Origin of the sequence: Mammaliicoccus sp. N-M50, assembly GCF_022386995.1 — a bacterium.
In the GTDB taxonomy this organism is placed as follows: domain Bacteria; phylum Bacillota; class Bacilli; order Staphylococcales; family Staphylococcaceae; genus Mammaliicoccus; species Mammaliicoccus sciuri_A.
The window spans coordinates 1-57,671 of sequence record NZ_JAJNJA010000002.1; the positions used below are offsets into that span (position 1 = coordinate 1).

The 57,671-nt window shown below is 32.3% G+C and carries 52 protein-coding genes and 30 tRNA genes (1 of these 82 running past the window's edge); 69 read left to right on the forward strand and 13 right to left on the reverse strand.

Going from position 1 to position 57,671, the window contains the following annotated elements; all coding sequences use genetic code 11:
• The first annotated feature begins 24 nt into the window (after window positions 1–24).
• The 21 genes from LQ622_RS03245 (at window position 25) to LQ622_RS03345 (ending at window position 1,986) form a co-directional block, all read left to right on the forward strand.
• Window positions 25–100 (forward strand) — tRNA-Lys (locus tag LQ622_RS03245).
• Between the two features lie 5 nt (window positions 101–105).
• Window positions 106–187, forward strand: a tRNA-Leu gene (locus LQ622_RS03250).
• A gap of 32 nt (window positions 188–219) precedes the next feature.
• Window positions 220–294 (forward strand) — tRNA-Gly (locus LQ622_RS03255).
• 6 nt (window positions 295–300) lie between these two features.
• Window positions 301–389, forward strand: a tRNA-Leu gene (locus LQ622_RS03260).
• 9 nt (window positions 390–398) lie between these two features.
• Window positions 399–472, forward strand: a tRNA-Arg gene (locus LQ622_RS03265).
• 18 nt (window positions 473–490) lie between these two features.
• Window positions 491–564 (forward strand) — tRNA-Pro (locus LQ622_RS03270).
• A 25-nt stretch (window positions 565–589) separates the two neighbouring features.
• Window positions 590–665: transfer RNA gene (locus tag LQ622_RS03275), tRNA-Ala, on the forward strand.
• A gap of 20 nt (window positions 666–685) precedes the next feature.
• Window positions 686–759: transfer RNA gene (locus tag LQ622_RS03280), tRNA-Met, on the forward strand.
• Between the two features lie 35 nt (window positions 760–794).
• Window positions 795–868: transfer RNA gene (locus LQ622_RS03285), tRNA-Ile, on the forward strand.
• A 12-nt stretch (window positions 869–880) separates the two neighbouring features.
• Window positions 881–973, forward strand: a tRNA-Ser gene (locus LQ622_RS03290).
• 26 nt (window positions 974–999) lie between these two features.
• Window positions 1,000–1,073, forward strand: a tRNA-Met gene (locus LQ622_RS03295).
• Window positions 1,074–1,086: 13 nt separating this feature from the next.
• Window positions 1,087–1,162, forward strand: a tRNA-Asp gene (locus LQ622_RS03300).
• A gap of 20 nt (window positions 1,163–1,182) precedes the next feature.
• Window positions 1,183–1,255 (forward strand) — tRNA-Phe (locus LQ622_RS03305).
• A 14-nt stretch (window positions 1,256–1,269) separates the two neighbouring features.
• Window positions 1,270–1,345, forward strand: a tRNA-Thr gene (locus LQ622_RS03310).
• A 6-nt stretch (window positions 1,346–1,351) separates the two neighbouring features.
• Window positions 1,352–1,435, forward strand: a tRNA-Tyr gene (locus tag LQ622_RS03315).
• Between the two features lie 18 nt (window positions 1,436–1,453).
• Window positions 1,454–1,527 (forward strand) — tRNA-Trp (locus LQ622_RS03320).
• 2 nt (window positions 1,528–1,529) lie between these two features.
• Window positions 1,530–1,602 (forward strand) — tRNA-His (locus LQ622_RS03325).
• Between the two features lie 15 nt (window positions 1,603–1,617).
• Window positions 1,618–1,689 (forward strand) — tRNA-Gln (locus LQ622_RS03330).
• 6 nt (window positions 1,690–1,695) lie between these two features.
• Window positions 1,696–1,770, forward strand: a tRNA-Cys gene (locus LQ622_RS03335).
• 11 nt (window positions 1,771–1,781) lie between these two features.
• Window positions 1,782–1,856: transfer RNA gene (locus LQ622_RS03340), tRNA-Gly, on the forward strand.
• A 45-nt stretch (window positions 1,857–1,901) separates the two neighbouring features.
• Window positions 1,902–1,986 (forward strand) — tRNA-Leu (locus tag LQ622_RS03345).
• A 314-nt stretch (window positions 1,987–2,300) separates the two neighbouring features.
• Here the strand turns inward: LQ622_RS03345 and LQ622_RS03350 are convergent.
• Complete coding sequence (locus LQ622_RS03350) at window positions 2,301–2,516, reverse strand: hypothetical protein (RefSeq protein ID WP_048539822.1); 216 nt, start codon at window positions 2,514–2,516, stop codon at window positions 2,301–2,303.
• A 60-nt stretch (window positions 2,517–2,576) separates the two neighbouring features.
• The gene (locus LQ622_RS03355) at window positions 2,577–3,542 is read right to left on the reverse strand and encodes a LacI family DNA-binding transcriptional regulator (protein ID WP_239763155.1); all 966 of its coding nucleotides are present in this window, start codon (window positions 3,540–3,542) and stop codon (window positions 2,577–2,579) included.
• A gap of 90 nt (window positions 3,543–3,632) precedes the next feature.
• On the opposite strand from LQ622_RS03355, the gene LQ622_RS03360 reads away from it, so the two are divergent.
• Window positions 3,633–3,971: a nuclear transport factor 2 family protein gene (locus tag LQ622_RS03360; RefSeq protein WP_107578066.1), complete on the forward strand. Its 339-nt coding sequence runs from the start codon at window positions 3,633–3,635 to the stop codon at window positions 3,969–3,971.
• A 27-nt stretch (window positions 3,972–3,998) separates the two neighbouring features.
• On the opposite strand, the gene LQ622_RS03365 is transcribed toward LQ622_RS03360, so the two are convergent.
• Entirely contained in the window at window positions 3,999–4,949 is a 951-nt protein-coding gene (locus LQ622_RS03365; RefSeq protein ID WP_239763151.1) for a LacI family DNA-binding transcriptional regulator, read from the reverse strand.
• A 160-nt stretch (window positions 4,950–5,109) separates the two neighbouring features.
• Between LQ622_RS03365 and LQ622_RS03370 the strand changes: the two genes are divergently transcribed.
• From LQ622_RS03370 to uxaC, 4 genes are read left to right on the forward strand one after another with little or no spacing between them, the layout of a single operon-like run.
• The gene (locus tag LQ622_RS03370) at window positions 5,110–6,111 is read left to right on the forward strand and encodes a TRAP transporter substrate-binding protein (RefSeq protein ID WP_239763148.1); all 1,002 of its coding nucleotides are present in this window, start codon (window positions 5,110–5,112) and stop codon (window positions 6,109–6,111) included.
• Window positions 6,104–6,592: a TRAP transporter small permease gene (locus LQ622_RS03375; RefSeq protein WP_025904787.1), complete on the forward strand. Its 489-nt coding sequence runs from the start codon at window positions 6,104–6,106 to the stop codon at window positions 6,590–6,592. The genes LQ622_RS03370 and LQ622_RS03375 overlap by 8 nt, the downstream gene beginning before the upstream one ends.
• Window positions 6,592–7,887 carry a TRAP transporter large permease gene (locus LQ622_RS03380; RefSeq protein ID WP_126477930.1) on the forward strand — a complete coding sequence of 432 codons (1,296 nt, stop codon included), beginning with the start codon at window positions 6,592–6,594 and terminating at the stop codon, window positions 7,885–7,887. Before LQ622_RS03375 ends, LQ622_RS03380 begins: the two co-directional genes overlap by 1 nt.
• A 15-nt stretch (window positions 7,888–7,902) precedes the next feature.
• The gene (uxaC, locus tag LQ622_RS03385; protein ID WP_204168551.1) at window positions 7,903–9,309 is read left to right on the forward strand and encodes a glucuronate isomerase; all 1,407 of its coding nucleotides are present in this window, start codon (window positions 7,903–7,905) and stop codon (window positions 9,307–9,309) included.
• A gap of 43 nt (window positions 9,310–9,352) precedes the next feature.
• Here the strand turns inward: uxaC and LQ622_RS03390 are convergent, their stop codons facing one another.
• Complete coding sequence (locus tag LQ622_RS03390; RefSeq protein WP_051575453.1) at window positions 9,353–11,446, reverse strand: glycoside hydrolase family 31 protein; 2,094 nt, start codon at window positions 11,444–11,446, stop codon at window positions 9,353–9,355.
• Window positions 11,447–11,586: 140 nt separating this feature from the next.
• Here LQ622_RS03390 and LQ622_RS03395 point away from each other — a divergent pair, with 140 nt between their 5' ends.
• From LQ622_RS03395 to trmL, 9 genes are all read left to right on the forward strand, one after another.
• Window positions 11,587–12,639, forward strand: coding sequence for a PTS sugar transporter subunit IIC (locus LQ622_RS03395; RefSeq protein WP_239774711.1), 1,053 nt, complete (start codon window positions 11,587–11,589; stop codon window positions 12,637–12,639).
• 615 nt (window positions 12,640–13,254) lie between these two features.
• Window positions 13,255–14,253, forward strand: a complete 999-nt coding sequence (locus tag LQ622_RS03400; RefSeq protein WP_037589739.1) for a D-2-hydroxyacid dehydrogenase — start codon at window positions 13,255–13,257, stop codon at window positions 14,251–14,253.
• A 97-nt stretch (window positions 14,254–14,350) separates the two neighbouring features.
• Window positions 14,351–15,814 carry an ABC transporter substrate-binding protein/permease gene (locus tag LQ622_RS03405; protein ID WP_239774712.1) on the forward strand — a complete coding sequence of 488 codons (1,464 nt, stop codon included), beginning with the start codon at window positions 14,351–14,353 and terminating at the stop codon, window positions 15,812–15,814.
• Window positions 15,807–16,532: an amino acid ABC transporter ATP-binding protein gene (locus tag LQ622_RS03410; RefSeq protein ID WP_037589737.1), complete on the forward strand. Its 726-nt coding sequence runs from the start codon at window positions 15,807–15,809 to the stop codon at window positions 16,530–16,532. Before LQ622_RS03405 ends, LQ622_RS03410 begins: the two co-directional genes overlap by 8 nt.
• Window positions 16,533–16,557: 25 nt before the next feature.
• Window positions 16,558–17,592 (forward strand): N-acetyl-gamma-glutamyl-phosphate reductase, encoded by a 1,035-nt coding sequence (gene argC / locus LQ622_RS03415; protein WP_239774713.1) that lies wholly within the window; start codon window positions 16,558–16,560, stop codon window positions 17,590–17,592.
• A 15-nt stretch (window positions 17,593–17,607) separates the two neighbouring features.
• A complete protein-coding gene (argJ, locus tag LQ622_RS03420) occupies window positions 17,608–18,843 on the forward strand; it encodes a bifunctional glutamate N-acetyltransferase/amino-acid acetyltransferase ArgJ (RefSeq protein ID WP_239774714.1) in 1,236 nt (411 codons plus the stop codon).
• A 14-nt stretch (window positions 18,844–18,857) separates the two neighbouring features.
• Window positions 18,858–19,619, forward strand: coding sequence for an acetylglutamate kinase (gene argB / locus LQ622_RS03425; RefSeq protein ID WP_239774715.1), 762 nt, complete (start codon window positions 18,858–18,860; stop codon window positions 19,617–19,619).
• Between the two features lie 609 nt (window positions 19,620–20,228).
• On the forward strand, window positions 20,229–21,356 hold the full coding sequence (queG, locus tag LQ622_RS03430) for a tRNA epoxyqueuosine(34) reductase QueG (RefSeq protein WP_037589731.1): 1,128 nt from the start codon (window positions 20,229–20,231) through the stop codon (window positions 21,354–21,356).
• 3 nt (window positions 21,357–21,359) lie between these two features.
• On the forward strand, window positions 21,360–21,833 hold the full coding sequence (gene trmL, locus LQ622_RS03435; RefSeq protein WP_025904798.1) for a tRNA (uridine(34)/cytosine(34)/5-carboxymethylaminomethyluridine(34)-2'-O)-methyltransferase TrmL: 474 nt from the start codon (window positions 21,360–21,362) through the stop codon (window positions 21,831–21,833).
• Window positions 21,834–21,867: 34 nt separating this feature from the next.
• On the opposite strand, the gene LQ622_RS03440 is transcribed toward trmL, so the two are convergent.
• The gene (locus LQ622_RS03440; RefSeq protein ID WP_162841915.1) at window positions 21,868–22,008 is read right to left on the reverse strand and encodes a hypothetical protein; all 141 of its coding nucleotides are present in this window, start codon (window positions 22,006–22,008) and stop codon (window positions 21,868–21,870) included.
• Window positions 22,009–22,094: 86 nt separating this feature from the next.
• On the opposite strand from LQ622_RS03440, the gene nagA reads away from it, so the two are divergent.
• The 6 genes from nagA (at window position 22,095) to LQ622_RS03470 (ending at window position 29,438) form a co-directional block, all read left to right on the forward strand.
• Window positions 22,095–23,246: an N-acetylglucosamine-6-phosphate deacetylase gene (nagA, locus tag LQ622_RS03445; protein ID WP_025904799.1), complete on the forward strand. Its 1,152-nt coding sequence runs from the start codon at window positions 22,095–22,097 to the stop codon at window positions 23,244–23,246.
• A 48-nt stretch (window positions 23,247–23,294) separates the two neighbouring features.
• A complete protein-coding gene (locus LQ622_RS03450; RefSeq protein ID WP_025904800.1) occupies window positions 23,295–23,894 on the forward strand; it encodes a 6-phosphogluconolactonase in 600 nt (199 codons plus the stop codon).
• On the forward strand, window positions 23,833–24,045 hold the full coding sequence (locus LQ622_RS03455; protein ID WP_370622769.1) for an SAS053 family DNA gyrase inhibitor: 213 nt from the start codon (window positions 23,833–23,835) through the stop codon (window positions 24,043–24,045). The genes LQ622_RS03450 and LQ622_RS03455 overlap by 62 nt, the downstream gene beginning before the upstream one ends.
• A gap of 151 nt (window positions 24,046–24,196) precedes the next feature.
• On the forward strand, window positions 24,197–25,585 hold the full coding sequence (fumC, locus tag LQ622_RS03460; RefSeq protein ID WP_037589730.1) for a class II fumarate hydratase: 1,389 nt from the start codon (window positions 24,197–24,199) through the stop codon (window positions 25,583–25,585).
• Window positions 25,586–25,674: 89 nt separating this feature from the next.
• Window positions 25,675–27,201: an exopolyphosphatase gene (gene ppx, locus LQ622_RS03465; RefSeq protein ID WP_037589729.1), complete on the forward strand. Its 1,527-nt coding sequence runs from the start codon at window positions 25,675–25,677 to the stop codon at window positions 27,199–27,201.
• 71 nt (window positions 27,202–27,272) lie between these two features.
• Window positions 27,273–29,438 (forward strand): RNA degradosome polyphosphate kinase, encoded by a 2,166-nt coding sequence (locus LQ622_RS03470; RefSeq protein WP_191836405.1) that lies wholly within the window; start codon window positions 27,273–27,275, stop codon window positions 29,436–29,438.
• Window positions 29,439–29,485: 47 nt separating this feature from the next.
• On the opposite strand, the gene LQ622_RS03475 is transcribed toward LQ622_RS03470, so the two are convergent.
• On the reverse strand, window positions 29,486–30,307 hold the full coding sequence (locus LQ622_RS03475; protein WP_191836404.1) for an RluA family pseudouridine synthase: 822 nt from the start codon (window positions 30,305–30,307) through the stop codon (window positions 29,486–29,488).
• A 104-nt stretch (window positions 30,308–30,411) separates the two neighbouring features.
• On the opposite strand from LQ622_RS03475, the gene LQ622_RS03480 reads away from it, so the two are divergent.
• From LQ622_RS03480 to yhaM, 10 genes are all read left to right on the forward strand, one after another.
• A complete protein-coding gene (locus LQ622_RS03480) occupies window positions 30,412–31,950 on the forward strand; it encodes a bifunctional GNAT family N-acetyltransferase/carbon-nitrogen hydrolase family protein (RefSeq protein ID WP_239763132.1) in 1,539 nt (512 codons plus the stop codon).
• A gap of 17 nt (window positions 31,951–31,967) precedes the next feature.
• Window positions 31,968–33,077 carry a GAF domain-containing sensor histidine kinase gene (locus LQ622_RS03485; protein ID WP_037589724.1) on the forward strand — a complete coding sequence of 370 codons (1,110 nt, stop codon included), beginning with the start codon at window positions 31,968–31,970 and terminating at the stop codon, window positions 33,075–33,077.
• 18 nt (window positions 33,078–33,095) lie between these two features.
• A complete protein-coding gene (locus LQ622_RS03490; RefSeq protein WP_037589723.1) occupies window positions 33,096–33,725 on the forward strand; it encodes a response regulator in 630 nt (209 codons plus the stop codon).
• A gap of 159 nt (window positions 33,726–33,884) precedes the next feature.
• A complete protein-coding gene (locus tag LQ622_RS03495; protein WP_025904808.1) occupies window positions 33,885–35,162 on the forward strand; it encodes a dicarboxylate/amino acid:cation symporter in 1,278 nt (425 codons plus the stop codon).
• Window positions 35,163–35,324: 162 nt separating this feature from the next.
• Window positions 35,325–35,783 (forward strand): XRE family transcriptional regulator XdrA, encoded by a 459-nt coding sequence (gene xdrA, locus LQ622_RS03500; RefSeq protein ID WP_025904809.1) that lies wholly within the window; start codon window positions 35,325–35,327, stop codon window positions 35,781–35,783.
• 75 nt (window positions 35,784–35,858) lie between these two features.
• Window positions 35,859–36,989, forward strand: coding sequence for a DUF445 domain-containing protein (locus tag LQ622_RS03505; protein ID WP_239763130.1), 1,131 nt, complete (start codon window positions 35,859–35,861; stop codon window positions 36,987–36,989).
• A gap of 74 nt (window positions 36,990–37,063) precedes the next feature.
• Entirely contained in the window at window positions 37,064–37,429 is a 366-nt protein-coding gene (locus LQ622_RS03510) for a YlbF/YmcA family competence regulator (protein WP_025904811.1), read from the forward strand.
• Window positions 37,430–38,042: 613 nt separating this feature from the next.
• Window positions 38,043–39,227, forward strand: coding sequence for a metallophosphoesterase family protein (locus LQ622_RS03515; protein ID WP_025904812.1), 1,185 nt, complete (start codon window positions 38,043–38,045; stop codon window positions 39,225–39,227).
• A 4-nt stretch (window positions 39,228–39,231) separates the two neighbouring features.
• Window positions 39,232–42,165 carry an ATP-binding protein gene (locus LQ622_RS03520; protein WP_204258623.1) on the forward strand — a complete coding sequence of 978 codons (2,934 nt, stop codon included), beginning with the start codon at window positions 39,232–39,234 and terminating at the stop codon, window positions 42,163–42,165.
• On the forward strand, window positions 42,162–43,103 hold the full coding sequence (gene yhaM, locus LQ622_RS03525; RefSeq protein WP_239774716.1) for a 3'-5' exoribonuclease YhaM: 942 nt from the start codon (window positions 42,162–42,164) through the stop codon (window positions 43,101–43,103). The genes LQ622_RS03520 and yhaM overlap by 4 nt, the downstream gene beginning before the upstream one ends.
• 59 nt (window positions 43,104–43,162) lie before the next feature.
• Here yhaM and LQ622_RS03530 read toward each other — a convergent pair whose 3' ends face one another.
• Entirely contained in the window at window positions 43,163–43,924 is a 762-nt protein-coding gene (locus LQ622_RS03530) for an IclR family transcriptional regulator (protein ID WP_204189191.1), read from the reverse strand.
• A gap of 162 nt (window positions 43,925–44,086) precedes the next feature.
• On the opposite strand from LQ622_RS03530, the gene LQ622_RS03535 reads away from it, so the two are divergent.
• Complete coding sequence (locus LQ622_RS03535; RefSeq protein WP_239774717.1) at window positions 44,087–45,001, forward strand: saccharopine dehydrogenase NADP-binding domain-containing protein; 915 nt, start codon at window positions 44,087–44,089, stop codon at window positions 44,999–45,001.
• A gap of 22 nt (window positions 45,002–45,023) precedes the next feature.
• Complete coding sequence (locus LQ622_RS03540; RefSeq protein WP_239774718.1) at window positions 45,024–45,218, forward strand: hypothetical protein; 195 nt, start codon at window positions 45,024–45,026, stop codon at window positions 45,216–45,218.
• 98 nt (window positions 45,219–45,316) lie between these two features.
• Here the strand turns inward: LQ622_RS03540 and LQ622_RS03545 are convergent, their stop codons facing one another.
• The 5 genes from LQ622_RS03545 to LQ622_RS03565 form a co-directional block, all read right to left on the reverse strand.
• The gene (locus LQ622_RS03545; RefSeq protein WP_037589717.1) at window positions 45,317–46,288 is read right to left on the reverse strand and encodes a peptidylprolyl isomerase; all 972 of its coding nucleotides are present in this window, start codon (window positions 46,286–46,288) and stop codon (window positions 45,317–45,319) included.
• 71 nt (window positions 46,289–46,359) lie between these two features.
• Window positions 46,360–46,923, reverse strand: a complete 564-nt coding sequence (locus LQ622_RS03550) for a DUF3267 domain-containing protein (protein ID WP_025904816.1) — start codon at window positions 46,921–46,923, stop codon at window positions 46,360–46,362.
• 38 nt (window positions 46,924–46,961) lie between these two features.
• Window positions 46,962–47,507 (reverse strand): HTH-type transcriptional regulator Hpr, encoded by a 546-nt coding sequence (locus LQ622_RS03555; RefSeq protein ID WP_025904817.1) that lies wholly within the window; start codon window positions 47,505–47,507, stop codon window positions 46,962–46,964.
• Window positions 47,508–47,603: 96 nt separating this feature from the next.
• A complete protein-coding gene (locus LQ622_RS03560) occupies window positions 47,604–47,981 on the reverse strand; it encodes a YtxH domain-containing protein (protein WP_025904818.1) in 378 nt (125 codons plus the stop codon).
• Window positions 47,982–48,045: 64 nt separating this feature from the next.
• A complete protein-coding gene (locus LQ622_RS03565) occupies window positions 48,046–48,468 on the reverse strand; it encodes an HIT family protein (protein ID WP_025904819.1) in 423 nt (140 codons plus the stop codon).
• 128 nt (window positions 48,469–48,596) lie between these two features.
• On the opposite strand from LQ622_RS03565, the gene LQ622_RS03570 reads away from it, so the two are divergent.
• Window positions 48,597–49,334 carry an ABC transporter ATP-binding protein gene (locus LQ622_RS03570; protein ID WP_037589715.1) on the forward strand — a complete coding sequence of 246 codons (738 nt, stop codon included), beginning with the start codon at window positions 48,597–48,599 and terminating at the stop codon, window positions 49,332–49,334.
• A complete protein-coding gene (ecsB, locus tag LQ622_RS03575) occupies window positions 49,327–50,547 on the forward strand; it encodes an ABC transporter permease EcsB (RefSeq protein WP_126477946.1) in 1,221 nt (406 codons plus the stop codon). The genes LQ622_RS03570 and ecsB overlap by 8 nt, the downstream gene beginning before the upstream one ends.
• A gap of 59 nt (window positions 50,548–50,606) precedes the next feature.
• On the opposite strand, the gene LQ622_RS03580 is transcribed toward ecsB, so the two are convergent.
• Complete coding sequence (locus tag LQ622_RS03580) at window positions 50,607–51,134, reverse strand: antibiotic biosynthesis monooxygenase family protein (RefSeq protein WP_025904822.1); 528 nt, start codon at window positions 51,132–51,134, stop codon at window positions 50,607–50,609.
• Between the two features lie 166 nt (window positions 51,135–51,300).
• Between LQ622_RS03580 and hemE the strand changes: the two genes are divergently transcribed.
• From hemE to LQ622_RS03650, 14 genes are all read left to right on the forward strand, one after another.
• Window positions 51,301–52,353: a uroporphyrinogen decarboxylase gene (gene hemE, locus LQ622_RS03585; protein ID WP_037589713.1), complete on the forward strand. Its 1,053-nt coding sequence runs from the start codon at window positions 51,301–51,303 to the stop codon at window positions 52,351–52,353.
• A gap of 40 nt (window positions 52,354–52,393) precedes the next feature.
• Window positions 52,394–53,314: a ferrochelatase gene (gene hemH, locus LQ622_RS03590; protein ID WP_025904824.1), complete on the forward strand. Its 921-nt coding sequence runs from the start codon at window positions 52,394–52,396 to the stop codon at window positions 53,312–53,314.
• 32 nt (window positions 53,315–53,346) lie between these two features.
• The gene (gene hemY, locus LQ622_RS03595; RefSeq protein WP_239774719.1) at window positions 53,347–54,741 is read left to right on the forward strand and encodes a protoporphyrinogen oxidase; all 1,395 of its coding nucleotides are present in this window, start codon (window positions 53,347–53,349) and stop codon (window positions 54,739–54,741) included.
• Window positions 54,742–55,350: 609 nt separating this feature from the next.
• Window positions 55,351–55,425: transfer RNA gene (locus LQ622_RS03600), tRNA-Glu, on the forward strand.
• 87 nt (window positions 55,426–55,512) lie between these two features.
• Window positions 55,513–55,586 (forward strand) — tRNA-Met (locus LQ622_RS03605).
• Window positions 55,587–55,600: 14 nt separating this feature from the next.
• Window positions 55,601–55,676: transfer RNA gene (locus tag LQ622_RS03610), tRNA-Asp, on the forward strand.
• 10 nt (window positions 55,677–55,686) lie between these two features.
• A tRNA-Phe gene (locus LQ622_RS03615) sits at window positions 55,687–55,759 on the forward strand.
• Between the two features lie 20 nt (window positions 55,760–55,779).
• Window positions 55,780–55,855, forward strand: a tRNA-His gene (locus LQ622_RS03620).
• A gap of 20 nt (window positions 55,856–55,875) precedes the next feature.
• A tRNA-Gly gene (locus LQ622_RS03625) sits at window positions 55,876–55,949 on the forward strand.
• A gap of 7 nt (window positions 55,950–55,956) precedes the next feature.
• A tRNA-Asn gene (locus LQ622_RS03630) sits at window positions 55,957–56,031 on the forward strand.
• Between the two features lie 3 nt (window positions 56,032–56,034).
• A tRNA-Glu gene (locus tag LQ622_RS03635) sits at window positions 56,035–56,106 on the forward strand.
• A 42-nt stretch (window positions 56,107–56,148) separates the two neighbouring features.
• A tRNA-Ser gene (locus LQ622_RS03640) sits at window positions 56,149–56,237 on the forward strand.
• Between the two features lie 720 nt (window positions 56,238–56,957).
• A complete protein-coding gene (locus tag LQ622_RS03645; protein ID WP_239774720.1) occupies window positions 56,958–57,473 on the forward strand; it encodes a Panacea domain-containing protein in 516 nt (171 codons plus the stop codon).
• Window positions 57,460–57,671: the 5' portion of a hypothetical protein gene (locus LQ622_RS03650; RefSeq protein ID WP_239763118.1), read on the forward strand. The gene runs 196 nt beyond the window's last position; only the first 212 of its 408 coding nucleotides appear in the window; it begins with the start codon at window positions 57,460–57,462; its stop codon lies beyond the right edge, outside the window. The genes LQ622_RS03645 and LQ622_RS03650 overlap by 14 nt, the downstream gene beginning before the upstream one ends.

A 57,671-nucleotide genomic window follows, 5' to 3' on the forward strand; every position in this document is an offset into this window, starting at 1 on the left:
TCCTCTGGCCGGCACCATGTTTTAGAGCCATTAGCTCAGTTGGTAGAGCATCTGACTTTTAATCAGAGGGTCAGAGGTTCGAATCCTCTATGGCTCACCATTTAAGCGGGTGTGGCGGAATTGGCAGACGCACTAGACTTAGGATCTAGCGCCGCAAGGCGTGGGGGTTCGACTCCCTTCACCCGCATTATTATTAATATGATTTAAGCATTTAATTTTGCAGAAGTAGTTCAGCGGTAGAATACAACCTTGCCAAGGTTGGGGTCGCGGGTTCGAATCCCGTCTTCTGCTCCATTATTTGCCGGGGTGGCGGAACTGGCAGACGCACAGGACTTAAAATCCTGCGGTAAGTGATTACCGTACCGGTTCGATTCCGGTCCTCGGCACCATATTAATATGCGCCCGTAGCTCAATTGGATAGAGCGTTTGACTACGGATCAAGAGGCTAGGGGTTCGACTCCTCTCGGGCGCGTAATGACCATTTTGGTTACGGGAAGTAGCTCAGCTTGGTAGAGCACTTGGTTTGGGACCAAGGGGTCGCAGGTTCGAATCCTGTCTTCCCGACTCTTTAAAAATTTACATATTAAATGGGGGCTTAGCTCAGATGGGAGAGCGCCTGCTTTGCACGCAGGAGGTCAGCGGTTCGATCCCGCTAGTCTCCACCATTTAAAAATAATACCATTATGGCGGCGTAGCTCAGCTGGCTAGAGCGTACGGTTCATACCCGTGAGGTCGGGGGTTCGATCCCCTCCGCCGCCATTAAAATTTTCAATATGATACATATTTTAAATTTTGGACCTTTAGCTCAGTTGGTCAGAGCAAACGGCTCATAACCGTTGGGTCGCAGGTTCGAGTCCTGCAAGGTCCATACTTATATATTGGAGGAATACCCAAGTCCGGCTGAAGGGATCGGTCTTGAAAACCGACAGGGGCTTAACGGCTCGCGGGGGTTCGAATCCCTCTTCCTCCGCCATTATATTTGTAACTTAATATTATTATCGCGGGATGGAGCAGTTCGGTAGCTCGTCGGGCTCATAACCCGAAGGTCGGTGGTTCAAATCCGCCTCCCGCAATAGCTTTAATGATGGTCCCGTGGTGTAGCGGTTAACATGCCTGCCTGTCACGCAGGAGATCGCGGGTTCGATTCCCGTCGGGACCGCCATTTTTTAAAAATTAATGTATGGCTCAGTAGCTCAGTCGGTAGAGCAAAGGACTGAAAATCCTTGTGTCGGCGGTTCGATTCCGTCCTGAGCCATCTTTTAACTTTTTGCCGGCCTAGCTCAACTGGTAGAGCAACTGACTTGTAATCAGTAGGTTGGGGGTTCAAGTCCTCTGGCCGGCACCATCTAACGGAGGGGTAGCGAAGTGGCTAAACGCGGCGGACTGTAAATCCGCTCCTTCGGGTTCGGCAGTTCGAATCTGCCCCCCTCCACCATTATTATTTTAATTTAATAGGGGCATAGTTCAACGGTAGAATAGAGGTCTCCAAAACCTTTGGTGTGGGTTCGATTCCTACTGCCCCTGCCATGGCGGCTGTGGCGAAGTGGTTAACGCATCGGATTGTGGTTCCGACACTCGTGGGTTCGATTCCCATCAGCCGCCCTTATTTTATATTAATGGGCTATAGCCAAGCGGTAAGGCAACGGACTTTGACTCCGTCACTCGCTGGTTCGAATCCAGCTAGCCCAGTAGTCTGGCGGCATAGCCAAGTGGTAAGGCCGAGGTCTGCAAAACCTCTATTCACCGGTTCAAATCCGGTTGCCGCCTCCATTAATAACTTTGCGGGAGTATTTCAACTTTTAGAATACATTCCTTCCCGGAATGAGATATAGGTGCAAGTCCTATCTTCCGCTCCATTTATTTCTTCCATTGGGAAGATTTTTTTGTAGGATTTTTATTAAGCCGGTGTGGTGGAATTGGCAGACACGCGGGACTCAAAATCCCGTGTCCGTTGAGGACGTGTCGGTTCGAACCCGACCACCGGTATATTATATCGAATCTTTATAAACATTTAAGTCGTAAACGTTGGGTTTACGGCTTTTTTGTTTGTTAATAAACCATTTAGAAACATATAAGTTCAAATTTTTGGTCACTTTGTGGTCACAGTTAGAGCTTTAAGAACTGACCATATTAACGATTTTGTGAAGTGCTGACGCCTGAGGGAATAGTATGAGTGAGAGACTACAGGCTCGAACCATACCCTAGGCAAGCATGCATGAGCAAAATCGTAGATTTAAAAAATAACATCTCATTTTTACTGTAGATCAGTAGAATGAGATGCTATTTATTTAGAGTTTCTTTTAAAGTTTAATAATATAATCAATTTTCTTATCTTTATACATTTTACTTCTTGTCATTACTTGAGGGATATCATATTTGTTTTTCATACTAATTGCTTTTGATAGGCTCTCATCAGTACAAGCGACAATATCAATATTGCTAGTGTGTTGAAGTATTTCTACATAAATTTCTGAAGTAATATTACAACCATCAATACCAACTTTTTGTTTGTTCATTTTAATTACCCCCTAATATTTGTGATTGATTAAAGGATAATCTATGAAATGCATTTCATGTCAATGGTTAAATTTAAATACTGAGTTTCTTTTAATAAGTTTTGTCTCAAATAAATAGTTATTCAGTTTATCTTCATATAGTTGATTAAACAAACTTTTACCAATTTGGAAGAGGGGAATCTCTATTGTAGTAAGGTCTAACAATTTAGATATTTTATGATTTTCAAACCCAATGATAGATATGTTTTTCTTTTGTTCGTCATTTAAACTAATAAACAATCCTGCAGCTGTGTTATCTCCAGAAACAACAATTGCTGTAGGTGGATTTTCTTTATTATCAATTTCTTGAGCAAGTCTTTGACCATCTTCTAATAATACAAAATTCTCAAATATATCTTGATCATTGAAGGGTAAAGCATTCTCACTGCAAAAGTCTTTATATGCTTTTATTCTTAAAATTGAACTAGTGCTATTTCTTCTATTTATGGCACATGCAATATGTCTATGTCCGTTATTGTATAGATGATTTAATGCTTGTTTGAAGGCGTTGTAGTGATCAATATATGTTGTTCTAAATTTGGAGTTTGAAATATTTTCGAATATAGAAATTGGTCCATACTCTATGTACTGTTCAACTATATTTAATGAAATATTCCTTGAACAAATAATAAGTGCGTCTATTTGTTTTAATTTTAACATTTCCAAAGCGTCAATTTCTTGATCAGTATCATAGGCAGTTTGGAATAAAACAATTTTTTTGTTTGATTTAATCGCTTCTTCAGAAATACCTTGAATTAATTGCGAAAAGTAGGGATGATTAGAGAACGGTAATACAACACCTATTAAATTTGTTTTACCTTTTTTTAAATGAATTGCATTGATATTTGGTATATAATTTAATTCTTCTATAGTATCAAGTACTTTTTGTCTTTTTTCTTCATTAACATAAGGGTGGTTATTAATTACTCGTGATACGGTACTTGGTGAAACGCCAGCTCGTTTAGCTACTTCTTTTAAATTTGTCATTTACTTACCCCCTCGATTATACTTATTACTATGTTATTATTTTAGCATATAAGTTGAACTATATTTACAAAGATAAAGTAGGTGTAATTTATTAAACAGCAATTTTATGAATTAGAATGTGCACATTTGGATGCGAGTAATAGAAAGGATAAGTCGTTTATCTTAAATTTACTTGATGATGATTTTAAAGAAATAGGTAAGTCTGGCAGAATGATATATAAACGAGATATTGAAGAGGGCACTTTACATACATTTGATTATGAGATTTCGGATTTTATAGTTGAAAAAATTCAAAAAGGTATTGTACTAACCACTTATGAATTAATCAATAAAACTGATCATATAACAACTAAGCGGAGTACATTATGGATTAGAAAACAATCTGAGTGGAAGATGAGATTCCATCAAGGAACAACAGTAAAAAAATGACTACAATTTTGTAGTCATTTTTTGTCTTTATTTCCGCTTTACTAATTCAGGCTCAAGATGATAGACATTTGGTTGATTTTCCTTAGATTCAATTGCATTGATAAGGATATTAACTAACGCTTCAGCAATATTCTTAGTAGGGACACCGACTGAATGAATCACTGTATCCATATGGTCAAATTGAGGTACGTTGTCGTATGAGTACACAATATGTTGATCAAGTGAATCTTTTAAAGTGTGAACGAGTCCTAAAGTAATATCGTAACTTCCGCAAATGATACCTTCTGGCAACGTATGATTAGTCAAATATGATTTTAATGCAAAAAATGTATCTTCAGCAGATAGTCCTCTTGAATCAATCATATTATATTCAAGATTGTGTTCTTTACAATAACGTTCAAAAGTTTCTTTCTTTATAATTTGTCGAATATCATCAGTGTTGAGATCCCCAATATAGCAAATATTTGTTATATTATTTTGCATTAAATCATCTAAAGAAAGAATCATTGCTTGTTTATGATTAACATTTACAATAGGATATTCGAGCTCTCGGTCTGTACCATAGGCAACTACTGGGATATTTGAACTAATGATACTTGGTAAGGTAGAAGCTTCTCCTTCATCAAATACGATGATGCCATCAAATCGTAATTCTAAAAATTTATGTGCAGCAGTTTCCACATCATCGATTGATACTGACATAAAATATCCAGTATTCTTTAAAAAGTTATTGATTTCTGAAACAAGAGTTGAAACTGCAACTCTGTCTACTGATGGCCAAATGAGTCCAATTGTTTGACTCTTGTTTGAGACTAAAGAGCGAGCGGAATTATTAGGAATATAATTCATTTCTTTTGCCTTTTGCTGTATGCGCTCTGTTGTTTCAGCAGTAACTAAAGGAGAATTTTTTAACGCTTTACTTACTGTTGAATAACTAACACCACAGGCATTTGCTATGTCTTTTAATGTTACAGCCATGTGAGTCTCCTTTAAATATTATTTTCTATATTATACCATAAGTACACATTTTCTATAAATAACAACGTTGTTATTTTGTTTCATTTGATTTATACTTATCAATAAGTATTAAAGAAGTAGTCAATTTGATTACTTTTTTAAAATTAATGGGGGATGAGAGATGAAAAAAATTTTACTGTTAATTGTAAGCGTATTCACTGTTTTGTATGGATGCCAACAAAGTGACGCACAAGATAAAGATGTTAAGACTTTAACATTAGCACACAATCAATCAACAACACATCCAGTACATAAATCTTTAGAAGAATTTAAAAAAGAAGTAGAAAAGAAATCTCATGGCAAATTAAAAATTAAAATATATGCGAACGGACAACTTGGAAGTGAACGGGAAGCAATTGAGATGACACAAACAAATGCCATTCAATTTACAAAAGTGTCAGCAAGTGCACTTGAAAGTTTTTCTGAGTCGTATTCTTTATTTAGTATGCCATATCTATTTAAATCTCAAGATAGTTTCCGATCTATTATGAAAAAACCTGAAGTACAAAATTCGTTCTTTAATACGACTAAAGATAATGGGTTTGTAGGTATTACTTACTATGACGCAGGATTAAGAAATATTTATACAAAAGATAGAGAAATAAAGACGAATAAAGACTTACATGGTTTAAAAACACGTGTTCAGCCTAGTAAAACAAGTGTGCAACTAGTTAAGTCATTAGGTGGTACACCAACTCCAATGGCATTTGGTGAAGTTTATACAGCACTTCAATCTGGTGTTATTGATGCAGCTGAAAATAATGAAACAGCATTGACCGACAATAAACATGGAGAAGTTGCAAAAAATTATTATAATACTGAGCACGCTATCGTTCCTGATATTTTAATTATGAATAAGGAAGCATACAATGATTTAACGAAAGAAGAAAAAGGATGGATAAAAAGCGCAGCAAGATCATCTACTGAAAAGCATGAAGTCATCTGGGATAAAGCCATTAAAGAGGCAATTAAATCAGCCAAAGAAGATATGAATGTGAAATTCCATGATGTAGATAAGTCTACTTTCAAAAAAGCTGTAAAACCTCTACAAGAAGAATTTAAAAATAATAAAGGAACAGAAAAACAATACAAATTGATTAAGGAGGCAGAACAAAATGAATAAATTAACACATTATATTGATAGAACTTTGCTTTCTGTGTCTGGTGTATTGATAACTGTGATGGTCATTTTATCAGTTTGGCAAGTGATAACAAGATATATATTGAACACGCCAAGTACGACAAGTGAAGAAATCATTCGCTTCTTGTTAATCTGGTTTGCATTGTTAAGTGCAGCATATGTATTTGGTAAGAAAAAACATATTGCCATTTTATTTATAAGAGAAAAGTTTCCACTTAAAGCACAGTTATTTATAGAAAGATTGACGAATATCATTATTTTATTAGTTGCTTTAATTTTGATGATATACGGTGGTATTAAAATTGTAGCACTTACTTGGACTCAATATGCACCAGCTACAGGTGTTTCAATGGCGCTAATGTATGGTGCGTTACCTATATCAGGACTTTTCATTGCTTTTTATTCAATTCGAGGCATTATAACAAATGAGTTACCTGAAAATGATGAAGGCGGTGAAGTGTAATGACAACAATTGCTGGAATCGTATTATTTGTATCTTTAGCAATATTTTTAGCATTTGGTATTCCAATCGCTATTTCAATTATTTTAAGTTCATTATTAACGTTAATACTTATTTTCCCGTTTGATGTCACAATACTTACTGCTGCCCAAAGAATGGTAACTGGTATTGATAACTTTACAATGCTTGCCATTCCGCTATTTGTACTAGCTGGAATATTGATGAATAACGGTGGTATTGCATTTAGATTAATTAACTTTGCAAAAGTGTTAGTAGGTAGATTACCTGGTTCTTTAGCACATACGAATATTGTGGGGAATATGTTGTTTGGTTCGATTTCAGGATCAAGTGTAGCAGCTGCTGCCGCTATGGGTAGAATTATGACACCGATGGAAACAACACAAGGTTATAAAAAATCATATTCTGCAGCTGCCAATATTGCTTCAGCACCTTCAGGATTATTAATTCCACCAAGTTCATTATTGATTGTTTATTCACTAGTAAGTGGTGGAACATCAATTGCTGCATTATTCATTGCTGGTTACGTTCCTGGAATTCTATGGGGCCTAGGTTGTATGGTTGTTGCTTACTTTTTAGCTAAAAAACATGGCTATCCAGTTTCTGAAAAAGTGAGTTGGAAAGATAAATTATTTTTAACTTTAGATGCTATTCCAAGTTTACTATTAATTATTATCGTAATCGGTGGTATTGTAGCTGGAATATTCACAGCAACAGAGGGTGCAGCTGTCGCAGTTCTATATGCGTTTATACTGTCACTTATTTATAAAAATTTAAAAATTAAAGATATACCTGCGATTATTATAGAAACAGTAGAAATTACAGGTATGATTTTATTCTTAATTACAGCATCTGCATTATTCTCACTCGTTATGAGTTTCACAGGATTACCAGAAGCGATTTCTGGCGGTATATTATCATTAACTGAAAATCCAATTTTATTATTACTGTTAATGAATTTAATTTTATTAATCATCGGTACATTTATGGACATAACACCAGCAGTACTTATATTCACTCCAATTTTCTTACCGATTGCAGAAAGTATTGGATTAGATCCAGTTCATTTCGGTATAGTAATCGCATTTAACTTATGTATAGGTAATATAACACCTCCAGTAGGTAGTGCGTTATTTGTTGGTAGTAGTGTTGCAAATGTACGTATTGAAAGTGTCATTAAGACATTAATACCATACTTTATTATTTTAATTATACTGTTGTTATTAATTACGTTCGTACCACAATTATCGTTATTTTTACCAAAATTACTTGGGCTATAGGAAAGGTGAGTATTTATGAGTTTAATTAAAGAAAATTTTATTGTTCAATCTGAAAAAGGACAGGATTTATACAATATAGCTAAGGATATTCCAATTTTTGATTTTCATTGTCATTTAGATCCAAAAGAAATCTATGAGAATAAACCTTTTAATACGATTACTGAAGTTTGGCTAAAACATGATCATTATAAATGGCGTTTAATGCGCGCATATGGAATAGATGAGTCGTATATTACTGGAGACAAAACTGATAAAGAAAAATTCGAAGCATTTATAAGTTTATTGCCTAAAAGTATCATGAATCCAATGTACCATTGGTGTCATTTAGAGTTAGCAAGGTATTTCAATATCAATGAAAATTTAAATAAAATTGATAAAGAACAATTATATAATCAGTTAAATGAAAGTTTACAACAACCAGAATTTCTTCCAAGAAAATTAATAGAAAGAAGCAACGTCCAAATCATTTGTACAACTGATGATCCATGTGATGATTTGAAATATCATCAATTACTTCGTGAGGATAAGTCATTTGATGTTAAAGTATTACCAACATTTAGACCGGATCGTTATATCGCCTTAACGAAAGATAATGTAGAAGCATCTATTAATCAATTAGAAATTGCTACAGAAAGAAAAATAAATCATTTGGAAGAATATATTAATGCGCTCAATGAACGAATTGAATACTTCCATAAAAATGGCGCAAGAAGTTCTGATCAAAGCTTTGCTAAAGTACTTAAAGTGGATGTAACTGAAGACCAAGCTGAACAGTATTTTGAACAAATTAAGCAAGGTAAACACATAGATGAGGAAGATTTAAGTAGATTATCTGGATATATTTTAACCGAAGTAAGTAAAACGTATAAAAAATATAATTGGGTTGTACAGTTTCATCTTGGACCAGTGAGAAACAATAATACATTATTGTTTGAAGAAGTTGGTCCAGATGCTGGATTTGATAGTGTAGGTGATATGCTCAGTTCTTCTGACTTAAATAGATTTTTAGATCATTTAAATCAAAATGATGCATTATCAGATACAATTATTTATCCTAATAATGCAAATGATCACTTAATGGTGCAAGCAACAGCTGGAAACTTTACTTCAGATAAAGTCAAAGTGCAACTAGGTGCTGCATGGTGGTTCAATGATACTAAAGAAGGAATGGAACAACATTTAGTAGAATACGCAAATGTTGGATTGTTATCTACTTTCGTTGGTATGTTAACTGATTCAAGAAGTTTATTATCATATACAAGACATGAATATTTTAGAAGGATTTTATGTGAAATGATTGGTAAACGTGTGGAAAGAGGAGAAATCATTGATGATGATGAAATTCTTTCTGAAATTATTAAGGATATTTGCTTTAATAACGCCGTGTCATTATATAATATAGAAGGCGTAGATGCTATATAAAATTAGAGAACCTAAGACGATGTTGTCTTAGGTTCTTATTTATTTAGAACTTTAGATTTTCAATTGTTTTTAAATCATCTTGATAAACTGGTATCTCTGCGCCTTTTACTACAAATGTTGGAATATGTTGTAAAGTCGTTTTTACAGTTATTGTTTGACCGCCTTCAAACTGTTCGCCGCTATGAAAATCAATCCAACCTTTGTTGTTTTTAGGTAAATAGACTGTTCTTTCTAGTTGAGCTTTTTCTACGATAGGGGCAATTAACATATGCTCACCTAACATAAATTCTTCATTTTCTTCAAAAGTATTAATATCACTTTCAAATTGGTAAAAAGTAGGTCTAATAATTGGTTCATACGCCTCATGTGCCTGTACAACTAATGACTGAAGATATGGTTTAAGCTTTTCGTGGAAGTGCATGGCTTGTTTAACTTCAGATAAGACTTCATTATGCATCCAAGGTTCATTTACAGAACCATCATCATTCCATGAGTGGATTGAAAATCTTGGATAATAAGCACCACATTGTACCCATCTTAAAAATAATTCTGCTTCTGGTTTATCACCAGAAAAACCGCCAATATCATGTCCGAAATTATAAACACCAGATAGACTTAACCCAATTGCCATAGCATTATTATATTTTAATGTATGCCAACTCGTATAGTTATCACCTGTCCAAGTTTGAACGTATTTACTCATACCAGCTGCACCAGATCTACTAATGATATAAGGATATTCTTCTTTATGATATTGTTGTTGAATTTCTCTTGATGCTTTCATCATTAATATAGGCATAATTGCTTTATAATCTTGGAAATTTGCTTCATTGCCGAAACCATTTACTTTAGCTTTATCATCCCAAATTTCGAATTCGTTATTATCATTCCATGTACAATTGACATGATTAGATAATAATTGTTGTTCTATTTTTGATTGCCACCATTTAATAGTGTCTTTATTTGTAAAGTCTAAGTAGTATCCTTTTTCATCCCAAAATTGTACAAGAAGCGGTTGGCCATTCATATCTTTAATAAATCCATCAAAGGCTAATACTTCATCTAGTAAAGGATGATCTGTAAGTAGGGTAGGTTTAATATTCGCAACTAATTCTACATTTTGATCTGTATAAGCTTTTCCAAAAGATTTTGGGTCTTTAAATTTATCATAATTCCAATTAAAAACGTATCTCTTATCATGAATGGATGTATAACCTGATGAAAGGTGGAAAGATCTAATCGTAATATTATGTGTGTTACATTGATTTAGAAAAGATATCAGTCTTTCATCTGAATTTGGCAAATCTGTGTATTGCATTGTTGAGCCAGAATAAGACAAACTCCATTCAGGCATGAGTGTTGGTCTACCTGTTAAATGACTAAAACGCGTCGTTACTTGTTGAATAGTCGGACCGGCAATAACGTAATAATCAAGAAAATCTGACTTAGTTTCATAATATCTATAATGACCGTGATAATTATCTAACTCTTGCCCAAGATCTACAATAGAGTCTTGATAATCATCATAGAAGATACCAAATGCTACATTTTCATCAGTTTTGTATGTGAGATAATAAGGAATATGTTTATAAAGAGGATCAGTCGTTTCAGCATTATAGCCCATAGCATCTATATTTTTCATTCTGAATCGTCTGCCATGTTTATTTACTTTTCCGCTCTTTTCACCGAGACCAAAATACATTTCATTTTTATCTCTATTTAAATAATGACAAGTCGGATGATTTCTTGATATTTGATGTTGATAACTGCCTGTCTTACGGTCTTGCATAATTTTAATTTCTTTGTCAGATGAACTTAAATCATACCAACTACAATAGAAATCTTCTTTATCAATGATAAGTTTTAATAACTTTGTCTTAATTATAATATGGTGTTGCTCTTCTGAAATTTCATATTGTGGACATGAAAAGTTAGATTGATCATATCTAGAGAGACCTTCGAAAGGTAATTCAGTATCTCCAGGTGTAATGGTCCAAGTCGGTAAAGTGATCTTTTTCTCTGTAGAAGATTTAATATTGATTAAGTAATCTTCTAATATGCGGATTGTAAAGAAATGCTCGTTTTGCCTGTCACTGATTACAATTGTATTTTTATCTTGTGAAATCATATTAAACATGTAAAAATCCTCCTATAACAACGTTGTTATTTAAACTATTACATTAAACTATACCAAAGTAAAGTAAAATAGTAAAAATAGCATTGTCTATAAAAATAAAGTCATATATCATTAATACATATTATTTCAGGAGGCATTTTATGGATAAACATTTCACAGTAAAGGAATTTTTCTTTAATATTTTAAATGGTATAGGTGTAGGCATTGTTATAGCATTAATACCTAACGCCATACTTGGTGTGTTATTTAGTTATTTATCACAGTTTCATCCGCTATTAGAAATGTTTAATCAAGCATTATTACTTATGCAGTTTGCGATGAGTTTTATTATAGGCATCGTTGTTGCACATCAATTTAAATTCCAAGCTACTGATACAGTTATGATTGGCGCTGCAGGATTAATAGGTTCAGGCGCTGTGAAAATACAAAATGGTCAATTTATATTTGTAAGTATAGGGGATGTCGTCAATTTAATCGTTGTTTTAATTATCAGTTGTTACTTGATGATTAAATTGAAAGGAAAATTTGGTTCTTTAGATATGTTGATTATGCCAATTATTATTTCAGTTGTCAGTGGATTTATAGGTATGTTGACACTTCCATATGTTAGTAATGTGACAAAAGGAATCGGCAAATTAATAGAACAATTTTCTACATTGAATCCTTTAATGATGTGTATATTGATTGCGATTACTTATGCATTATTAATGGTAACGCCAATTTCAGTTGTAGCAATTGCTACTGCGGTCGGTTTAAATGGTTTAAGTTCAGGAGCTGGCAATATGGGGATTGTTGCAGCATGTGTGACTTTCTTAATGGGGTCATGGAAAGTAAACGATAAAGGTATCAATATCGTACTTATCATCGGAGCTGCTAAAATGATGATTCCTGTATATTTCAAAAATCCTATCATCGTAGTACCATTAATCATAAATGGACTAATGAGTGGATTACTCACTTATTTTGTTGGCATAAAAGGTACGCCAATGTCTACTGGGTTTGGTTATACCGGATTTGTTGGACCAGCAAACGCGTTAAAATTTATGGAAGGATCAGTATTCTTAAATATATTAATACTAGGCGTAGCATATTTCGTCATACCGTTTGTATTTGCATATATCGTACATAAAGTTTGTTTAAAAATACTTCCAAAATATAATCAAGAAATGTTTTTATTTAAAGAGAATAATTAGAATGAAGAGAAGGCTGAGACAAGAAAAATGTCTCAGCCTTTAAATATGTCTGAATACTGGTGCCGTTATTAGCAAGTTTGGTGAGAAGTGTTCACAAGACCGTCGTTATGAACAAGTTTGGTGAGAAGTGCAAATACTGGTGTCGTTATTAGCAAGTTTGGCGAGAAGTGCAAATACTGGGGTTGTTATTAGCAAGTTTGGCGAGAAGTGCAAATAAGGAGACCAGTAATTACAATTCTCAGTAGTTTTGTAATTAAGGCTGTCCATAGTAACAATTCAGCCGAGTTTTGTAACCAACGCCGTCCATAGTGACAGTTCAGCCGACTTTTGTAATTAACAACCCCGTTATGAACAAGTTTGGGCAGAAGTGTTCACAAGGCCATCGTTACGAACAAGTTTCGGCGAAAGTGTTCATAAGGCAGTCGTTATATACAAGTTTGGCAAGAAATGTTCACAACACCCCCGTTATGAACAAGTTTGGCGAGAAGTGTAATTAGCTATACTGTATACCCATAATTTTAATTGTAAGAATATTATGAAAAATAGATTGTTTGTTTTCATAAAGTGTTGTAGAATTAATCATTATTTATTTTTTACTGAAAGGAAGTACGAATTATGCGATTTAAATTATTTAATATAAGAGAAGATGAAAAGCCTTATGCATATCAGTGGGGTCAAACTAATGGTCATGAAATTGAATGTACGGAAGAGGATTTAACTTTAGATAATGTCCATACTTTATCGTCTTTTGATGGTGTGAGTACTCAACAGCTATTTAAGTTTGATGACAGAATATACGAAGCACTTAATGATGTTGGTATTAAACAAATTGCTGGTCGTGCAGCTGGGTTTGATATGTTTAATTTAGATGAAGCTGCTAAACATGATATAAAAATTACAAATATTCCTTCATATAGTCCAAATGCGATAGCGGAATTTGCAGTTTGTAGAGCACTAGAATTAATAAGAAACATTAATAAAATAAATAAAAAAGTAGAACATCAAGATTTTACTTGGGATGAAACAGTAATCGCTAAAGAACTAAGAAGTATGACGGTGCTGGTTATAGGTGTTGGTAGAATAGGTAAAGTGTCAGCACAATTATTTAAAGGATTTGGTGCGGAAGTAATCGGGTATGACCCTTATGATCAATCGTTGAGCGATATTGAATATGTACAAAGTTTACAAGAAGGACTATCTAAAGCTGATTTAATCACATTACATGTTCCTGCAAATGAAGAAACGACACACATTATTAATGAAGAGACGATTAAATATATGAAAAATGGTGCATATTTAGTGAATACAGCTAGAGGTGCGACATTGAAGACTAATGATATCATTCAAGCATTAAATAGCGGTAAATTACATAGTGTAGCGTTAGATGTATATGAGAATGAATTTGCATATTTTTCATATGATTATACAGACAAAGAAATTGAAGATCCTACTTTAAAAGAATTGATGTCACGTGACGATGTATTAATTTCACCTCATATTGCATTTTATACACATACAGCCGTACAAAATATGGTTGAAATTTCATTAGATAGTGCACTTGAAGTTATCACAACTGGATATAGTGAAAATGAAGTTCAACTAAGTAAAGTATGAATGAACGTTCGTTCATACTTTTTTTATAAAAAGCTATTGCATAAAATTTCATGAATGCGTATAATAATGAATATTATTAATTCAGGAGGTAACGAATTTGAAAAGAAATGTATTTACTAAAGTAGTTATAGCAACAATTTGTTTACTACTTACAATTCCTTATTTAGCCCCCATAAAGTCACAAGCTGTAGAAACTGATCAATGGGATAAAGCTAAAGAACGAGGCGAGTTAAGAGTAGGCTTATCAGCAGATTATGCACCTTATGAGTTTGAGCATACTAAAGATGGTGAACGTGAATATGCTGGGATAGATATAGAACTTGCTAAAAAAATTGCAAAAGACAATGATATTAAACTTAAGATTGTGAATATGCAATTTGATAGTTTACTAGGTGCTTTAAAAACTGGAAAAATCGACATGATTATTTCTGGTATGGCTCCAACTCCTGAGAGAAAGAAACAAGTTGATTTTTCTGATGATTATATGGAAGTTAACCAAAGAATGATTATACAGAAAAAAGATAAAGACAAATTAAAAACGATTGATGATTTTAAAGGGAAAATGGTCGGTGTGCAAAAGCAAACGACTCAAGAAGAATTGGCAAAAACAGAAATGCCAGAATCTCAAGTTAGCTCATTAACGAGAGTACCGGAAGTTATTATGTCACTTAATTCTGGAAAAGTAGACGGCATGATTATTGAAGGACCTGTTGCTGATGCATATTTAGAGAAGAATCCTAATTTAACATATTCAGATGTTACATTTTCAGATGCAGACAAGACAACAGCTATTGCATTACCGAAAAACTCACCTGAATTAATGAAGAGGGTTAATAAGAGTGTTAAAGAAGTTCGTGACAATAATTTGATTAAAGACTATCAAGATAAAGCAACTGAAGCGATGTTCGATGATGGTTCTTTCTTCAGTAAATATGGTTCATATTTCTTACACGGTGTAGGGTATACGATTTTATTATCATTCTTAGGTGTAGTAGCAGGGGCATTAATTGGTTGCTTCTTAGCACTTATGAAATTAAGTAATAGTAAAATATTTAAATCGATTGCTTCAGTTTACATTGAATTTATAAGAGGCACACCATTACTCGTTCAAGTATTTTTAGTTTATTTCGGTACAACAGCAGTACTTGGATTAGATTTATCAGCATTAATTTGTGGTATTATCGCACTCATCATTAACTGTAGTGCTTATATTGCAGAAATTATTAGAGCTGGTATTAACGCAGTAGATAATGGCCAAATGGAAGCGGCTAGATCATTAGGATTAAATAAATCACAAGCTATGACTAAAGTTATCTTGCCACAAGCCATTAAAAATATTTTACCTGCATTAGGTAATGAATTTGTAACAGTTATTAAAGAATCTTCTATAGTTTCTGTTATCGGCGTAAGTGAATTGATGTTTAATGCTCAAGTTGTTCAAGGGGCATCATTTGATCCATTTACACCATTATTAGTAGCAGCAGTATTGTACTTTATCTTAACGTTTACGTTATCTAGAGTGATGTACTTTGCTGAAAGGAGGTTTAGTGTAAGTGATTAAAGTTAACGATTTACACAAATCATTTGGTAAAAATGAAGTATTAAAAGGTATTAATTTAAATATTGAAAAAGGGGAAGTTGTTGCGATTATCGGCCCATCTGGTAGTGGTAAAAGTACGCTTCTTAGATGTTTGAATTTATTAGAAGAACCTTCCTCTGGACAGATCGTATTTGAAAATAATGATTTAACAAATACGAAAGGTGCAAAGTTGGATCAATTAAGACAAAAAATGGGCATGGTTTTCCAAGGTTTTAATCTTTTTCCACATAAAAAAGTAATCGAAAATATTACACTAACACCTTTAACTTTGAAAAAAGGACAAAAATCCGAATTAGAAGATCAAGCTAAACAATTACTTAAAAAAGTTGGTCTAGAAGATAAAGCAGATGTTTATCCTTCTAAATTATCAGGTGGACAAAAGCAACGTGTAGCGATTGCTCGTGCGTTAGCGATGAACCCGGCAGTTATTTTATTTGATGAACCAACTTCAGCTTTAGACCCCGAAGTTGTTGGTGAAGTATTAAGTGTTATGAAAGATTTAGCCAAAGAAGGTATGACAATGGTCGTTGTAACACATGAAATGGGATTTGCTAAAAATGTCAGCGACCATGTGATATTTATGGATGAAGGTATTGTTCAAGAAGAAGGTACACCTGAACAAATATTTGATAATCCTCAAAACGAAAGAACGAAACAATTTTTATCTAAAGTATTATAATACTAAAAATAGAAGAGGTGTTTTCGTGTTAGATATAGGTATAGTCGGTGGTAGTGGATACGGTGCAATAGAATTGATGAGATTATTAAATCAGCATAAAGAAGTGAACATCAAATATGTATTCTCACATTCGAAATCTGGTCAAGATATAAAGGATACATATCCACATTTACAAAATAATATTATTGAACAATTCACAAGTTTAGATGTAGAAACAGTGCAATGTGATTTAATATTTTTTGCGACCCCCTCAAATGTGAGCAAGAATTTTATTCCTAAATTAATAGAACGTGGTATTAAAGTAATTGATTTATCAGGAGACTTTAGGTTGAAAGACCCCACAATTTATGAAAAATATTACGGAGAAAAGCCAGCTCCTCAGAGTGTATTGGATGAAGCGGTGTATAGCTTGCCTGAGTGGTCAAATGTGGATGGATCATCGACACAAATTATTGCAAACCCGGGTTGTTTCCCAACGGCAATACTCTTATCTTTACACCCTCTTTTAGAAAGTCACTTAATTAATAAAGACACGATTATAATAGACGCTAAAACTGGTGTTTCAGGTGCTGGTAGAACATTAAGTCAAAATGTTCATTTTGGCGAAGCAAATGAAAACTTTTCAGCTTATAAATTAGGTTCCCATAAGCATACACCAGAAATTGAGCAATATTTATCACAAGTCTCGAAATCAGACATAAAAGTGACATTCACACCTCATCTCGTTCCTATGACAAGAGGTATATTGGCTACTATTTATGTAGATTTAAAAGATCAAACAAGTGAAGAAGCATTACATCAATTATATAAACAGAAATATGATGAAAAACCATTTGTTCGTGTAAGAGACCTTGGCGAATTCCCTACAACAAAAGAAGTTCTAGGCAGTAATTACTGCGATATAGGTATTTATGTTGATGAAGACAGACAAAAAGCTATTATCGTTGCAGTTATAGATAATCTCGTTAAAGGTGCAAGTGGTCAAGCAATTCAGAACATGAATAGATTATTTGGATTTAATGAAGATGAAGGATTAAATTTATTACCAATATACCCATAGAATAGGAGGAATTTGATGTTAGATAAGACTAAAGAATTAATTGACTCTGAAATGATCGTTATAGAAGAAGGTGATGTCGCATCACCTAAAGGATACATTGCTGGCGGCATGCATGTTGGCTTACGTAGAGAAAAGAAAGACTTTGGTTGGTTATATTCATCAGTTCCAGCTAATTGTGCAGCGGTATATACACAAAATGCTTTTAAAGCAGCCCCATTAAAAGTCACTGAAGAAAGTATTAATGTTGAACACAAACTTTCTGCAATTGTTATTAATTCTGCCATCGCAAATGCTTGTACAGGTCAAAGAGGTTTAGATGATGCAAAGCAAACTCAGAAATGGATTTCATCTAAACTACAACTACCTGAACATCAAATCGCAATTGCATCAACAGGCTTGATTGGTGAATTTTTACCTATGCAAAAAATTGAATATGGCGTGAATAATATTGATATTCTCAATAATGCACATTCTTCTGATTTTAATGAAGCTATTTTAACAACTGATAAAGAGACTAAACATATAGCAGTACAAATTAAAATTGATGATGAAGTTATTACGATTGGCGGTTCATGTAAAGGGTCAGGTATGATCCATCCAAATATGGCTACAATGCTTGGCTTTATGACAACAGATGCAAATGTTGACTCTGAAGATTTGAATGGCTTACTAAAAGAATCTGTTGATGAAACGTTTAATATGATTACAGTCGATGGTGATACGAGTACAAATGATATGGTTATACTTTTAGCTAATGGTGAAAGTGGCCAAACTTTAACTAAATCACATCCAGAATGGGAGAAATTCGTGCAAGCTGTCCAATATGTGAGTCAATTTTTAGCTCAAAGTATTGCGAGAGATGGTGAAGGTGCGACGAAGTTAATCAAAGTTAATGTCAAAGGTGCTAAGACGAAAGCTCAAAATAGTGCAATTGCAAAAACGATTGTAGGTTCAAGCTTAGTGAAAACTGCAATACACGGTGCTGATCCAAACTTTGGAAGAATCGTAACTTCAATTGGTTATGCAGATCATACTGTAGATACTAACGAAGTAGACGTTTGGCTTTGTGGACATTTATTAGTCAGTAAAGGTATGAATGTATCATTTGATGAGTTAGATTTAAAAGCTAAAATGGAGCAAGATACAATTGAAATAGAAGCGAAAGTTGGGGATTCTGAGCATTCATCTACCGCTTTCGGATGCGATTTGAGTTATGATTACGTAAAAATTAATGCATTATATAGAACTTAATAGGAGGTCATTAAGTGAAGTATGCAGTCATTAAAATTGGTGGAAGTGTATTAAGCAACTTAAGTCAAACGATAATAGAAGATATACTTACTTTAAAAAGTCAAAATTATATGCCAATCATCGTCCATGGTGGCGGCCCGTTTATTAATAGACAACTAACTAAAATTGGTATCGAAAGTAAATTTGTAGATGGCTTACGTGTTACTGATGAAGAAGTGTTACTTCAAACTTCAAGTACATTGATAGGTGAGGTCAATCCACAAGTTGTGTATCAAATTAATCAACATGACTCATTAGCATTAGGTATAAATGGCATTGATATGAATCTATTTGACATTAAACCATTAGATTCTAAATATGGATTTGTAGCAGAATGTACATCCGTTAATAAAGAAACACTGGCTAATATATGTTCGAACAGTATTCCAGTTATCGCACCAATCGGTATCGATAGAAATACAGGTCAAAGATATAATATTAATGCAGATAGCCTTGCATATAAAATAGCGAGTGAAATGGAAGGAGACTTATTCCTAATAAGTGATATTCCAGGAGTACTGATTAAAGATGAAGTACAAAGCCATTTAAGTATCAATGATATTCATAAATATATAGAAACAACTGAAATATATGGCGGTATGATTCCTAAAGTTACGGGCGCAATTTCTGCAATAAAAGAAGGCTGTAAAAGCGTCAAGATTATATCAGGATCATCAGACCATGCATTATTAAAAAGTTCTCATTCTAATAAAATAGGTACAACAATTACATTATAAAGTAAAAAATCCGACAGAGTCTTTGGCACTGTCGGATTTTTTGTTCGCTTATTAGCAGATTTGGTAAGAAGTGCAAATAAGGAGCTCCTTGTTTACATTTTAGCCGAGTTTTGTAACTAAGGCAGTCCATAGTAACACTTCGGCCGAGTTTTGTAACTAAGGCGGTCCATAGTAACACTTCGGCCGAGTTTTGTAACTAACGCCCCCGTTATGAACAAGTTTGGCAAGAAGTGTTCACAACACCCTCGTTATGAACAAGTTTGGTCAGAAGTGTTCACAACACCCCCGTTATAAACAAGTTTGGCAAGAAGTGTTTACAACGCCCCCGTTATGAACAAGTTTGGTCAGAAGTGTTCACAAGGCCCCCGTTATGAACAAGTTTGGTCAGAAGTGTTCACAAGACCTCTGTTATAAACAAGTTTGGTCAGAAGTGTTCATAACGGTCCTCACCACAAACAAGCTAAATACTGTCTTGTTATACCATTTACCACACAGTATATGAAAGCAATTTTTTATATACTTATTTAATTGAATTAATACGAATACCGTAAATTTATTTATTAAATGTGTTAAAATGTATTAGCATGTTTGATAGTGAGGTGAATAAATTTGAATTTAGATCAATTGAAGCAAGAAGTGATAGATTATGCACATTCTATTGGTATTGATAGTATTGGATTTACAACTGCTGATCCTTTTGATGAATTAAAGAAAAAGTTAGAAGATTATCATTCTAAAGGATATGCTTCTGGGTTTGAAGAAAGTGATATTGAGTTAAGAACAGTCCCTAAATTATCATTACCATCTGCTCGCTCAATTATAGCAATTGCTGTAGGGTATCCGAATAAATTAAAGGGTGCTCCTAAAAGTGTTAGAGGAGATAGAAGAGGTATGTTTGCGCGTGCTTCATGGGGCCAAGATTATCATACTATTATGAGAAATCGCCTTGATAAACTCAGTTTATTCCTAAAAGAAAAAGTGCCTGATGTAGAAATTAAATCAATGGTCGATACTGGTGTCTTGTCTGATCGTTCAGTAGCTGAAAGAGCTGGGTTAGGATTTGCAGGTAAAAATGGATTTATTATTAATGAAGAACTAGGTACTTGGAGTTATCTTGGTGAAATGTTAGTCAGCATTCCATTTAAACCTGATGATCCAGTTATTGATAGTTGTGGTGATTGTAACATTTGTGTTGATAGATGTCCGACAGGTGCCTTAGTAGGTAATGGTCAATTAAATAGTCAAAAATGTATCAGCTTTTTAACACAAACAAAAGGTTATTTAAAAGATGAATACCGCTATAAAATAGGAAATCGTTTATATGGATGTGACACATGCCAACAAGTATGCCCACGAAATAGAGGAATTAATACTGAACATGATGACATTATATTAGAACCTGAGGTACTGAAACCAAGACTTGTACCACTACTTAAAATGTCTAATAAAGAATTTAAAAATACTTATGGACATTTAGCTGGTGCATGGAGAGGTAAAAAGCCGATCCAACGAAATGCGATTGTCGCACTTGCTCACTTTAATGAAGAAAGTGCAATACCAGAATTAAAAGATGTTGCGTTAACAGATCCACGACCAATGATAAGAGGTACTGCATTTTGGGCTATCGGTCAAATACAAGGTGAAGAGGCAAGACCATTCATTATGTCACACTATGAACGTGAAATAGAAGAAGTCCAAGAAGAAATGATAAAAGGATTAGAGATTAGGAGAAAATAAATTATGACAAATCATGTAGTTTTATATCAACCAGAAATTCCAGCGAATACTGGGAATATTGCACGTAGTTGTGCAGCAACAGATACAACTTTACATTTAATTAGACCTTTAGGTTTTAGTACGGATGATAAAATGTTAAGAAGAGCGGGTTTAGATTACTGGAAATTTGTAAATATTGTTTATTATGATAGTATTGAAGAATTTTTCGAAAAGACTGAAGGTGGAAACTATTACTTATTAACGAAGTTTGGTACACAACCACATACTCAGTTTGATTACAGTAATGTTGAAGAAAATCATTACTTTATATTTGGTAGAGAAACAACAGGACTTCCAGATTGGGTTAAAGAAAAATATAAAGATACAGCATTAAGAATTCCAATGAATGATAATGTAAGATCTTTAAATTTATCTAATACTGCTGCAATATTAATTTATGAGGCGTTAAGACAACAAAATTATCCTAATTTATCATAGAAATGAAAAAACTGAGGCCATATGGTCTCAGTTATTAATTATTATTTGATTTTAAAGATTCAAGTTCTTTGTTTAAATCTTCTTCCTTAAGACCATAGTCTTTAGAATCGCGACCAGCAGTTAACATCGCAGTAATAAATGCTACACCAACCATACAGATTAATAGCGTGTTCATTTAATTAGCCCCCTCGTAATGTTATGTTATCTTTATTATATACGAATTAAGGCAATAATTAAATACATTTTTAAGGAGACATTGATATGGATAATTATATTTTAAAAAATGCACAAATTTATACTGAAACATATAAAATTGATCATGGCTATATCGAAGTGCGTAATGGATGTATTCACGATATTCAAGAAGGGGAATATACAGGTACACTACAAACCATTGATGCGAATGGTCAACACGTACTTCCGGGATTTATTGATATACATATTCATGGCGGTTATGGCCAAGATGCAATGGATGCAACACCAGAAACATTGAATTTATTATCTGAGAAATTATTATCTGAAGGTACGACTAGCTTTTTAGCCACAACAATGACGCAATCAACTGAAGCCATCAATGCTGCATTAGAAAATGTTGCAAACTATAAACCGATAGATGATAAACGTGCTGAAATACTTGGTGTACATTTAGAAGGTCCTTTTATTTCAGAACATAAAGTTGGTGCTCAAAATCCTGCATTTGTTGCAAGACCTACAGTACAAAAATTTAAAGATTTTCAAGAAAAAGCAAATGGCGCGATTAAAATAGTGACAATTGCGCCAGAAGTTGAAGGTGCAGAGGAAGTTATTAAAGCACTTCATGAAGATGTTATTTTTTCAGCAGGACATACCGTATCTGATTACGATGGTATTGAAAAAGCAGTTCAAAATGGTCTTAAGCATATTACACATTTATATAATGCCCAAACGACATTTACACATAGAGAACCAGGCGTATTTGGTGCTGCTCTGACTGATGAAAGGTTAACAACAGAAGTTATTGTTGATGGCATTCATTCTCATCCTGCTGCAGTTAAATTAGCATACCTTGCTAAAGGCAATGAGAATTTCTGTATTATTACGGATGCAATGCGTGCAAAAGGTATGAAAGATGGTAAATATGATCTTGGTGGTCAAGATGTATTTGTTAAAAATAACGAAGCTAGATTAGAAACTGGTTCACTTGCAGGAAGTATATTACTTATGAATAAAGGCTTAAAAAATTTAATGGACTTTGCAAATATACCGCTTGAAGAAGCATGGCGTACTGCTAGTTTAAACCAAGCTATTCGATTGAAAGTTGATGATAGAATTGGCTCAATTAAAGTTGGAAAACAAGCAGATCTTGTTATAGCTGATTCAGAATTAAATGTTTTAACTACTATTAAAAAAGGGTATATTATAGATAATGACTAAAGGTTATGATTTTTGTAAATAGACAAGTTGAAATGAGGAGTGGACAAAATGGCTTTAAACTTTAAAGTATTTGAAACAAAAGATATTGCTGCACGATATGCTGCAGATGTAGTTCGCAAACAATTTAATTCAGACAGCACTTCAGTTGTCGGCGTACATTTAGAAGCAGAGCAAACATCATTTTTCGATGAACTATTAGATGATGTTAAGAAAAATCCTGTGAACTTCAGTCAAATTCATATTTTAGACTTTGACGGTAAAGAAGATTATTACACAGAATTAGGTGTTCCTGCTAAACAAGTATTAAAAACTGATGTCGGTAGTGATGTTGAAGCATTTATTAAAGAAAAAGTTAATACTGACAAAAAGAAAAACAAATTGATGTTAGATGTTGTCACTTTAACTGAAGATAGCAGAACTGGATTAGACTATGACCAAGCAATTCATCCAGCAAGAGAAGTTATCGTACTTGTCACTGGTAAAGAAAAAGCTAAAGCAGTAAGTCAGTTATATCAAGAACCTGCAAATGGTTCTGTTGAATCCGCTAAATTAAAACAACATAGAATGGTAACAGTTGTATTAGATAATGAAGCGGCACAAGGCTTACCTGAAGACGTTAGATCTTACTTCTCAATTCAATTTTCATAAGAAGGTGAGAAATTTGAATAAAAATCTAGAAGAAGAAAATGAAATGGTTCAAGACCTAGAAGATGTTAAAGAACTAGGTAAAGAAATGGAACAAATATCAGAACAAAATGACGAAGCTTTTGAAGAAAAGAAATCTGAACAAGAGTCTTAAAATATAGACTGGGACATAATGTAATGTCTCAGTCTCTTTTTTTCGTTAATTTAAATTATCTGACAACTGAGAGTTTAAATCGCTTTCTTTATACGATATAATAGAGATGAATAAAGAATGATGAATTCAAGAAATAAAGGGGAGTATTGAAATGAGTTACAGAATTGAACATGATACATTTGGTGAAATTAAAGTTCCAAGTGAGAAATATTGGAAAGCACAAACACAAAGAAGTAAACAGAATTTCCCAGTAGGTAAAGAACAAATGCCAATTGAAGTGATTTATGGATTTGCACATTTAAAAAGAGCAGCAGCAATTTCAAATCATGAACTTGGTAAATTATCTGATGATAAGAAAGATGCCATTGTATATGCTACTGATGAAATTTTAAAAGGAAATTTAGATGAACATTTTCCTCTAGTAGTTTGGCAAACAGGTAGTGGTACACAAAGTAATATGAACGTGAACGAAGTTGTGAGCTACGTTGCAAATGAATACTTGAAAGACAAAGGTTCAGAAGAGTCCGTTCATCCAAATGATCATGTTAATATGTCTCAAAGTTCAAATGATACATATCCAACTGCAATGCATGTTGCTTTATATCATGAAATTGAATCTAAATTACTACCTGCAATTGGTACGTTAAGAGATACATTTAAGAAAAAAGAAGAAGATTTCAAAGATATTATTAAAATCGGTAGAACACATTTACAAGATGCAACACCTTTAACTTTAGGTCAAGAAGTTAGTGGTTGGAGATATATGTTAGATAAATGTGAATCTTTATTAAATGAATCTAAAGGTCAATTATTAAACTTAGCAATTGGTGGTACAGCAGTTGGTACTGGTATCAATGCACATCCAGAATTTGGCGATAAAGTGGCTAAACAAATTAGTGAACAATTAGGCTATCCATTTGTATCATCTGAAAATAAATTCCATGCATTAACTGCTCATGATGAAGTTGTTTATGTTCATGGCGCACTTAAAGCATTAGCAAGTGACTTAATGAAGATTGCGAATGACGTAAGATGGTTAGCTTCTGGCCCAAGAGCTGGATTAGCTGAAATTTCAATTCCAGAGAACGAACCAGGTTCATCAATCATGCCAGGTAAAGTAAACCCAACTCAATGTGAAATGTTAACAATGGTTGCAGTTCAAGTATTAGGAAATGATGCAGCAGTAGGTATAGCAGCATCACAAGGTAACTTTGAATTAAATGTATTTAAACCAGTTATTTTATACAATACATTACAATCTATTTATTTATTAACAGATGGTATTGAAACATTTAATAACAACTGTGCAGTTGGAATAGAACCTATTGAAGAAAATATCGATAAATATTTAAATCAATCATTGATGCTTGTTACTGCGTTAAATCCACATATTGGATATGAAAATGCAGCAGCAATCGCAAAAAATGCTCATAAAAATGGATTAACATTAAAAGAATCTGCAATTGAATCTGGACTTCTAACTGAAGAACAATTCGATGAGTGGATTAAACCAGAAGATATGATAAGCTCTAAAAAATAATAGCAGCTTTAAGACACAAATATAAAGAACAGAAAAAAGGTGCTATAGGCACCTTTTTCTGTATCAAAATATAACTTTGGAGGCAATTTATGAAGAGATTAGGATTAATAGATATAGGTTCCAATACTATAAGACTTGTTATTTTTGAATACTCTAAAGATACAGGTTTAAATGAACTACAAAACGTTAAAACACCAGCACGTTTGAGTCAATATTTAGAAGAAGATAAAACAATGAATAAAGATGGAATCAATATTTTAGTAGAAACTTTAAATAGTTTTAAAAAAGTTGCCGAAAAATTTCAAGTGGAAGAACTTGTCCCTGCAGCTACAGCAGCAGTAAGACAATCTAAAAATATAAATGAAATTATTAAAAGTGTAAAAGACAAAACGAATCTTGATATTGAAATTATCCCAGAACAAGATGAGGCGTTTTATGGATTTTATGCAGCAACACATACTTTAAATATAAATAATGGTATTACAGTTGATATAGGTGGTGGTTCAACAGAAATAACTTATTTTGAAGATAAAAAGTTAAAAGAGGCAATAAGTTTTCCTTTTGGTGTTGTAACTTTAGAGAAAATGTTTTTCGCTGATAAAGATCATAATGATAAAAATGCGATAAAAAAATGTGAGAAGTATGTTAAAGAACAGTTCGAATCTGAAAAATGGATAAAAGATAAAAACGTTCCTATTATTGGAATTGGTGGATCTGCCCGAAATAATGCGCGTATACATCAGTCATTAAATAACTATCCAATTGCTGGTGTACATGGTTATGACATGACTAAAAAAGGGCTTGAAGAAGTGTTTGATGTATTGAAAAAATCTGATAAAAATGAATTAAAAGATTTAGATGGTTTAAGTAGAGACCGTACAGATATCATTTTACCTAGTTCTATTGTTTTTAATACATTATACGATATCTCAGATGCAAAACGTTTTACGTTCTCAAGAAAAGGTCTACGTGAAGGTTTAGTGATGACAAGAATTAAAGAAGAATTTCCAAAGGCATTTAATAAAAATAATGTCACAAGTGATGCATTAAAACATATAGCAAATGAATATAATATCAATGCTTCAAATGGTAAACAGCGCATGAAATTAGCTGAAGATTTGTTAAACAAATTAGAAGAAATCACTAGCTTCAAAATTTCAAAAGAAGATAGAGAAATATTTAAAGAAGCGGCATATTTATATTATTTAGGTTCATTTATTGATGCAGATTCTAGTTCACAACATACGTATTATATTATAGCCAATTCAAGTATTAATGGCTTATCGCATAAAGAAAGGGTTAAATTAGCACTTTTGGCAAGTTTTAAAAACAAGACGTTATTAAAGTTTTATATAAAGGGGACGCCTTGGTTTGATGATGAAGAAATCGAACTTATTCAAAAGCTTGGTGGCATCATTAAGTTTGCCCATGCTTTAAATGTTTCCAATACCGATTGCATCGAATCAATGGCATTAATAGAAAAGAAAAATGAATTTGAATTAAGAGCCAAATATGTTACAGACCCAATCGCTGAAGAATATCAATCTGATAGACAGAAAAAACATTTAGAAAAGTTACTACCGAAAAAACTTAATATTATATTTACACAAGATTAATAAACTTACGTTTAAATGAAGTAGTGTGATTTTATAATCTTGATTGGAAATTTGTAAAGGGTGAGATAATTATGGAAGCACAAGCGGAACAATTTTATTTAGACAATCCAGAATATTACAACAACCGAGAATTAAGTTGGCTAGACTTTAATTATCGTGTTCTTGAGGAAGCAATTGATCCTAACAATCCTTTATTAGAACAGTTGAAATTTTTAGCAATTCATAGTTCTAATTTAGATGAATTTTTTATGGTTAGAGTAGCGGGGTTGAAAGACCAAGTTAAGATGAATTTTAATGAACCAGAGAATAAAGCGCAATTGACACCTAAAGAACAACTTATCGGCATTGAAAAGAAAAATAGAGTGAACGTCGAGCTTCAATATAAGCGATTTAATGAATTAAAAGATTTGTTAAAGAGCTATAAAATATTTATTACACAACCAGAAAGATTGCCAGAACCTTTAATTGAGCAACTTCAGCATCAATTTAATACTGATATATTACCAACACTTTCACCGTTAGGGATAGATGCATACAGGCCATTCCCAAAATTAAATAATAAAATGTTGAATTTGTTTGTAGATATTAGGTTAAATGATGGTGAAATTAGATCGGCAATCGTACCCGTTCCAACATTATTAGATAGAATTATTAAGTTAGAACATGAAGGCGTTAAATATATTGTATTTCTTGAAGATGTCATTTCATTATTTATAGAACAATTATTTAAGGGATATGAAGTGATTAATACGTACACATTCAGGGTGACAAGAAATGCAGATTTAACAATTCATGAAGAAGGTGCAGAAGATTTATTAATAGAAATAGAACGATTTTTAAAAGAAAGAAAAAGTGGTGCAGCAGTACGACTTGAAATTGATAGTAGACATATAGATTCAGAAGTGAAGAGTATTTTCTTAATGAATGAACTTGAGTTATCAAATGAAGATATATACAGAGTTAATGGTCCACTAGATTTAACAGTGTTATTCTCTCTTGTAGGACAATTAGAAGATTTATTCCCAGAACTATTATTTAAACCTTATACACCACAATTACCTTCCTCATTAAGTAAAAATAATGTTTTTGAATTAGCATTGGAAAGAGATGTATTTTTCCATCATCCATATGAATCTTTTGAGCCGATTGTTGAATTTATAAAAGAAGCTTCAGAAGATCCAGATACACTTGCTATTAAGCAAACACTTTACCGTGTGAGTAGTGATTCACCGATCATTCAAGCTTTAAAAAATGCAGCTGAAAATGGTAAACAAGTTACAGTACTTGTTGAATTAAAAGCGCGTTTTGATGAAGAAAACAATGTTCAGTGGGCGAGAATGTTGGAGGATGCAGGCTGTAATGTTATATATGGTATGACATTTCTTAAAACACATAGTAAAATTACGCTAGTTATTAAGAAAGTTAAAGGAAAAGTGACGCCTTTCGTTCATTTAGGAACAGGAAATTACAATGATAAGACGGCTAAAATATATACAGATATGGGTATTATTACGACAAACCCAAAAATAGGGCAAGATGCGATTAACTTCTTTAATTATTTAAGTGGATATTCATTAAAGCCTGATTATAATGAGCTAATCGTCGCACCATTTGAAATACGAGATTTCTTTGTTGAACATATTGAACAAGAAATGAAGTCTCATAAAGAACATGGTAATGGTCTCATTATCGCTAAAATGAATTCGTTAACAGATAAAAAAGTAATTAAAAAATTATTTGAAGCATCACAATGTGGTGTTAAAATCAAACTGATTATTCGTGGTATTTGTTGTCTTAAACCAGGTATTAAAGGTGTAAGTGAGAATATCGAAGTCATCAGTATTGTAGGTCGATTTTTAGAACACTCAAGAATCTATTATTTCTACCATAATGGACAAGAAAAAATGTATCTTTCTTCAGCTGATATGATGACAAGAAATATGATTAAACGTGTAGAAATATTATTCCCAGTATTAGATCCTAATTTAGTTAAACGTTTAAAAGGTATAGTTGATTTACAACTCAATGATGGATTAAAAGGACGTATTCAAAATAATGAAGGTGTATATCAATACAATGATGCAGGGAATAAACATATGAACTCACAAGAAATGTTAATGGATGAGGCAATGTTAGCAGGGAAAGAAATGAGAAAGTCTCACTTAAATATAGGGAGACCTGTAACGAGTAAAAGAAGTAACTTAATTAATAAATTTAAAGAAAGATTAAAGCGATAAATAGAAAAAGCCAACAAAGTTAAAGCTTTGTTGGCTTTTCGCGTTATTTAATCGTCTAACGTAACTGAAATCATTTCATCTTTAAATGGATGTTCGAATTCTATTTTATAGCTGTGTAATTTTAATTTTCTCAGTTTACTATTGTTATAGAGTGGGTCACCAACAACTGGATGTCCAATTTCTGCAAGGTGGACACGGATTTGGTGTGTTCTACCCGTATCTAATTTTAATTCTACTTCTGCCGTATGTTCATCAATCATATGACTTTCAAGTATATGTGTGATTGCACGTTGACCTGTAGGTGATACACGTCTTTTGTTTGGATGGAACTTGTCTTTACCTATTGGCATATCAATTGTTTGTGGTTTAAGTGGTAATAAACTATCAACTTGTGCTTTATATGTTCTTGTAATTTCTCTATCTTCTAACATACGATCTAGTATTTTTTTAGCGATAGGGTGTTTTGCGACTAACAATAATCCAACAGTTTCTTGGTCAAGTCTATGAACAGGTTCAGCATAGTCTGAATCTAACGTATAGATTACGTGATTCATAAGTGTGTTTGCTTCTTTTAAATCGTTTGGATGTGTCTTTACACCTTTAGGTTTAACGACAATTGCTAAGTATTCATCTTCGTATTTAATTTCAGCTAATCGGTAACTAGAAACATATTGGCTTGTTTCGTCAAATAATGGGATATTGAGTTTATCTCCGGCATTTACTGTATCTCTTAATGTACATGCTTCGTCATTTATCGTAAGTTCTTTTGACATTCTTAAAAGGTGAAGTTCTTTCTTTGGTAGATGTAAAGATTTAAACATCTCTTCGATTGTTTGACCTTCAAATTTTGATGGTATTGTAATTTGCATAGCGTCCTCCAGGAATATTTCTCTCAAAATCGGGAAAAATTATATTATAACAAAAAATAAGTTATAATTATTATAACAAGAAAAAGAGATAAGGAGTATGTTTCATGTCAAAATCAATCGATAATAATGAATTTAACGTTAGTATTAATACTAGACAGATGACTTTTGATGATATTGATGAAGTTATTGAATTACAGTCTAAATGTTTTCCAGGGATGGAACCGTGGGAAAGAGGTCATCTTGAAAGTCACTTAAGAATGTTTCCGAGAGGACAAATTGTTGTAGAATTTGAAGGTGAAATTATAGGTTCATGTTCTTCTCTTATCATCAATTTTGATGAATATGATGATAAACATACTTGGGATAGTATTACGAATAATGGTTATATTACAAACCATAATGATCACGGTCACAATTTATATGGTATTGAAGTTATGGTTCATCCTGATTATAGAGGGATGAAAGTTGGCGCAAGACTGTATGAAGCTCGTAGAGAAATTGCTTATGAATTAAATTTAAAGAGTATCATTATAGGCGGTAGAATTCCAAACTATCATCAATATAGTGATGAATTAACACCACGTGAATACGTACAAGGTGTTATTAAACATCGTATTAAAGATCCAGTATTAACATTTCAATTGATGAATGATTTTACGTTAATGCGTATTAATCCAAATTATTTAAATGATGATGTTAAAAGTATGAAATTTGCTACTTTGATGGAATGGAATAATCCTGATTACATAGCAAGAAGTAATGTTCATTTTAAAACAAGTGAACCTGTAAGAATATGTACAGTAAACTATATGATGCGTAAAATTAATTCATTTGAAGAGTTTGCAAACCAAATTGAATACTTTATTGACGTTGCATACGATGCGGATAGTGATTTTATCGTCTTTCCAGAATTGTTGACGACGCAATTAATGAGCTTTGATGAACAAAGTAATCCAGCAGAATCTATTAGAAAATTAACTACTTACACATCACAATATATTGAGATGTTCAATCAGTTTGCGATGAAATATAACATCAACATTATTGGTGGTTCTCATTTCGTTGAAGAAGGTGAAGATATTTATAATATTTCATATTTATTTAGACGAGATGGCTCTATCGAAAAACAATATAAAATCCATGTAACACCAAATGAAAGAAAATGGTGGGGTGTATCACCTGGTAATGGCGTTGAAGTATTCGATACTGATTGTGGTAAAATTGCGATTCAAATTTGTTACGATAGTGAATTTCCTGAAATGGCTAGAATCGCAATGGAAAAAGGTGCCAAAATTATATTTACACCATTCTCAACAGAAGATAGACAAAGTTATTTACGTGTAAAATATTGTTGTATGGCACGCGCTATAGAAAACCAAGTTTACACAGTAACTTCAGGAACATGCGGTAACTTGCCACAAACTGAGAATATGGATATCCAATATAGTGCTTCAGCAATATATTCTCCATCAGACTATGGTTTTGCTCGTGATGGTATTGTGAGTGAAACAGGTGAGAATTTAGAAATGGTTGCTATCGGCGAAGTTGACTTAGAAGTATTAAGAAGAGGTAGAGAAAACGGAACTGTTAGACATCTTAGAGATAGACGACATGACGTATATAATATTACGTATAATCAATAATAATAAAGGTGATTGATATGGAAAAACCGACGCGTACAAGCCTTTTAAAAGAAATTGCAGAATTTTTAAATGAAGAGACTGAAATGTATAGTATGATGCATGGCGCACTTAAAAAATTAGTAAGCGGCAGTAACTTTCATACAGGTTGGATATTTTTTATTGATGAAGAAGGTAAACATGAACTTGTTGCAGAAGAAGCGTTACCGCCCGCTTTAACACATAATAGTTGCCAATACATGACAGAAGGTACGTGTTGGTGTGTAACAGCATATCAAAATAAAAAACTGACGAAAGCTTCAAATATTATTACTTGTTCAAGAATTGTAAAAGCAACTAAAGAACATCATGACAAGACGGATGGCATTACACATCATGCAACTGTGCCACTTCGTTCTGGTAATGAACAGTTTGGACTGCTTAATATTGCGACACCAAATACGAAGCGATATTCAGAAGAAGATTTAGAATTGCTAGAGTCTGTAGCATTTCAAATCGGCTCTGCGATTAAACGTATATTATTAACGGATCAAGAAAAAGAGGCAGCTCGTATAAATGAAAGAAATAGGTTAGCGAGAGATTTACATGATTCTGTTAATCAAATGTTATTTTCTTTAAAAATCACTGCACACGCAGCGAAAAGTCTTGATGACCAAGAAGCGGCTAAAAAAGCTTTTCAAACAATTGAAGAAACGAGTCAAAGTGCTGTCAATGAAATGAGAGCACTAATATGGCAACTGAAACCGATAGGATTGGAACAAGGTTTAATTTCAGCTATTAAACAATATAGCCAGTTAATTCATATTGAACCTGAATTCGAAGTTGAAGGACTTATTGATTTGCCAAATACAATTGAAGAGAATGTTTATCGCATTATTCAAGAATCATTAAATAATATCCATAAACACTCAGGTGTAAATAGTGCGAAAATATTTCTAGAACAAAATAAAAAGACGTTTAAATTTAAAATTGTAGATAACGGTAAAGGATTTGAAAGCCAAGATTTAGACAACAAGCTATCTCACGGTTTGAGAAATATTAAACAACGTGTTCAAGGTATGAAGGGACATGTAGATATCAAATCAAAATTGAATGAAGGAACAGAAATTGTGATTTCTATTCCACTTTAAATGTTAGGAGTATCACACATGAGTTATAATATAATCTTAGTAGATGACCATCATATTGTGCGACAAGGATTAAGTTTCTTACTAGATACTGTTCCAGATTTCAATATACAAGCTGATTTCTCAAGTGGTGTGTTATTGCTAGAATACTTAGAACAACATGAATCACCAGATATCGTTCTTTTAGATTTAGTTATGCCTGATATGAATGGCATTGAAATCACAAGTATCATGAAGAAGAAATACCCAAACATTAAGATATTAGTCTTAACAAGCTTTTATGATGAAGAACATGTCATATCAGCGATTGATAAAGGCGCAGATGGTTATGAAATTAAAGATGTAGAACCTGATTCGCTTATTCAAACAATTAGATCTGTATTAAATGGTGAGAAGAAAATTCATCCAAAAGTACAGTCTGTTATTTCTGAAAGTGAACGGAAACCACATAGAGAAAATAAATTATCCAAAAGAGAACTTGAAGTATTAGCAGAATTGGTGAAAGGTAAAACCAATAAAGAAATTGCAGAAACACTATTTGTATCTGAAAAAACGATCAAAACACATGTCAGTCATATACTAAATAAATTAAAAGTATCAGACAGAACACAAGCTGCCGTTTATGCAATGGAACACCAATTATTAATTTAATTACAGATATAATATTTTTACGAGTAAGTATTGTCATATTCAATACTTACTCGTTTTTATGTAAAATTACAAAAATAAATTTACAAAATGAAAGCCCTTAAAGTATAATATGTTACATGGGAGAAATGATTTTACTTACTTTATAGGGGGTAGTTTAATATGAAAGTCAGGAAAAACTTAACTTTAAAAATTGTTATCGCTTTAGTACTAGGTATAACAGTTGGTTCTATTTTTAATATGTTTGCCGGAACGGGTTTCGTTCAAGGTACAAATCAATACGTATTTAATGTAATTGGTCAAATATTCCTTAACCTCATATTCATGCTTGTAGTACCAGTCGTATTTGTTTCAATTGTATTAGGGGTTATTGGCGTAGGTGATCCAAAATTACTAGGTGGTATAGGATTAAAAACCGTTACATTCTTCTTATGTACTACGGCAATTGCGATTACTATCGCAATGTTACTTGCTTTAGTATTTAAACCAGGTGTTGGTCAATCAGATTTATTAAATAGTGATGATGTTAAAAAATATGGTGCTGAACAAAAAGCTAAATCATCAGATCAAGCTGCACCAGAAAATCAAACATTTGATCAAACATTGATTAATTTGTTCCCACAAAATCCAATGAAATCTATGGTGGAACAAGATATGTTACCAATTATTACATTTGCAATCTTTATTGGTGTAGGAATGATTGCACTTGGTAGTAAGGTTGAAGCGGTGAAAAAAGTCTTCGAGCAGACCAATGATATACTCATGTATATCGTTACGATGATTATGAATTACTTCGCACCAATTGGTACATTTGGACTAGTTGCAACAGCTTTTACAAACGCAGGATTTGGCGCAATTAAACAACTTGGTATGTACTTCTTTGTTGTATTATTAGCCTTAGCAGTGCACTTCTTTGTGATCTATGGTGGGGCTGTTAAATTATTAGCAGGTAAGAATCCTTTCTGGTTCTTCAAAAAGTTCTTCCCAGCTATGACAGTTGGCTTTAGTTCATCAAGTTCAAATGCAACATTACCTATCTCTTTGGAATGTACTAAAGAAATGGGTGTGAGAAAAGAAATTAGTTCATTCGTACAGCCTTTAGGTGCTACGATAAATATGGATGGTACAGCTATTATGCAAGGTGTCGCAACGATATTTATAGCTCAAGTATCAGGTATCGATTTAACAATTATGCAAATGGTAACTGTTGTTGTTGTTGCCGTTATTGCTTCAATCGGTACTGCAGGTGTTCCTGGTGTTGGCCTTGTAATGTTAGCAATGGTACTGACTTCAGTCGGATTAGACCCCGCAGCAATAGGTATTATTTTAGGTATAGATAGATTGTTAGATATGACAAGAACTTCTGTAAATATTACTGGAGATGCTGCATGTGCACTAATTTTATCTGAAAGAGAAAAGTCAAAATTTGTAAAAGAATAAACAATTTAGTGTATTAAAGGGGTAAATTGATATTAAATTCAATTTACCTCTTTTAATTTGGTTAAAAATGTATTATGATGTTACTTGTGCTTGAAAAAATCGTGTATTTTTGCAACATATTAAATCAATTAATATAAATATTAAAAAGAAAGGTAGATATAGATGGATAAACAAACATTTACAACAATAATCCAAACAAAATTCAAAATGGTTCGTATTGAGGCTGGATACACTCAAGATACTATGGCGAACACAGTAGGATTATCTAAGAAAACTTTAGTGCAAATTGAAAAAGAGAGAGTATTACCTAACTGGACGACATGTGTATCAATTTGTGCATTATTCAGAGATTCAGATGTTTTAAATACTACTTTTGGTTGTGACCCATTAGAAGTTATTCAAATCATATCTCGTCATCATTGTGCATATCCAAACCATGACAATACTAGCGATATTTACTGGGTAACACTTGATGCTAAATCTGGCTATATTTTACAATCTAATAAAAAATCAGATCTTTACAGAGTATTAAACGAAGAACGTCAACCAATCTTCGGTACTGCGAAAAAACGTGAAGCAGAAACTTATTTCTTACGTAAAACGCAATCATTATTTGTTTAAAATTTGTATAATATTTGTTAAAAGCTACTTCTTGGATTATTCTAAAGAAGTAGCTTTTTTAGAAGGAGAATTTCCATGACAACAATTATAACCGTATTTAGTATGATGGTAATTGGTGCGTTAATAGGTGGATTTACAAACTTTATCGCAATTAAAATGTTATTTCATCCATATCATGAAATTAGATGGTTCGGATATAAATTACCGTTCACGCCAGGCTTAATACCAAAAAGAAGAAATGAATTATCAGAAAAAGTAGGTGAGATGGTTACTAAACATCTCTTAACGCCTGAAGTATTTAAAGAAAAACTTGTGAATCCAAGTACGAAGAAAGTACTTGAAGACACGATTAAAGTTCAATTTAATACTTTGAAAGAGAAAAAATATACGATTCAAAACTTTGTGGATCGAATTGATTATCCACTAGAAGAGAAATTAAGTGAAACGATTAAATCTACTATTAAAGAAAAGATTGATCAATATTATGCTTCTCATAAGAATGACGACATTAAATCACTCATTCCAGAAGAAATACTTGAACAATTAAACATTCAACTGAATCGTGTAACACCAGAAATTTTATCAAAAATTGATGAATATTTAGTTTCTGAAAAAGGCGAACAAGATATTCATTCAATGGTTGAAGAATTTTTTGAACAAAAAGGTAGAATGGTTGGCATGATTCAAATGTTTATGACAACGGAAGACATCGTATATAGAGTTAAAAAAGAACTTAGAAATGTCATTAAACAAGAAAAAATCAAAAATATGATTGATCTACAAGTGCATAATCAATACGACAAATGGATGGCTAAACCTTTACAAGAAGTTTTAACAGACGAAAGAAAAGAAAAAGCCAAAACGTTATTCGCAACAGAGATTACAGAATCTATTAATGTTAATAAATATTTAAATACACCTTTAGATGAACTCGTTCCAAACTTATTTGTATATATGGAAGGAAGAGGAACAGAAAGATTTATTGACTATATGATTGGTAAAGTTGGCGATAATATAAGCTTAATTTTAGAAAGAATGAAATTAGCAGAATTGATTAAAGATCAAATTGACCGATTTGAATTATCTTATTTAGAAAAATTAGTCATAGAAATCTCTAATAAAGAATTAAAATTAATTACATTATTAGGCTTTGTATTAGGTGGAATTATTGGATTATTACAAGGAATAATCGCTATTTTTGTATAAGACTTAGAATTATGATACAGTATTATTGGAATTGATTTTCTAATACATTTATTTATTATAGGAGCGAATTAATTATGGCAGAAGTAAACATTTACGACAAAGCGAATGAACTAGAACAAACTTTACGTGCAAGTGAAGAATATAACAAAATTAAAGAACAATATGAAAAAGTTAATGCAAACCCAGAAACAAAAAAATTATTCGATGAATTCCGTGAAATTCAATTAGAATTACAAACTAAACAAATGCAAGGCGAAGAAATTTCAGAAGTAGATATTGCTAGAGCTCAAAAATCTGCACAAGAAATTGAACAAAACGAAACAATCGCTGAATTAATGCAAGCTGAACAAGCAATGAGTCAATTAATTCAAGATTTAAACCGTGTTATAATGAAACCATTAGAAGATATCTACGGTAGCCTTGAAGAAAACCAAGGTTAATTAACTTTTATGAGTCGACAAAGTCATTCGATTTTGTCGGCTTTTTTTGTGGAAATTTTTATGACGGATTATATAGAGTGGGGAATGTTTATAAGTGGAGGTGTTATTAGCAGTTTTGATGAGAAGTGCAAATAGTGGGGGCGTTATTAGCAGTTTTGATGAGAAGTGCAAATAGTGGGGGCGTTATTAGCAGTTTTGGTAAGAAGTGCAAATAAAGAGTGCGTTAGTAACACTTCGGCCGAGTTTTGTAATTAAGAGCCCCGTTATGAACAAGTTTGGACGAAAGTGTTCACAAGACCCCCGTTATGAACAAGTTTGGACGAAAGTGTTCATAAGGCCCCAGTTATGAACAAGTTTGGACGAAAGTGTTCACAAGAGCCCCGTTACGAACAAGTTTAGCCGAAAGTGTTCATAACGAATCCATTACAATCTCCCAAATTAACAATTCATATGTCGCTTTTTTGTTGTTTAATCTTATATGTGCGATGTATCGTATACGCGCGGAATATGGTAAAATTAAAGCATTAAAAATCTTTATAAATCTGATTATTCTATTGGTTGAGCTTGAATATAATAATTAAGAAATGAGCTAATATTGAAAGAGGTTAGGTATATGATTAAATTTATACATTGTGCGGATTTACACCTTGATAGTCCATTTAAGTCTAGACATTATTTAAGCCCTTCTATTTTAAGCGATGTAAAACAAAGTGCATATAATAGTTTTAGAAAAATTGTTGATGACGCAATTAAAGAGCAAGTTGACTTCATCGTCATTGCAGGGGATTTATTTGATCAAAATAATAGAACTTTGCGTGCGGAAGTGTTTTTAAGAGAGCAATTTCTTAGACTACAAGATGAACAAATTTTTGTTTATATTATACATGGTAACCACGATCCTTTATCAGTCGGTGTCCATACAGTTTGGCCAGAGAATGTAACAGTCTTCTCTGATAAAGTTTCTACTTATCAACTTATTACGAAAAATGGGCAAGTTGTTTATTTACATGGTTTTAGTTATCAAAAAGATCAAAGTTATGAGAATAAAATTGATGAATATCCTGAATCTACAGGTAACAAAGGGATACATATTGGTGTGTTACATGGTACATACTCACAAGCTTCAGGTGTGAAGCAAAGATATACTGAATTCAATATTGAAGATTTAAATAGCAAATTATATCATTACTGGGCATTGGGGCATATTCACGAAAGAGCAATGATTAGTGAGTTATCTCAAGTCCATTATCCTGGTAATATACAAGCCCGTCATTTTAAAGAAAAAGGTGAAAAGGGTTATTTACTCGTTGAAGGTGATGAATCTAAATTACAAGCATCATTCAAACCAACTCAATATATAAGGTTTGAAAAAGCAGTCATTGAAACTCAAGCTAAAGGTAAGCATGCATTATACGAGGCGATACAAAAATTCAAAGATAGTGTGAGAACTGAAGGTAAGGCTTTTTATCAATTAGATGTTTATGTTAAACATGATGAAATTTTAAAGCAAGATGAAATTAACCAAGTTATTCAATTGATACAAGAGTATGAAGAGAATCAAACGAACTTTATCTTCGTTGAACAGTTGAATGTATTCTTTGATCAAGATTCAGAAGTAGCTTTAGCGAATGAATTCAATGATGATATTTTACAAGACGAGAACATTCTTGAAGAAGCACTTAGTGATTTGTATATGAATCCAAAAGCAAATCGATTTTTAGAACCATTTAGTGATGTTGATAAACAAGCACTTATTGAGCGTGGGGAAGCAATTTTAAAAAGAAGAATGAGAGGTTAAAGCGATGAAAATTAAATCTTTAGAAATTTATGGCTATGGCCAACTCATGTCTAGAAAAATAAAATTTGATCAAAGTTTTATGCAAATATATGGTGAGAATGAAGCAGGGAAATCAACGATACAAGCGTTTATTCATTCTATATTATTTGGCTTTCCAACTAAAAAAGAAAATGAACCAAGATTGGAACCAAGACTAGGGAACCAATACGGCGGTAAGTTAGTGTTAGACTTCGATGGTCAAATTGTTGAAGTAGAAAGAGTTAAAGGTCGCGTAACAGGTGACGTTAAAGTATATCTGTCTAATGGTAAAGTTAAAGATGAAGAATGGCTGAAACAAAAGTTAAATTTCATTAATAAACGAACTTATCAAGGTATTTTCTCTTTTAATGTATTAGGATTACAAGATATCCATAAGAACTTAACTGAAGACCAACTTCAAATGTATTTACTTCAAGCAGGTGCACTCGGTTCAACTGAGTTCACAGGTATGAGCGATTTAATGCAAGTTGAGAAAGATGCATTATATAAGAAGAATGGTAAAAATCCAGTGCTAAATGTTCAATTAGAGCAGTTGAATGATTTAGAAATTAAGATTAAAAACGAAGAAAAGAAACTTTCAGAATATGAAAGACTTCAAGATGAACGCGATAAAACATCTCGTAGATTAAATCAATTAAAAGAGAATCTCGGCAAACTTACTGATAGGTTAACAAGTAAAGAAAAAGAAATTTCACTACATAACGAAGTGGTTGAATGGAAGAAGTTAGAAAGTAATTTAAATATAGAACCATATGAATTCCCTGAACAAGGGATAGAGCGCTATGAATCAGCTGTACGTTCAAATGAAAGTATAAAACGTGATTTAACGTTAAGAAATGAAAAGCTTGGACAAGTCGTACATACTTTAGAAAATGTTAAAGTTATGTCTGAACGAGATGAAAAAGCGCTCAATAGTATTAGACAAAGAGAATCAGATATTAAAGAGAAACATCAAGAATTAAAACAATTAAACCAGCAAATCGATAATGCTGAACGTGATAATGAATTACTTAGACAAGATATCGGCTGGAATGAAGAATTTTTAGATGTTGATACGTCTGACGCGATGAAGACACATATAGCTGAAGTTAATCGCATAAGAGAAGAAAACGTTGCAGAACGAGAACAAATTAAACGTTCGCTCAACCAATTATCAATTGAACAAGAGCGTTATACTAATAATGTTGATAAATTGCATAATGATCTCGTATCCGATGAAAACTATGAACAAAAGAAAGTATATAATCAAAAAGCGCTAGAGCTCGGCGAAAAGAAATCACTATACAAAAAAATGGAAGAAAGCTTTAATAAGCAAAAAGAAGAAAGCGAAAAGAGAAGTAAGCAATATAGACTTGCTTCTGGCATTGGTGGCATATTATTAATTGCAATTGCCATTTATGCGTTTATTGCATCGCAAATTGTATTTAGTGCTATATTTGCTGTTGTAGGTGTCGTATTAGTTGGATTAGCCTTTATGATTAAATCTAAAGAGTTAAATCATGATCAAGCATTTTCTAAAGAAATAGATGAATTAGAAGAAAAAGTTCAACACTTAAAGCAATTTTATGATTTAGACTTTAATCTTGATGAACAAACGAAAATTAGACAAGAATTAGAAAGTTATTATCAGTCTCAAGAGATCTTATCTACTAAGCAAAGTGAATTGAATAAAGAACTTGAGCAAGTAGAAGAAATTATTGAGACTAAAGAAAGAGCACTTAAAGAAACTAAAGTAAGTTTACATGTATCTAATCAAATATCATCACAATTATTAAATGATGCATTGTCGACAATTAGAAAAATTAAACAAAATAGATTAGAAATTACTCGCATTACTAAAATAAGAGATGAGAAACAAGCAGCTTTAGAAGCATTTTATAGAGAAGCGGATAGCATTGTGAGTCATGCTGGACTACATTATCAAGAGATTTCACTATTTCATGATGTCAAACAAGCTTTAGATGAACATCAAAAAGAATTTAATATTCAATCACGCAATAACGACCAACAAGCATTATTAACCAATGAAATAAATGCTTTAAACGCGCGTTTAGAAGAAAATAACAATGTGATTCAATCATTATTCGACTTTATTAGTGTAGATAATGAAGAAGCGTATTATCGTCATCATAAAGCTTATGTGTCTTATCATGAGGATTTAAAACGATTTAATTATTTAACAGATTTATTGAACAATCAAAATTACGATTACGATAAAAATACACAACTAAGTTATATGACAAAAACAGACCTAGAAAATGAACGTACTCAGTTAGAAGGTCAAGTTGATGAATATAATGATCGTTATTTAAATGTACAAGCAGAATTAAGTGATTTGAATGCTCAAATCAATCATATGGAAACGGATGAAACACTTTCAGCTTTAAGACATGAATACCATTTACTTAAAGATAAGGTGAATGAAACTGCAAATGATTGGGCTGCTTTAAGTTATTTACAAAACTTAGTCGAAGCACATATTAAACAAATTAAAGATAAGCGACTACCTTATGTTGTAAAAGATGCTACTGATATATTAAAAGCATTAACAGAAGGCAGATATAATCAAGTTATTTATGAAGAACAAAATGTACAAGTTAGACATGAAAATGGACAAATATTCCATCCTACTGAATTAAGTCAATCAACGAAAGAATTATTATATATCGCGTTAAGATTTAGTTTAATTAAATCATTACAAAAATATTATCCATTCCCAATTATCGTTGATGATGCATTTGTGCATTTTGATAAACATCGTAAAGAAATTATGATTAAATATTTAATGAGTATGAAAGATGATATTCAAATACTTTATTTCACTTGTAATAAAGATCAAAATGTACCTCAGAAACAAACAATTACGCTGACAAAAATAGAAGGAGCTAAGAGCAAATGAGAACTATAGAGACATTGAAACCAGGAGACTCAGTAGATCATTACTTTTTGATTCATCGAGCAACTCAAGGTGTTACAGCTCAAGGTAAACCATATATGACACTTTATCTTAAAGATAAAAGTGGTGATATAGAAGCAAAAGTATGGACGGTAACAAATGAAGATATTCAACTACTCGTACCTGAAACGATTATTCGTGTGAAAGGTGACGTAATTGATTATCGTGGAAGAAAACAAATGAAAGTTAATCAATTTAGAGTGGCTGTAGATGAAGATAATGTGAAATTAGAAAACTTTTTAGAAGCGGCACCATTATCAATCGACGATATGTCAGAAGAAATTATGACGTATGTACTAGATATTGAAAATGCTAAATTACAAAGAATTACACGTATTTTACTTAAAAAATATCAAAAAGAGTATTTTACATTCCCAGCAGCTAGTTCACATCATCATAGTTTTGTTTCTGGCTTAAGCTATCATGTTGTAACAATGTTAAGACAAGCGAAGGCATTGTGTGATATTTATCCAATATTAAATAGAAGTTTATTATATAGTGGTATTATCTTACATGACTTAGGTAAAGTTAAAGAGTTATCAGGACCTGTCGCAACATCATACACAGTTGAAGGAAACTTATTAGGCCATATTTCAATCGTTAGTGATGAAATTGCACAAGTTGCAAAAGAGCACAATATAGAAGGGGAAGAAGTCCTCTTATTGAGACATTTAGTTTTAAGTCACCACGGTAAATTAGAGTATGGATCTCCAAAATTACCTATGGTTAAAGAAGCAGAAATTCTTCATTTTATTGATAATATTGATGCGAGAATGATGATGTTTGAAAAACATCTTAAAAAAGTAGATAAAGGTCAATTTACAGAGCGCATATTTGCTTTAGAAAATAGACAGTTTTATAAACCTGAAACTTTAGATTAATCAAAAAAAGCTATGAAGTAACGTTTAACGTTTCTTCATAGCTTTTTAATTTTAGTATATTATTTCCCTAATTCTTGTGTTATCTTTACCCCATATTGCTTTACCTGAGTCATTAGCTCATCCAAGTTGTTAAGCTTATCTTCAGTTTTCACTCCTGCAATTGCAAGAACAGCTATTATATCTCCCCATTTATTTTCAATTGGAACCGCTATACTTATTGCACCTTCAATAGGATCATCTATTCCAATTGATATTTTATTTTCCTTTACCTCTTTAATATGTTTTATATATTCCTTCTGATCCATTATTGATTTAGAGGCATATTGTTGTAATGGATATTTTTCTATCCACTTAGAGATATTATCTAAATCATTTTCTTTTGACAAAAAAACTTTACCAAAATTCCCGTATGTTATAGGGTATTTTTCTCCGGCTTTTGCATACACACGTAATTGTCCATAACCTTCAACTGTTTCAATCACTAAAATATTCTCATGATCAATAACAGCTAATTGTACTGTTTCTTTCGTAGCATCAGCAAGCTTTTTCATATGTTCTAATGCGATATTTCTTAAATCATTCTGTAGAGATAAATGAGTACTTAACTCTAGGATTTTATATCCTAATGTATATTTCTCTGTAGACGAGTCTTTCCGTACTAATCCTCTTATCTCTAGTGTTTTTAAAATTCTATGTAATGTACTTTTGGTTATTCCCAAATCTTCACCTAAACTTCTAATTGACTTATTATTTTCACGGGATAAAATTTCTAAAATATCAACTGCTTTTTCAATTGAAGAAATTGTGTTTTTCTCAGTCATTTATACACCTCTATTATGTCATAAGTATTAATGATAATTATACATAAAAAAGTATTCAATTGTATATTTTCTGAAAAATTTGATTATTATCTTGAAATCCAATCTACTTTTATGTAATATAATAAAAAACGGGACATTGTCCCGTAAAAAAGGAGAATTTATATGAGTAAAGTTATGATTTTCGGTCTGGGAGAAGTAGGTACACATATTCTTCATTTTCTTGTGAGAGATCCAAAGTGTCCAGAACTCGTTTTTTGTGATTTCAATAAAGAAATATCGGAGAAAATAATTAACAACGCTTTAATTGGAGCTGCAATTACAAGGAATTATCCTAAAATTACATTTGAACAAGCAGATTTAACCGACATTAATCATACTGCAAAATTAATATCAGAATATAAACCAGATGTTGTTATTAACTGTGCAGTACTTCAAACTTGGCATGTAATTAGACAACTTCCTGAAAAGGAATACCAAAGAATTAGTTCAGCTACTTTAGGTGCATGGCTTCCATGCCAACTTAGTTTGGCTTATCATTTAATGCTTGGTATCGAACAATCTGGTCAAAAACCACATGTCATTAATACAGCTTTATCATGTTTAACAAACCCTGTACTTGCTAAAGTAGGTTTGGCTCCAACTATAGGAATTGGTAATGTAGAATTAATTGAATCTGCTGTACGTTTGAATATTTCTAGAAAGCTTGGAGTATCAATGGATATTGTTAAAGTTTATCTCATTGCTCATCATTTATGGTGGGTATATCCACGTGAAGCAGGTTATGAAAAAGGACCGTATTATTTGAAAATACTTGTGAATGATGTGGAGGTGACTGATCAGTTTGATACAGATGAACTATTATATGATTCAATAAAGCTGTACCCTCCAGGGACAGAATTTACAACTACATCCGCTATTTCTACTATCAAGAATATGTATGCATTACTAAGTCCAACACCTATTTTTACTCATTCACCATCACCAAAAGGATTACCTGGTGGTTATCCAATACTTTTAAGTAACAAAGGAGCTGAACTTGCCTTACCAGAGGGAATTACTGAACTAGACAGCTATTAAGATAAATGAAGAATCTTCTAAAATGGATGGTATTGAACGAATTGAAGATGATGGAACAGTAATTTTTGCAGATTATGCACATGAAATTTTAAAAGATATGATAGGTTTTGATAGAAAATCATTCAAACCTGAAGAAAGTCATGAAGTGGCATTAGAGATGATGGATAAATATAAACAATATTTTAATAGGATGAAAAAGGAAGGTAAACTAGAGTAGGTTATTAAGGTAATAATATTTATATGATAAGCACTTGAATTGAATAATCAAAAAAAGCTATGAAGTAACGTTTAACGTTTCTTCATAGCTTTTTAATTTTAGCTTGCTGATGATTGTTGTGCTGCTTGCATTTGTTGTTGTTGTAATGCTTTTTCGTTTAAGATATTATCTTCGATTGCTTTTTTAATATCTTTATCTTTGTAGTCAACTTTGTATTCGTCTAATAATTTTTTGTAAGCATTGATGATGATCTTAGGTTCTTTTTGGATTTTTAGTTGACGATATTGTTCTTTAAGGCTAGCTTTTTCTTTCTTAGATGGTTCGCCTTTATCTGCTTTTATAATGTGGTAACCATATTGAGATTTAACAACATCTGAAATTTCGTCATCTTTTTTAAGTTTGAATAATGCTTTTTCAAATGATTCATCCATTTGACCTTTCAATACAAATCCTAGAGCGCCGCCTTTAGATTTAGTACCTTCATCTTGTGATTCTTTCTTAGCGATTTTTTCAAAGTCGTCTGGATTTTTCTTAATTTGAGCTAGTAATTTTTCAGCTTTTTTCTTAGCTGCTTTATCACTTAAACCTTCATCAGAATCATCTGATTTAACTTTGATTAAGATATGTGAAGCCTTTTTAGTATTTTCATCGATCTCTTTGTCAGAAACTTTTACGGCATCGTTGATAAATTCTTCTTGATATTTAGAAGTTTTTTGAGATTCTTTAAAGTCTTTTATAGTTGCACCTGGTTTTTCTTGTTGTAGTGCTTCTTCAAATTTCTTCTTACCACCGTATTGCTCGATTTGTTTATCAACTTGTTCGTCTAATTTCTTCGTATCAACTTTGTCTTCGTATTTATCTTTTAAGACTTTGTTAAGTACAATTTGAAATGCATTTTGTGCGACTTCGTTACTACCCATTTTGTCTAGCACGTCTTGTGAAGTTACGTTTCCGGCTTTAGTTTCTACTAAAGTTTCTCCAGAATTATCTGAACCATTACCACAAGCGCCTAAAGTTAATACTGATGCTGAAAGTGTTACAGGTAACACTATTTTTTTAATTGATTTCATAAATAGAACTCCTTTTGTAAGAATACAATGATAAATATAGCATATTTGCTATTTTAATTACAAAAAATAACCTATAAATGTTCGGCATCCAGTGAACGTTTTGTTAACAATTCGATACCATTTTTTCTTTCTTCAATATAAGTACCTTTTTTTGTAAATAAAATAATCTTCAAATAAAGTAAATCGATAATCGATATGCCAATATTGATAGACATGATAAATAAAATGTAATGTCCATATTGTGGAATTATATTTACGAGTGCAATGGATAGGGTAGTTATCGTAACGAGCGGGCAAATAAGTGCAAAACAAAATACAATCTTATTAACTGGTTGATCTACTCTAATATTATATAAAGGTAAAGCACGTTTAGCTTTAGTCGTTTTGTTCATTTTAAATGACTTACGATAATACATTAATACAATCAAATGCAACAATTTATGAATTGGATAAATTAAGCAAAGGACGAATAAGAATAGTATAAACTTATCGTCCTTTAATGGTTCTGTTTGTATATAATTGAATATTTCGTAAGTGACGATAAATGTTAAGAATGAAACTAAAGCACTAATTAATACAATTCTCTGCAATCCATAACGAGACTGTATATTAATTGATTTAGAACACAAAAACATGATTAATGTCACCTTCTAAGATATGATTTATCTTGATATTATGCATCATCCTCAGACTGTTCGTCAAGTAGATATTTTCTTAATTGCTCATGGTTTTGTTCAATGTGATGAATAAAGTCGCTACCATATATTTGACCAACGATATATTTCACATCTGTAAATTCTGGCATATTGTACATGACTTTCTCATAATCTGCAGCAATTTCATATAATCTGTTCGTATCATTTGAATAGTTTAAATATGTCTTTCTTAACACTGCAAGACCTTTATCCGTTAATTCTAAATAAGTCGTACGCTTATCGTGCTGACTTTTAGGCATTGTTAAATAACCGCGTTTTTCTAAATTTTTAGCGAAATTGAAAACAGTAGATACGTGCATGACACCATATTTACTCACTTCAGAAATTGTAGCTTCATTTAAGCTTCTAATAATAATTAAAATATGATGTTCATTAATATTTAAGTCGAAAGGCTTAATCCACTGCTGCCAATCTTTCTCGATTGTCTTCCATAAAGCTTTAGATAACTGTGAAACCTTATGAGTAAATAACATTTTTTCAATCATGTCCAATTCATTCGACATAGTTAAATCCCCCTTTGATTGTATAATAAAAGCATGATACTAATGTATCATGCTTAGTTATAACACTTTAATAATATAATAATTTTAACACGTTTTCTAATTTTTTAGAAATGGAAGCTTAGTATTTTGAATTTCTTTTTGAATTTCATTGCCACGATTGCTAATATTTTCAATATTTTTCTGTATTTGTTCAATATTAGGGTTAATATCAGCTTTAAATTCATTAATCATCGTTTTAATTTCTTCACTTAATGATTGAATGGCGATTTGGCTTTCGTCTTTCGTCTTTAATACATAATCTTTTATTTCAATAGCATTGTCTTTAATTTCACTTAATTGAATTTTAGATCCGTCAGCAGTTGATTTTAAATCTGTCTTTAAAGCATCACCAGAACGGTCTGTATTTAAAATGGCTGTTGTAAATCCTGTAACAAATCCTACACCAACGCCAATTGCGAGTCTTGAAAATTTCATAATTATCCTCCTTGATTTCTCTTACTTAAATATATACCCTGAATTTTTGTAAACATGCAGTGTATTAAAAATGCTGTTGAATTGTTTGTGCGATTTCTGCTTTTTTCTCATCATCTAATTGATCTTCATTCGTATTCCAAATATAACCGAAACCATCGATATCTTCTTTATATCTAGGGATTAAGTGGAAGTGGATATGGAATACAGATTGTGAAGCATACTCACCATTGTTTTGAATAATATTTAAACCATCAGGATTGAAAGCTTTCTTGATGGCATTCGCAACGATCGGTAAAGCTTCAGCTATATGTTTCATTGTTTCTGGGTCTGTTTCATAAATATTGGGTGAAGCTTTCTTTGGAATAAGTAATGTGTGTCCTTTACTTACTTGAGAAATATCTAAGAATGCATATACATAATCATTTTCGTAAACTTTGAATGATGGGATTTCACCGTCGATAATTTTGCTGAATATTGTTTCTGACATACTATCATCTCCTATGTAAATATTAGTTTTATTATATCATGCTCGTAATATCATCTCACTGATTAAGATAATATTTAATGAATGTAACATTGAGAACATGCTACAATATATTTTGGAGGTGTGTTCACGTGACAATTAAAGTGAATAATTTAACAGGTGGATACGGTAAAAAAGCTGTTATCCATGATATCTCATTTGAATGTAAACCAAGCGAAGTCGTAGGACTTATTGGATTAAATGGTGCAGGGAAAAGTACAACAATTAAACATATACTTGGCTTATTAACACCACAACAAGGTGAGATGTCCATTAATAATATAGATATTAAAGCAGATATAGAATCTTATAGAAGAAATCTTACATATATACCAGAAAGTCCAGTTTTATATGATGAATTAACTTTAGAAGAACATATTTACATGACTGCAATGGCATATGGTATTGATAAAGATACAGCACTTGAAAAAGCAATGCCGTTATTGAAAAGACTAAGACTTGAAAATGAATTAAAAGTCTTTCCGATACATTTTTCAAAAGGTATGAAACAAAAAGTTATGATTGTTTGTGCATTCTTAGTTGAACCGACGCAATATATCATAGATGAACCATTCTTAGGGTTAGATCCATTAGGTATACAAACAATGTTAGATTTAATAGTAGAAAGACGTAATCAAGGCTCTTCAGTATTAATGTCTACACATATACTTGCAACTGCTGAAAGGTATTGCGACCGATTTATTATATTACATCAAGGTCGTTTAGTAGCGATGGGCAATTTAGAAGAACTGAGAGAAAAAACTGGACTTACTAATGCAACACTAGATGATATTTATATACATTTAACACAAGGTGAAGCGTATGAATGATGTAAATACTTTATATAAGGTTAGACAAAGAGAAGAAGTATTAGAGAAAATGAATTACAATAAATTCATCTTTAATGGTCATTTCTTAATATTTTTAACCATTATGATTGGCGCATTTGCGTTAGGATATAGTAATTGGTTAAAGGACATTCCACAAAATATTAACTATCGTTTAATCTTTTCGGTTATATTATCTATTTGTTCGATATTTCCGATGAGGACTTTCTTTAGAGAAGCGGATAAATTATATTTATTACCATTTGAGAAACACTTAACGCTATATATTAGAAAAGCTCTAACATATAGTTATTTTAATCGACTATATTTACCAGTCGTGATATTAGTGATCGGTTTACCATTATTCTATCAATTAATGGGTGGTAAATTTTATTTATATATTACGGTAATGGTTTTGAGTTTCATCTTTCCAATTCTAGGACTGATGATGAAATGGTTCTGGTTAAAATATGGTTTAGAAATATGGGGAATTAATGTATTACTCTTTATCGTATATGCGAGTGGATATTACACAACTTTAAAAGTAGGGGCTTTATCAGGTCTATTATCTATTGTCGTATTGATTGCTTTAATTATTTTATTAGAAAATATCAATAGAGGTACTTTTTATCAGTGGGAAACATTAATCGCTATCGAACATAATCATAAGATGAATTATTATAAATTCGTTAATATGTTTACAGATGTAAAAGTATTAAATGAACGAACAGTTCGCAGAAGATATTTAGATGTCTTCTTAAAAGTTCCGAGTCCTAAGAAATTTAATCAAAATTATATGTATAAATTCTTATTTGTAAGAAGTTTTGCAAGAGGGAAAGATGCATTCTTTATCGTATTAAGATTATTGATTATCGGACTTGTATTAATTTGGTGGATTGATCAGCCAGTTATATCAGCCATATTAGGTGCTTTAATCATGTACTTGTTGATATTACAATTATCTCAATTTTATAAACAACAGGCATACGGATTGTGGCCACAAGTATGGCCGGTTAGTGAAGGACAAGTTGTTAAAGGCTATCATCAATTTTTAATTAATATCATGATTGTCTTAGGTATTATTTTATCAATCATATATATCTTGAAATTTGTTACAGCGATTTATTTCGTTATATTATTCTTCATTGTTGGTTGGTTAACAATAGATTCTTCCATTAAGAAAATTAAAAAACATCAAGAGCTACTTAGAGATTAATAACAATAAAAAAGAAGAAATGACTCAGTGAGAATCATTTCTTCTTTTTTATTTTATAATTATGCTTCTTCGTTTTCTGTTTCTTCATCTTCTTCAGGTCTATACCAATACTTTGTATAATTTGCTGTTGAATATTGTTCAGCACCAGAGAATTTACGAGTAGCCTCTCTTGAGAAATATTCCGCATAGAAAGATGATTTTGTGAAATCTTCATATAATTCATTTGAATCGAAACCTACTAATATCATATAAGTATCGCCTTTTCGAGGTTTAAGTAATCTAAATGATTCGAACCCTTCGAAATTATCAAATTGACTGTCGATATCTACATAATGATTTTCGAATCGATGTTGCATTTCATCAGATACAGGAATGTAGCTTGCTGCTATAAATTCATGATTGATAAAAACACCTTTTGATTCTAATATTCGATATTCTCTTGGTTGTGCAAATACTGTATCACCATTTGTTTCATGAATAAGTACTGTCGTATCTTGTCTCGTATAATGATGAATATCTTCATCTGGATGTTTCTTCATTATACTATGCAGAAAATGATACGTACCTGTTGTTATATAACATTTCATAATGATATACCTCCTATATCTCTTTAATTAGATTATAAACATGTAAGCGCTAAAATCAACCAATTCATGAAATCTTTTGTATAATTTATGAATTTTTGTACACATAGATGTCTTTATAATAGAATATGTTAAAATAGATTGTAATGATTATAATGAGGTGAAATAAATGAGTGTACCGTTTAACGATACAATTTTAAAAGCAGCAAAGGGAGAAAAAACAACTCATACACCAGTTTGGTTTATGAGGCAAGCAGGTAGATCACAGCCTGAATATAGAAAAATTAAAGAAAAGTATTCATTATTTGAAATTACACATCAACCAGAACTTTGTGCATATGTTACAAAATTACCAGTAGACCAATATAATACTGATGCTGCAATTTTATATAAAGATATTATGACACCTTTAACTGGAATTGGTGTAGATGTAGAAATTAAATCTGGAATAGGTCCTGTTATACATAACCCTATTAAAGACATTTCTGATATTAATCGATTAGGTCAAATAAATCCTGAGGAAGACGTGAAATATGTCTTAGATACGATTAAACTTTTAACAGAAGAACAGCTAAACGTACCATTAATAGGATTTACTGGCGCACCGTTCACGCTAGCGAGCTATATGATTGAAGGTGGACCATCTAAAAATTATAATAAGACTAAAGCGTTTATGTATAAACAGCCAGAAGCTTGGTTTAAATTAATGGATACATTAGCTGATATGGCAATTCGCTATACACATGCTCAAATTGATGCTGGATGTAAGATGATTCAAGTATTCGATTCATGGGTAGGTGCGTTAAATGCTGAAGATTATCATTATTTCATTAGACCATCTATGAATAAAATTTTTGCAGCAATTAAAGAAAAAAACGTACCTGTTACAACATTTGGTGTTGGAGCAAGCCATTTAATAGAAGAATGGAATCAATTACCGGTTGATGTAATCGGGCTAGATTGGCGCTTACAAATCAAAGAAGCAAGGGAAAAAGGTATTACTAAGACGTTACAAGGAAACTTAGATCCAGCTATTTTACTAGCACCATGGGAAGTTATCGAACAAAGACTCGTTCAAATATTGGATCAAGGTTTAGTAGACCATAATTATATCTTTAATCTTGGACATGGTGTCTTTCCAGAAGTGCAACCTGATACATTAAGAAGAGTTGCTAAGTTTGTGCATGATTATTCAGCAAAATATAAATCACAACAAAGATAGGTTATTAAACAGCTTAATTTTATTAAAGGGAGTATAGAAGATGAATAAAAAAGTGGGACTTTTAGTTATGGCATATGGTACACCTTATAAAGAAAGTGACATTGTACCTTATTATACACACATTAGACATGGTCGTAAGCCATCTGATGAACAAATTGAAGACTTAAAAGGGCGTTATAAAGCGATTGGTGGTATTTCACCATTAGCAGGTACAACAGAGAAACAAGCAGAAAGTTTACTTGGCGCATTAAATGAAGCTTATGAAGATGTTGAATTTAAATTGTACATTGGTTTAAAACATATTCATCCATTTATTGAAGATGCAGTAGAACAAATGCATAATGATGGTATTGAAGAAGCGGTTACGATTGTTTTAGCACCTCATTATTCTAATTTCTCAGTGGGAAGTTATAATAAACGTGCTCAAGAAGAAGCTGATAAATATGGTATTTCAATGCATCACGTTGAGCAATTTTACAATGAACCAGCATTTATATCTTACTGGACAAACATGATTGATGAAACATTACAAACGATTCCAGAAGAAAGTCATGATGAAACAGTATTAATCGTTTCAGCGCATAGTTTGCCAGAAAAAATTAAAAAAGCAAATGACCCATATCCTGATCAATTAGAAGAAACTGCTAAAATTTTAAGTGAAGAATCTAACATTAAACATGTATCAGTAGGTTGGCAATCAGAAGGACAAACTGGAGAACCTTGGTTAGGACCAGATGTTCAAGATTTAACGAGAGACTTATATAATGAACATGGCTATAAACACTTTATATATACACCAGTAGGATTTGTATGTGAACATTTAGAAGTATTATATGATAACGACTACGAATGTAAAGTTGTATGTGATGAATTAGGCGTGAAATATCACAGACCACCAATGCCAAATATTGATCCTAAATTTATTGAAGCAATGGTATCAGCAATTAAGAAAAAATTCTAATTCGATATTCGAATAAGAAAGAAGTGTTAAGTATGTCAAAACGAATTGCAATAATAGGGGCAGGGATAACTGGGTTATCTGCTGCCCATTATTTAAGAAGAGATTATCCAGATGCAGAAATTGATGTATATGAACAATCAGACAGAGTAGGCGGCAAAATCAAAACTTATCGTAAAGATGGTTATACAATTGAACTAGGGCCAGAATCTTACTTAGGTAGAAAGACAATTATGACAGAATTAGCTGAAGAAATTGGGATTGCTGATGATTTAGTAACAAATAAAACAGGGCAATCATATATTTACAGCCATAATAAGTTATATCCAATACCAGGTGGTTCAATTATGGGTATACCTACAGAAATCAAACCATTTCTTAAGACACAATTGATTTCACCAGCAGCTAAATTAAGAGCAGGATTAGATTATTTCTTACCTGTTAAACCGATGCATACAGATATATCAATCGGTCATTTCTTTAGACAAAGATTAGGTGATGAAGTATTAGAAAACTTAATCGAACCTTTAATGGCAGGTATTTATGGTGCTAATATCGATAAATTAAGCTTAAAAACAACATTTCCTCATTTTAAAGAACAAGAAGAAAAAGAGGGCGGCTTAATAAAAGGTATGATTGCTCAAAAAGCTAAAAACAATGCGGATAAAAAAGTAACAGTAAAACCAAAAGGTCAATTTAAGCAATTTAGACATGGCCTTGAATCATTCATTCAAACTTTACGTGATAGTCTTGAAGATAAAGGTGTTCAAATACATTTAAACGCTCCAGTTCAAAATTTAGTAGAAAAAGCTAACAAAACAATTTTGACGATAAATAATGTAGAGCATGAATATGATGGTGTCATTGTTACAATACCACACCAACATTTCGTTAAATGGTTTGAAGAGGATCTTAAATTGGATTACTTTAACTATATGCCTTCAACAAGTGTTGCAACAGTCGTTATGGCATTTGATAAAGACCAAGTCGTGAACGATAAAGATGGAACTGGATTTGTAATTGCAAGAACAAGTGATACAGCCATCACAGCTTGTACATGGACAAACAAAAAATGGCCACATACAACACCAGAAGGAAAAGTCTTATTAAGAGCGTATGTAGGTAAACCAGGCTCAAATATTATTCATCATAAAGACGAAGAACAATTGAAACAAGTCGCTCTAAATGATCTGAATAAAATCATGACGATCAAAGGAGAACCAGAATTCTTTATCGTAACGAAATTACCACACAGTATGCCTCAATATGAAGTCGGTCATATCGATCGTATTCGAGATATACAAGAACATATCGATCAAAATTATCATAACCTAATCATAACAGGCGCGTCGTTTGATGCAGTCGGATTACCAGACTGTGTACAAATGGCTAAGAACGCTAGTGACAAGATGATAGAGTATTTGAAGTAGATTGTAGATAGTAGTAAGTAAATAGTGTGCGGAAGTGTAAGGAAGCGTATGGAAAAGTGTGGAAGCGGGACAGAAATTCTAATTTAACATTAGAATTTCTGTTTTTTTGTTGGAGGGGTAAGGTGAATATTGCAAGTGGAGGATGACAAGCAATGTTGGAGGACTGAATATTGCAAGTGGAGCGTGACAAGCAATATTGAAGGACTGAATATTGCAAGTGGAGGATGACAAGCAATGTTGAGAGGCTGAATGTTGCAAGACTGAGCAAACAAGCAACATAGAGATGCTGTAAGTTGCAAGACTGAGTAAACAAGCAACATAGAGCTGTCTATAAAACTTAATGCTTACTTTATTAAAAACGTGGAATTTTAATTCATCTTTTTCACAATGACTTCGAAAAAACTACTTTATGATAATTTTTTTCTATAAAAATCATGAATAAATGACACTTCTAAAGTTAAAAAAGAGGGTGTTTTGAATGATTATTTCTCCCTTTAGTGACAATTGTCACATAGATGTTAAAAGTTCAAATTTTTTATTAAGAAAAGTAAAGAAATAGCATTGACGTTCTTTATATTTCTATATATACTTAAGTAGTTCTCAATTAGAGGCCCCTTGGTCAAGCGGTTAAGACACCGCCCTTTCACGGCGGTAACACGGGTTCGAATCCCGTAGGGGTCACCATTTTCAATAAAAATTTATTAAAATTTTATTGACATAATATTAATGAATGTGTTATATTAATAAGGTAGCCAAATTACTTATTATTAGCGCGGGATGGAGCAGTTCGGTAGCTCGTCGGGCTCATAACCCGAAGGTCGGTGGTTCAAATCCGCCTCCCGCAATACTTTTTAATGATGGTCCCGTGGTGTAGCGGTTAACATGCCTGCCTGTCACGCAGGAGATCGCGGGTTCGATTCCCGTCGGGACCGCCATTTATATTTTGGCTCAGTAGCTCAGTCGGTAGAGCAAAGGACTGAAAATCCTTGTGTCGGCGGTTCGATTCCGTCCTGAGCCATACTTTTTTAAACAAGTATGGCGATTGTGGCGAAGTGGTTAACGCATCGGATTGTGGTTCCGACATTCGTGGGTTCGATTCCCATCAGTCGCCCCATATATATATTATTTACTTAAGCGGGTGTAGTTTAGTGGTAAAACCTCAGCCTTCCAAGCTGATGTTGTCGGTTCGATTCCGATCACCCGCTCCATTATTATTCCACAGTAGCTCAGTGGTAGAGCTATCGGCTGTTAACCGATCGGTCGTAGGTTCGAGTCCTACCTGTGGAGCCATAAGGCCCCTTGGTCAAGCGGTTAAGACACCGCCCTTTCACGGCGGTAACACGGGTTCGAATCCCGTAGGGGTCATATAATCAGAGGTGAAATATCGCTTCTGATTTTTTTGTTTGTGGAGAGTTGTCCGAGTTGGCCGAAGGAGCACGCCTGGAAAGTGTGTAGGCGCCACAAGCGTCTCGAGGGTTCGAATCCCTCACTCTCCGTTTGTACCTTAATAATCAACTAATCCAAGACGTTGATATTGCTGGGTTTTCTTGCAATTGGTAAGTTAATCCATATGAGCAAGTGTCAAAAAAGTGTCTAGAGAAAAATTCTCTTACTTTTTGATACTTGCTTTTTTTATGTTCATATAGAAGTTGCGAATAAATTCCTAAAGTAATTGCTATATTTTAATGATCTGATTTAATGCCAACGAGCATGTTATTTTGGTGTTTTTAACGCCAACGTCAACATAAATTACATTCCATGACTAGGGAGAGAAGGGGATTACTATATTATAAACAAGAGTTTGTTAATTTTAACATTCTATATTGTGCCCAATTTGATTTTGTTGTAATATATACTTAATTAAACTAGAGAGTGGGAGTATATAAGGGGGTGCTTTTATTAATAGTGAATATATTACAAGATCAGAATTTCAGCAGCATGTAATAAATATGAATAATAGATTCGATGAAATCAATGATAAAATTTCTTTAACTAAAGACGTTTTATCAGGAGAAATAAAAAATGCTGTTTCCGAGTTTAAAAATGAAATAAGCGATAATAAATTTACATCAAAACGTTTCTGGATAGGTATTAGTATACCAACTATTTTAAGTCTCTTATCATTGATTATCACTATACTAGTAGCATTACTATTTTAACTTAAACTTACCTTGCAGCTAAAATATTATATTATAACTGAGATAGGAGTGATTTTAATGGCAGATGTAAAAGATGTTGCTAATTACCTTATATACTCATATGAACTTAAAACTGGTACTAAGTTTGAAAATAACGAATTAAAACTGCAAAAGTTAATTTATTTTGCACAAAGAGAATCTTTAGCTTTAACGGGCGAGGTTCTATTTAATGATAGAATTGGAGGGTGGAAATTTGGTCCGGTTATACCTAAATTAAGGTATTATTTAGATGAAATGTATGAACCAAGCGATACTGATAAATTAAATGATACTGAAAAATATGTAATTAATAATGTTATCTCTCAATATGGCATGTATTCTGGTTGGTATCTAAGAGAACTATCCCATCATGAAAAATGTTGGAAAAAAAGTAGAATTAACTTGAACAATAATGAGGTAGGGAATAGAGAAATAACGCCAGAGGATATAATCGAAGATGCTAAAAGCGTTAGGCTATACGATCATGTTTATGATATGTACATAGATGAATTTGAAGATTTAAATGAGGAGGAAGTTCATCTTGGATTTAGTTAATACTCCTCGTGATTTAATTAATAAAATAGTATATGCAAGTTTTCCATATTTTGATTTAAAAACAAATAAAAAAGGCTATAAATTATGGCCAGTATTAATCATTGGTGCCGAAAAAGATTGCTTTGAATGTGATTTAACGATGTTACCAATATCTACTGTTTCTAATAAAGTGAATTTACATCCTATTTATGATGTAAA

Excerpts from the sequence above, each read along its gene's own strand:
- LQ622_RS03510 (WP_025904811.1), top strand. The coding sequence starts at position 37,064 with ATGGCAGAAGTAAACATTTACGACAAAGCGAATGAACTAGAACAAACT.
- hemH (WP_025904824.1), top strand. The coding sequence starts at position 52,394 with ATGAATAAAAAAGTGGGACTTTTAGTTATGGCATATGGTACACCTTAT.
- uxaC (WP_204168551.1), top strand. The coding sequence starts at position 7,903 with ATGAGTTTAATTAAAGAAAATTTTATTGTTCAATCTGAAAAAGGACAG.
- LQ622_RS03390 (WP_051575453.1), bottom strand. The coding sequence starts at position 11,446 with ATGTTTAATATGATTTCACAAGATAAAAATACAATTGTAATCAGTGAC.
- LQ622_RS03550 (WP_025904816.1), bottom strand. The coding sequence starts at position 46,923 with ATGTTTTTGTGTTCTAAATCAATTAATATACAGTCTCGTTATGGATTG.
- LQ622_RS03505 (WP_239763130.1), top strand. The coding sequence starts at position 35,859 with ATGACAACAATTATAACCGTATTTAGTATGATGGTAATTGGTGCGTTA.
- LQ622_RS03380 (WP_126477930.1), top strand. The coding sequence starts at position 6,592 with ATGACAACAATTGCTGGAATCGTATTATTTGTATCTTTAGCAATATTT.
- hemE (WP_037589713.1), top strand. The coding sequence starts at position 51,301 with ATGAGTGTACCGTTTAACGATACAATTTTAAAAGCAGCAAAGGGAGAA.
- LQ622_RS03530 (WP_204189191.1), bottom strand. The coding sequence starts at position 43,924 with ATGACTGAGAAAAACACAATTTCTTCAATTGAAAAAGCAGTTGATATT.
- LQ622_RS03515 (WP_025904812.1), top strand. The coding sequence starts at position 38,043 with ATGATTAAATTTATACATTGTGCGGATTTACACCTTGATAGTCCATTT.
- LQ622_RS03375 (WP_025904787.1), top strand. The coding sequence starts at position 6,104 with ATGAATAAATTAACACATTATATTGATAGAACTTTGCTTTCTGTGTCT.
- LQ622_RS03400 (WP_037589739.1), top strand. The coding sequence starts at position 13,255 with ATGCGATTTAAATTATTTAATATAAGAGAAGATGAAAAGCCTTATGCA.
- LQ622_RS03455 (WP_370622769.1), top strand. The coding sequence starts at position 23,833 with ATGAAGCGGCACAAGGCTTACCTGAAGACGTTAGATCTTACTTCTCAA.
- LQ622_RS03440 (WP_162841915.1), bottom strand. The coding sequence starts at position 22,008 with ATGAACACGCTATTAATCTGTATGGTTGGTGTAGCATTTATTACTGCG.
- LQ622_RS03475 (WP_191836404.1), bottom strand. The coding sequence starts at position 30,307 with ATGCAAATTACAATACCATCAAAATTTGAAGGTCAAACAATCGAAGAG.
- ppx (WP_037589729.1), top strand. The coding sequence starts at position 25,675 with ATGAAGAGATTAGGATTAATAGATATAGGTTCCAATACTATAAGACTT.
- LQ622_RS03520 (WP_204258623.1), top strand. The coding sequence starts at position 39,232 with ATGAAAATTAAATCTTTAGAAATTTATGGCTATGGCCAACTCATGTCT.
- LQ622_RS03555 (WP_025904817.1), bottom strand. The coding sequence starts at position 47,507 with ATGTCGAATGAATTGGACATGATTGAAAAAATGTTATTTACTCATAAG.
- LQ622_RS03470 (WP_191836405.1), top strand. The coding sequence starts at position 27,273 with ATGGAAGCACAAGCGGAACAATTTTATTTAGACAATCCAGAATATTAC.
- nagA (WP_025904799.1), top strand. The coding sequence starts at position 22,095 with ATGGATAATTATATTTTAAAAAATGCACAAATTTATACTGAAACATAT.
- LQ622_RS03560 (WP_025904818.1), bottom strand. The coding sequence starts at position 47,981 with ATGAAATTTTCAAGACTCGCAATTGGCGTTGGTGTAGGATTTGTTACA.
- fumC (WP_037589730.1), top strand. The coding sequence starts at position 24,197 with ATGAGTTACAGAATTGAACATGATACATTTGGTGAAATTAAAGTTCCA.
- xdrA (WP_025904809.1), top strand. The coding sequence starts at position 35,325 with ATGGATAAACAAACATTTACAACAATAATCCAAACAAAATTCAAAATG.
- argJ (WP_239774714.1), top strand. The coding sequence starts at position 17,608 with ATGTTAGATAAGACTAAAGAATTAATTGACTCTGAAATGATCGTTATA.
- LQ622_RS03535 (WP_239774717.1), top strand. The coding sequence starts at position 44,087 with ATGAGTAAAGTTATGATTTTCGGTCTGGGAGAAGTAGGTACACATATT.
- LQ622_RS03580 (WP_025904822.1), bottom strand. The coding sequence starts at position 51,134 with ATGAAATGTTATATAACAACAGGTACGTATCATTTTCTGCATAGTATA.
- LQ622_RS03350 (WP_048539822.1), bottom strand. The coding sequence starts at position 2,516 with ATGAACAAACAAAAAGTTGGTATTGATGGTTGTAATATTACTTCAGAA.
- hemY (WP_239774719.1), top strand. The coding sequence starts at position 53,347 with ATGTCAAAACGAATTGCAATAATAGGGGCAGGGATAACTGGGTTATCT.
- LQ622_RS03485 (WP_037589724.1), top strand. The coding sequence starts at position 31,968 with ATGGAAAAACCGACGCGTACAAGCCTTTTAAAAGAAATTGCAGAATTT.
- LQ622_RS03495 (WP_025904808.1), top strand. The coding sequence starts at position 33,885 with ATGAAAGTCAGGAAAAACTTAACTTTAAAAATTGTTATCGCTTTAGTA.
- LQ622_RS03395 (WP_239774711.1), top strand. The coding sequence starts at position 11,587 with ATGGATAAACATTTCACAGTAAAGGAATTTTTCTTTAATATTTTAAAT.
- LQ622_RS03565 (WP_025904819.1), bottom strand. The coding sequence starts at position 48,468 with ATGTCAGAAACAATATTCAGCAAAATTATCGACGGTGAAATCCCATCA.
- LQ622_RS03645 (WP_239774720.1), top strand. The coding sequence starts at position 56,958 with ATGGCAGATGTAAAAGATGTTGCTAATTACCTTATATACTCATATGAA.
- LQ622_RS03545 (WP_037589717.1), bottom strand. The coding sequence starts at position 46,288 with ATGAAATCAATTAAAAAAATAGTGTTACCTGTAACACTTTCAGCATCA.
- LQ622_RS03370 (WP_239763148.1), top strand. The coding sequence starts at position 5,110 with ATGAAAAAAATTTTACTGTTAATTGTAAGCGTATTCACTGTTTTGTAT.
- LQ622_RS03450 (WP_025904800.1), top strand. The coding sequence starts at position 23,295 with ATGGCTTTAAACTTTAAAGTATTTGAAACAAAAGATATTGCTGCACGA.
- LQ622_RS03490 (WP_037589723.1), top strand. The coding sequence starts at position 33,096 with ATGAGTTATAATATAATCTTAGTAGATGACCATCATATTGTGCGACAA.
- trmL (WP_025904798.1), top strand. The coding sequence starts at position 21,360 with ATGACAAATCATGTAGTTTTATATCAACCAGAAATTCCAGCGAATACT.
- LQ622_RS03355 (WP_239763155.1), bottom strand. The coding sequence starts at position 3,542 with ATGACAAATTTAAAAGAAGTAGCTAAACGAGCTGGCGTTTCACCAAGT.
- ecsB (WP_126477946.1), top strand. The coding sequence starts at position 49,327 with ATGAATGATGTAAATACTTTATATAAGGTTAGACAAAGAGAAGAAGTA.
- LQ622_RS03540 (WP_239774718.1), top strand. The coding sequence starts at position 45,024 with ATGGATGGTATTGAACGAATTGAAGATGATGGAACAGTAATTTTTGCA.
- LQ622_RS03480 (WP_239763132.1), top strand. The coding sequence starts at position 30,412 with ATGTCAAAATCAATCGATAATAATGAATTTAACGTTAGTATTAATACT.
- yhaM (WP_239774716.1), top strand. The coding sequence starts at position 42,162 with ATGAGAACTATAGAGACATTGAAACCAGGAGACTCAGTAGATCATTAC.
- LQ622_RS03365 (WP_239763151.1), bottom strand. The coding sequence starts at position 4,949 with ATGGCTGTAACATTAAAAGACATAGCAAATGCCTGTGGTGTTAGTTAT.